The organism is Rhodopseudomonas sp. AAP120 (assembly GCF_001295845.1).
GTDB lineage: Bacteria > Pseudomonadota > Alphaproteobacteria > Rhizobiales > Xanthobacteraceae > Rhodopseudomonas.
Map to the genome: position 1 here is coordinate 1 of NZ_LJIC01000021.1, position 56,036 is coordinate 56,036.

Consider the following 56,036-nt stretch of genomic DNA (forward strand, 5'->3'; position numbering starts at 1 on the left):
CCAGCCCCTCGGCCGCAAGCCGCGCCAGCGCGGCGCGCACAATGGTGCGGCTCGCGCCGAACTTTTCCCCGATCGCGTCCTCGGGCAGCTTGGCGCCCGGCTGCAGCGCCTGCTCGATGATGGCGTGCCACAGCGCCTTGTAGATCACTGCGCCACGATCGGGCGCTGCTTGTTTGTCGGCCATGGTGTTCGGCGCTCGTGGACTGTTCCGGTCAATTGCCACAGCGGCAATCCGAATGCAATTTGCGGCGCGTAGCAAGCCTGACGTGTGATGCGGCAGATGCCGCAAAATTGCGATCGACACGCACGGCGCTTTGCTGCCATGGTCGATCAGAACCAGCCAACAAGGAATGAGCACGCGATGACGAACCGCCCTGCCGATCCCCGCTCCAATTGGGCGCAGCTGTCGCAGAGCGAGCGTGACGCGGCCTACGACAACAACAGCGCCGTCAAGAACAGCCCGGAGCTGATCGCCGAGCGCAACTCTTCATCCGCGAAGGCACGCGCCACGCTGAAGTCGGTGCTCGATCTGCCTTACGGCCCGCGCCCGAACAACAAGATCGATCTCTATCCCGCGGCCGAACGCGACGCGCCGTGTCTGGTGTTTTGGCACGGCGGCTATTGGCAGAAGAACTCGCGCGAGCTGTTCGCCATGCTGGTCGAAGGCATCGCCGCACACGGCTGGTCGATGGCGATCCCGGGCTACTCGCTTGCACCCGACGTGTCGTTGACGACCATCGTCGACGAGAGCCGCGCTGCGCTCGACTGGCTCGCGGCCAATGGGCCGGAGCATGGCGTCGCCGGTCCGGTCGTCACCTCGGGCTGGTCAGCCGGCGGTCATCTGGTGGCGATGACACTCGATCATCCGCTGGTGTCGGCCGGATTGTCGATCTCCGGCGTGTTCGATCTTGGTCCGATCCGCGACACCGGGCTGAACAAAGCGCTGCAGCTCACCGACGACGAGATCGCAAAGCTGTCCCCGCTGCGGCTGCCGGTGATCGATAAGCGTCTCGATCTCGCTTACGGCGCCAACGAGCTTCCAGCGCTGGTGCTGGACTCGATGAATCTACACGCGCAGCGCCAAGCCGCCGGTGCGCCGGGACGGCTGCTGCCGCTCGCCGGCCACGATCACTTCTCGATCCTCGCCGAACTGCGCAAGCCCGACGGCGCGCTGGTGAAAGCCGCACGCGAGCTGGTCGGCTAGGCGCGGTTATCGAACAGACTTCAGCGCGGCGGCGTTGATCAACACCTCGCCGCGCTCCACCCGCACCGGATAGAGCCGGAGCGGCCGGCTCGGCCAGCCGTCCGAGATGGCACCATCGATCAGACTGAATGAGGCGTCGTGGCGCGGACAGGCGAGCCGCCCGTTCACCACGCGTCCGCATGCGAGATCGGCCTGCTCGTGCGGACAGGCGCGCTCGCAAGCCGACACCAAGCCGCCATCCGAAATCAATGCGAGGTCGATGCCGGCGATGCGCACCGCGACGATGCCGGCATCCGTCAGCCGCGGCAGGCTGCACACCGGCAGCCATTGCTCCTGCGCGGACGGAAGGCCGGTGGCCCAATCGTCAGCCACCAAGATACGCCTTGCGGACGTGCGGATTTGCGATCAGCTCGGCGCCGGAGCCGGACAGCACGATGCGGCCGCCCTCCAGCAAGTAAGCGTGGTCGCACATGTCGAGTGCCGCGAAGGCATTCTGCTCGACCAGCAGCACGGTGGTGCCGGTGTCGCGGATGCGGCGGATGATCGCGAAGGTGCGCTCGACGATGTTCGGCGCCAGCCCGAGCGACGGCTCGTCGAACATCACCAACCGCGGCCGACTCATCAACGCGCGGCCGATCGCCAGCATCTGCTGCTCGCCGCCGGACAGCGTGCCGGCCGCCTGCTTGCGGCGTTCGGCGAGCCGCGGGAATTCGCCATAGATGCGATCACGATCCGCCGCGACTTCAGAGCGGTCGCTGCGCAAGTAAGCACCCATGTCGAGGTTCTCCTCGACGGTCATGTGCGGGAAGACGCGGCGGCCCTCCGGGCAATGCGCGATGCCGGCCTTGAGGATGCGCGGCGGCCGCGCGCCGGTCAGCACCTCGTTGTCGAAGCGCAGCGCGCCGGCGCGCAGCGGCACCAGGCCGGAGATCGCCCGCAGCGTCGTGCTCTTGCCGGCGCCGTTGGCGCCGATCAGCGCGACGAGTTGACCGGCCTTCACCTCGAAGGTGATGCCCTGCAGCGCGGTGACGCCGCCATAGCCGCATACGGCGTTGATGAGCTCAAGCATGTTTCACACCCTGGCCGAGATAGGCTTCGATCACGGCGGGATCGTTGCGGATCACCTCCGGCGTTCCCTCGGCGATGATACGGCCATAGTTCAGCACGACGATCCGATCCGACACGCTCATCACCATCGGCATGTCGTGCTCGACCAGCAGAATGGTGATGCCGCGATCGCGGATCTTGAGGATCAGCTGCACGAAGGTGTGCGTCTCCGATGCATTCATGCCGGACACCGGCTCGTCGAGCAGCAGCATCGACGGCTCGGCGGCGAGCGCCAGCGCCACGCCAACCAGCCGCTGCTCGCCGTAGGACAGCGAGCCCGCCAGATCATGCGCGCGGCGGCCGAGGCCGACATAGTCGACCAGCTCGGCCGCCTTCTGTTTGAGTTCGGCTTCGAGCCGGCGCACCCTCGGCAGACCGAGCACCGACGGCAGCACGCCAACGCGGCCGCGACGATGCAATCCGATCAGCACGTTGTCGTACACCGTGTCGTTGGGAAACACGCTGGTGCGTTGGAAGGTGCGGATCAGGCCGAGATCGGCGATCGCCTGCGGCTTCATCCCCCGCAGCGACTGGCCGCGATAGGTGACGTCGCCATGCGTCGGCGTCAGGAAGCCGGTGACGACGTTGAACGCCGTGGTCTTGCCGGCGCCGTTCGGACCGATCAGGCTGACGATCTCGCCCTCGCCGACCGAGAACGTCATGTCGGAGATCGCCACCAGGCCGCCGAAATGCATCGCGACCTTGTCGACGCTGAGCGCGGTCTGCACCGCTGGCTGCTTCAAAGCTGCTGCGGCTGTCATCATGCGCTCTCCTCGACGCCGCGCTTGGCGAAGCTCGGGGCTGTCGCCGGCTTCATGCGCGGGAACCACTGCATCAGCGCCGGCACGATGCCGCGCGGCATGATGAACAGGATGACGATCAGCGCGCCACCATAGGCGATCCACTGTGCCTCCGGCGCCATCACCGGCCGCAGCGCCACCGGCATCAGGCCGAAGATCAGGCCGCCGACCACCGGGCCGGCGAGCGTCCCCTTGCCGCCGGTGATCACCATGATCACCATCGTCACCGTGTTGATGAAGGTGAACACTTCCGGATCGATGATCTTCATATAGTGCGCGTAGAGACTGCCCGCGGCACCGCAGATGCCGGCCGAGACAACGGCGGCGAGCGTCAGCGTCTTGGTCACGTCGATGCCGATCGACACCGCCAGCGTTTCGTTCTCCATCAGCCCGCGCATCGCCCGGCCGAGATGCGAATGCACCAAGCGCGCGATCAAGAGATAGCAGAGCACGGCGACGCCCAGCACCAGATAGTAATTGTGCAGCTTGGTGCGGAAGATGAACTCGCCGAGCCCCGGGAAGCTCACCTGCATCGGCGGAATGCTGGTCAGCGCCAGCGGCCCCTGGGTCAGCTCGACCCAGTTCAGTGCCACCAGTCGCACCACTTCGGCGAACGAAATGGTGACAATGACGAAATACGCGCCGCGCACCCGGAACGACAGCCGCCCGACCAGGTAGCCACACAAGCCCGACACCAGCACGGCGATCGCGAAGCCGGCCAGCGGCGGCCACGGCTCGTGCACGATGTGCAGCCCGAACGGCAGGCTGACGCTGAAGCCGAGCGACGTCAGCGCGCTGACATAGGCGCCGATGCCGAAGAACGCGATATGGCCGAGGCTGAGCTGGCCGGTGAAGCCGAGCAGCAGATTGAGGCTCATCGCGCCGATAACGAAGATCCCGGTGGTGATCAGCGCGTTGAGCAGATACGGATCGCTCAGCCACAGCGGAACGGCGGCGAGCGCGGCGATGACGACGATCGACAGCAGCAGTCTCATCCGACGCGCTCCGCACGAGGAAACAGCCCGGTCGGGCGGAAGATCAGCACCGCGATGATGATCAGGAAACCCATCGCGTCGCGATAGCCGGACGAGATGTAGCCGGCGCCGAGTTCTTCCGCGAGCGCCAGGATGAAGCCGCCGATCACCGCGCCGGTGATGTTGCCGAGGCCGCCGAGGATGACGATGGCGAACGCCTTGACGGCGGCGAGATCGCCCATCGCCGGATAGACGACGTAGACCGGGCCGAGCAGCGCGCCCGCAGCGGCGGCGAGGCTCGAGCCCATCGCGAAGGTCGAGGTGTAGATCAGGTTGACGTTGACGCCCATCAGCGCCGCCGTGTCCTGATCCTGGAACGTCGCGCGCATCGCGCTGCCGAGCCGCGTGCGATTGATCAGCACGTAGGTCAGCACGATCAACGCGCCCGCAGCGATCAGCACGAACAGCCGCAGCCACGACACCGAAACCGGGCCGATCTCCAGCGGCGCATCAGGAAACGGCGTCGGCACAGATTTGGCGACACCGCCCCACACCCACAGCGTCGCCGATTGCATCGCGATCCAGGCGCCGATCATCACCAGCATGGTGGTGTCGATGTCCGAGCCGCGCAGCGGCCGCAGCAGCGTCAGCTCGACCAGCGCACCGAGCGCCCAGCCACTGGCGATCGCCAGCGGCAGCGCGACGAAGAAGTTCAGCTCGAACTTCTGCACCACGATGAACATCACATAGGCGCCGAAAGTGTAGAGAATGCCGTGGGTGAAGTTCACGACGTTCATGATGCCGAAGATCAGCGTGAGGCCGATGCCGAGCAGCGCGTAAGTGCCGCCGAGCACGAGCGTATTGATGAGATGCTGGAGAAATTCGCCCAAGGTCGATCCTCACGGTCAGGGAGGGACGAGGCGCTGGTCGCGCCTCGCCGGTTGTCATCGCGCGATCAGAGGTCCTTCATCGCGACTTTGCCGTCGGCGATCTCGATCAGATAGACGTTGGGCTGGCTCTGGCCGCTCTCCTTGCCGGCGGGGCCGGACTTCTGGAACGCGATATCGCCGTTGAGGCCCTTCAGCTTGATGTCCCACAGCGCCGCCTTGATGGCGGCCGGCTCGGCCTTGCCGGCCTTCTCGATCGCGGCCGCCGCAGTGCGGATGCCGTCATAGCCGCGGAAGCTCTCGGTGCAGCCGGCGAAGTCGAAGCCGCGCTTCTTCCATTCGGAGACGAAGTACGTGGTCGCTTCCGGGTTCGGCGTCTTGTCCGGGAACCACGGCAGGAAGGTCGTCAGATGCATGGTGCCGTTGGCGGCGGCGCCGGCCTGGGCGATGATCTGGTCCGGGTTCTGCGAGCCGCCGGTGGTGATGATGCGCTTCTTCAGGCCGAGCGCGGCGGCCTGCTTGAACAGCAACGTCAGCTGGTCGACCGCGGCGGTGACGATGATCGTCTCGGAGTCCGATCCCTTCAGCTTGGAGAGCTGCGCGCTCATGTCCTGCGCGCCCTGGTCCATGGTCTCGACCAGGCCGACGCCGATGCCTTTCTCCTTCATCATCTTGCCGAAGTCCTCGGCAGCGCCGCGGCCCCAGTCGTTGTTGATGACCAGGAAGTCGACCTTCTTCAGCGACAGCTTGTCGACGATCTTGGCGAAGGCGGCGGCTTCGATCGCCGACGGCGGCGAAATGCGGAAGATGTAAGGATTGCCCGAGGTGGTGATCTTGCCGGACGACGACGTCTCGACCACCATCGGCACTTCATATTCCATCAGCTTCGGCATCACCGCCAGCGTCAGGCTCGAGCCCCAGGCCCCCATCATCACCGGCGTCTTGTCGCGGGTGATCAGCTTCTCGGCGACCGCAGCCGCCTCGGTCGGGTTGCTCTTGTTGTCCTCGATCACCAGCTCGATCTGCTTGCCGAGCACGCCGCCCTTGGCGTTGATCTCGTCGGCGGCGATCTTGGCGCCGTTGACGACGTAGGTGCCGGACGCCGCGAAGGCGCCGGTCAGCGGCTCGTTGACGCCGATCTTGATGGTCTCGGCCGAGGCCGTGCCCATCAGGCACGCCGTCGCCAGCGCGATGAGAGAAGCAGTCCGCAGGTGTCGCATCATCCTCGTTTCTCCGTGCTCGTGTGTTGTTCCACCGGACGCCCCCCGGCGCCCGGCGCAAGTCGATGGCGCCCGCCGCTAACTGCGGGACGTTCCTCCCAGCCAGCGCGGCAGCCGCGCCCTTATCAGGTCCAGCAGCAACGCCAGTCCGTTGAGATGTTGAGTGGCTTCAGCAGGCCCGACCGAATGCCCGGAAAGCTTGCGTTCGAGATTGGCCGCGAACTGATCGATCAGCCGGCGCGCCAGATCACGCACGAGGCCGCTGCGGCCGACCTGCGCGAGCAAACCGGTGAGCGTGTAGCCGATGGCCAACTCCACACGCGTGGCGCTGCCCTCGCCCAGCGGCGTCAGCCGATAACGGATCTCGCCCTGGGTCGACGACCGGCTGCGGCGATCGTTGCCGGCACCGATGATCCGTCCCGACAGGCCATCGACGGCCCGCTCGATGCGCGCGATGCCGGCGAATTGCGCGGCGATCGGCCCGACCTGCACGCGGATCTCGCCTTCGATCCGGCTGGGATCTGCGGCGTTGGTCAGAGCCACGCCAGGCAAACACGCGGCGACGGCAGCGACGTCGGCGAACAGCGCCGCGACCCGCGCCGGCGGGTGCTGCACGTCGAACGCCTGATCGATCGTCGCGGCCGGTGTGAAGTCGGCAATGGTGATACTTGCCGCAGAGGCGGCGGCGCTCGTCGGTGCCGGCGCTGTCCGGGCATCGGCACGCGCCGAGCCGTGGCCGGAGCCGACCGGTCCCAACAGCGTTCGGCCTGCGCCTAGCTCGGGCGCGATCCCGCGCGCGCGACGATCGGCGATCACGGCGGTCACGGCGCGGATGATCCCGACATAGCCGGTGCAGCGGCAGAGATTGCCGCTCATGCCGACGCGAATGGCGCGGTCGTCCGCTTCCGGCAGGCGCAGCACCAGATCGCGCGCCGACACCAGCATGCCGGGCGTGCAATAGCCGCACTGCAGCGCGTGCTCGCGCGTAAACGCGGCGCGCAGCTCGGTGGCGATCTCGTCGTCGTCGAGGCCTTCAATGGTGGTGACCGCCGCGCCGTCGCAGGCGGCCGCGAAGGTGATGCACGAGCGTGCGGGCACGCCATCGATCAGCACGGTGCAGGCGCCGCAGACGCCGTGCTCGCAGCCGAGATGCGTGCCGGTGAGATCAAGATGATCGCGCACCACGTCGGCGAGGCTGGTGCGCGGTTCGGCGGCAAGGTCCACCGCACGACGATTGACGGTGAGCGCGAGCGTGCTCATGCGGCCTCCTGCAGCGCGCGCTTCAGCACGGTGAGATGGATGTGGCGGTGGACGGGATCGCTGATGCCGGCCGCGCCGAGCAGCCGGTCGGCGACCCGCGGATCGAACCGGGCCTTGTAGTCCGCGCCGATGCGGCCGCCGAACAGTTCGGCTGGCTGCGCGATCAGGATCGGCGCGGCGTCGAGTGCCCCGATCACGATCCGCGCGGCGCCCGCAGCCGGATCGATCAGCAAGGCGCATTGGCCGTGCGCGAATTCTCCGGTCTTGCGGCAGGTCTTGACGTAGCCCCACTGCGCCGTCGCGGCGCGCTTCGGGATGTGGATCGCTGCGACCAACTCGCCGGCCTGCAAACAGCTCTGCAGCGCGCCGACGATGAAGTCCGGCAGCGCGACCTGCCGCGTCGCCGATCCGCTCCGTAGCGTCAACCGGGCACCGAGCGCGGTCAGCGCCGCCACCCAATCCGCCGCCGGATCGGCATGGCTCAGCGAGCCGCCGAGCGTGCCGCGATTGCGCACCGCGCGATAGGCGATGTTCGCCGCAACGCCGCGCATCGCGCCGTTCGTCACATCGGGCACGCGGCCGTCTTCGATATCGGCGTGGGTGATGCAGGCGCCGAGCACCAGCTCGTCGCCGCTGATCTCGGCCTGCTTCAACTCATCGATCGCCGTGATGTCGACGATCTGCTCTGGCTGCGCCAGCCGCAGGTTGAGCATCGGCCCCAGCGACTGCCCACCGGCCATCACCTTGGCGCCGGCGTTGCTGCCGAGCAGCGCCACTGCGGAGGTGAGATCGCGCGGGCGTGCGTAGTCGAACGGCGCAGGCTTCATGCGGCCGCCCTCCCCCCGCCTTGCGCCGCGATCACCGCCTCGACGACGCGATGCGGCGTGATCGGCGAGCGCATCAGTTCGGTGCCGAGCGGGCGCAGCGCGTCGTTGACGGCGTTGGCGATCGCCGCCGGCGGGGCGATCGCGCCACCCTCGCCGATGCCCTTGACGCCGAACCTGGTGTAGGGCGACGGCGTCTCCATGTGATCGAGCCGCGGCGCCGGCACTTCGGTCGGCCCCGGCAGGAGATAGTCCGCGAAGGTCGTCGCCAGCGGCTGGCCGCTCGCATCGAACGGCATCTCTTCGTACAGCGCGGTGCCGATGCCCTGGGCGAGACCGCCAAAGATCTGGCCATCCACCACCATCGGATTGATCAGCACGCCGCCATCTTCGACGATCACGTAGTCGAGGATCTCGACGTTGCCGAGATCCGGATCGATCGCCACCACGGCGGCGTGCGCCGCGTAGCTGAAGGTGCCGCTGTCGCGCTGCGGCTTGAAGCCCGAGGTGACGTCGAGGCCGCCCGGATCGACGTCCGGCGGCAGATCCTGCGGTCGGCGATACCAGGTGTGCGCGATCTCGCGCAGCGTCACGCTGCCAGTGCTGCCGCGCACTTCGCCGTCAACGAACTCGACGTCGGTGACGTCCTGCTGCAGCAGCTTGGCACCGATCCGCTTGATGCGGTCGGCGAGATCGCCGCAGGCGGTCGCCACCGCGCCGCCGGCCATCACCGCGCAGCGCGAGCCCCAGGTGCCGGTCGAATACGGCGTCATCGCCGTGTCGCCGAGGATGATCCGCACCTTGGCGACGTCGATGCCGAGCATCTCGTGCGCGACCTGCGCCAGCGTGGTTTCCATGCCCTGACCATGGGAATGCACGCCGACGCGCAGTTCGAGGCCACCGTCCGGCGTCAGCCGCGCGGTCGCCTGCTCGTGTCCCGGCACCATCGGAATGCCCCAGCCGGCGTACACCGAGGTGCCGTGCGCGGCCTGCTCGCAATAGATCGAGAGGCCGAGGCCGATGCGGCGGCCGTCCGGCTCGCCGCGCAGCTGGCGCGCGCGCACAGCCTCGATGTCGATCGCGGCGAGCGCGCGCTGCACGGCCTGCGGATAGTCGCCGCTGTCGAAATGCTTGTTGGTGATGTTGTTGAACGGCATCTGCTCGGGCTGCACCAGATTGCGCAGCCGCACCGCGCTCGGCTCCAGTCCGGCCTCGGCCGCGACCAGATCCAGCATCAGTTCGAGCGCGAAGCACACGCCGGTGCGTGCGACGCCGCGATACGGCAGAATCGGGCACTTGTTGGTCGCGACCGAGTAGGTGCGGCAGCGATACGCCGGCATCACGTACGGGCCTGGCAAAATGCTGGCGACCTGCGCGGCTTCCAGGCAGGCGGAGAACGGATAGGACGAGTACGCGCCGGAATCGACCGTCGCTTCGCAGTCGATGCCGCGGAGTTTGCCGTCGCGATCCGCATACACCGTGATCTTGTAGTGATGCTCGCGGCAATTGGCGCTGGCGGTGAGATTCTCCCGGCGATCCTCGATCCAGCGCACCGGATGGCCGAGCCGCATCGTCAGCCACGACAGGCAGACTTCCTCGGGCAGCAGAATGCCCTTCTGGCCGAAGCCGCCGCCGACATCGGGCGAGATCACGCGGATGCGGCCCTGATCCATGCCGAGGCATTCGGCGAGGCCGTTACGGTTGATGTGCGGCATCTGCGCCGAGGTGGTGACGACGAGCTGGTCGACGCGATGATCGTAAGTCGCGACAGCGCCACGGCCTTCCAGCGGCGCCATGCATTGCCGCGCCGTGGTAATCTCGCGCGACACCTTGATGGGCGCGTCCAGCGCGGCGCTGATATCGACTTCGAAGTTGGTTTCAAGGAAGACGTTGTCGCCCCAGTGCTCGTGCACCAGGGGCGCGCCGGGCACGCGGGCCTGCAGCATGTCGAACACGGCGGGAAGTTCTTCGAGGTCGAGGACGACGGAGGCCGCAATGTCTTCGGCTTCGGCGCGGGTCGGCGCGACGCACATCGCGATCATTTCGCCGACCTGGCGCACCTTGCCGCTCGCCAGCACCGGCTGCTCGGAAATCTTGAAGCCCGGCAGGCCGGACACCGCGCGGATCGGATTGACGCCGACCAGATCGGCGGCGGTGAACACGCGGTCGCGATACGCCTCCGGCACATGGATGCCGCGGATGCGCGCATGGGCGAGCGGACTGCGCACGAAGGCGACGTCCTGCATCCCGGCGAGGCGGACGTCGGCCACATACTGACCGCGCCCGCGCATCAGCCGGTCGTCCTCCTTGCGCGGCAGCCGTGCGCCGACGCCCTGCCCGCCGCTCTGATGCTGGTCGATCCGTCCGTGCAACTTATCTTCTCCGAGGCAAGACGAACTAGTCAAGCAGACACCCTCTCCGCGTCATTGCGAGGAGCGAAGCGACGAAGCAATCCAGCTCCGAGCACTGGGCTCCTGGATTGCTTCGCTTCGCTCGCAATGACGGGGAGATGCAGCATCTACTCACTCACGTTCGTTATTTACGCAGCCACCGCTTCCGGCAAAATCGAGGCGTCGGCGTCGTAGCGGACGCCGGCGCGGAGGCAGAACACCGGCTGCAGCAGGCTGTCGGCGATCACTTCGGTGTTCTCGTTGTCGCGCAGGACGTAGCGGCCGGGACGCTGCGTCAGCACCGACACATCTGCTTCCATGCCGACCTTGAGGGCGCCGATTTCGCCCGAGCGCGCGATCATCTTGGCGGGATTGGCGGTCACCATCGGCACCACCTGTTCGAGCGACAGACCGAGCGCCATCATCGAACTCATCGCCTGCACCAGGCTGAATTTGGCCTGGCCGGCGAACGGATGATTCTCCTCGTCTTCATGCTGATCGGGCGTGCCGGCCGGAGCCGGCACGTGCGTGTTGTAGCCGTGGATATCGGCGCCGAGCGTATTCGGAACGATGCCGCCGGCGATCGCCATCTTGGCGAGCCGATAGGAGAAGTGACTGCCGTGGCCGACGTCGACCTTGAGGCCGCGATCGAGCGCCGCCTGGATCACCGGATGCACCACGCCTTCGCGATTGATGAAGCCGCCGGGATGCCGCGTGAACGGATGCGCCAGCACGTCGCCTTCCTTGAGCAGCGGAATGACGCGGGTCAGGATCGTATCGGCGTCCTCGCCATTGGCGCCGCTTTCCGGCAGCCCCCAGAGCTGGCCGAAATGCACGTAAACGGGAAGTTCGGCCTGCCGACCGATCTCCGCCGCCATCTCGATGACGCGAATGCCCCAGCGCGCGAAGCCGCCGATTTCCGCATGGGCCTTGATGCCGCGCACGATGTCGGGATTGGCACGGGCCGCCTTGACGGTGGCGTCGATATCGACACCGTCCGGGCTGTAGAGCTGCGGGTAGTAATGCCCTTCGAGACCACCGACCAGATAGGCAGAAAGAAACGCATAGACGCGCGACTTCGCCGGCTCGGCGATGAAGTGGCGGAAGCCCGGCAGCGTCATGCAGGACGGGCCGCCCTGATCGATCAGCGCAGTGACGCCCGACCGCACGCCGACCATATCGGGGTTCATGCCGAAGCGGCCGGACACATACTGATAGATGTGCGCGTGGGTATCGATCAGCCCGGGCAGCACCAGCTGACCGGCGACGTCCACCACCTCCTTGGCGCTCGACGGCAGAATGTCCTTCTGCACGGCGGCGATCTTGCCGTTGCGCACGGCGACATCCATGACGCCGTCGATGCCGGACGCCGGACAGATCACCCGCCCGCCACGCAACAGACAATCAAAGCTGGCACTCACCGACATCGAACCGCTCTCCACGAACCTGGCCAAAATTACGAAGCATGCTTCGCATTTGCATCTAGCAAGCCTTATGCCAAAGTCTAAGAGACGAAAGGCGCAGCGAATCGCGCTACTGAATTTCGCGCCCCGGCGCTGCCGGCGCGACGCAGAGAGATGGAGAGAACAGCTTGCGGCAGAGGCATTCCCGCGCCGGCGCGGTCATCCACGAGCCATGGCCGCTCACCGAGCGTCCCGGCTTCCTGATCCGGCGGCTCCACCAGATTCACGCCGCGCTGTTTCAGCAGGCGTGTGGTCAATTTGAAGTCACTCCGCTGCAATACAGCCTGCTGTCGGCGCTGGCGGCGCGAAAAACCGCGGATCAGACCACGTTAGCAGCCGATATCGCGCTCGATCGCACCACCACGACAGGCGCGCTGAAGCGCCTCGAAGCCCGCAATCTGGTCGAGCGCCCGATCAATGCCGCCGACCGCCGCGCGCGGTTGTGCAGGCTGACGCGATCGGGCGCGGCATTGCTGGCCAAGATCGAAGGCGCCGCACGCGCCGCGCACGAGGCCACATTGCAAGGCCTCTCCGACCGCGAGCGCGCGCAACTCATCGCCATGATGCAGCGCATCGTCGATCGCAACGCCAACCGGGACACCAGCGCGCCGCTGCTCGAGTGAGATCGCTGCCGATTTTTCGGACGCACCTTGCACATCAACTAGGCGGCGCAAGAGTACGCTGCGAACAATCATCACGATCCGCCGGTGATTTCGAGCGCCTCCCGATCGCGGCTCAAGAAGCAGCGACACACAATTCTGGAGAGAGAGTGCTCGAGATTTGTCGCGCCGCCTGCCCGCGCCTCACGCCGTGCCTTGAAACAGCGGCGAACCGCAGAGACAATCGCTCCGTAACGGATCGCGCCTTCTGTTTATCGAAAGACGCGATGCACTGAGATCGCGCTCCCGTCCGGACCAGGGGCGCAGCGGCAAAGCATGGTTCCCGCCGTTCATGAGCGGCGGCATTGGTTGGGTGACAGAATGCGAGCAGAGTCCTGGCGGGTCGGCGTGCTGTTTTCGCAGACCGGCGTCACCGAAGCGATCGAGCGCACGCAGCGCAACGCCACGCTGCTGGCGATCGATGAGATCAATGCCGCCGGAGGCGTCCGCGGCCGTCCGATCGAGCCCGTCGTGTATGATCCGGCCTCGACGCCGGCGCGCTATGCCCAACTGACCGCGCGGCTGATCGACGAGGACGGCGTGCGCGTCTTGTTCGGCGGCCATATGTCGAGCACCCGCAAGGCCATGCTGCCGCTGGTCGAGGCCCGCGGCGCGCTGCTGTTCTATCCGACGCTGTATGAGGGCTTCGAATATTCGCGCCATTGCATCTACACCGGCGCGGCGCCGAACCAGAACTCGGTGCAACTGGTCGACTATCTGACGCGGCATCACGGCAAGCGCGTCTTCCTGGTCGGCTCGAACTACGTCTATCCCTACGAATCCAACCGCATCATCGCCGACCTGTTCGCCGCGGCCGGCGGCCGCGCGGTCGAGGAGATGTATGTGCCGCTCGATCTGACTGCGGACCACATCGTGCGCATTCTGGATCGGATTCACGCGACCGCGCCCGAAGTGATCTACTCCACCATCGTCGGCGCCGGCATCGTGCCGTTCTTCACGGCGTTCAAGGACGCGGGCTTCGACGGCCGCCGCCTGCCGATCGCCAGCCAATCGACCAGCGAGGCGGACTTCGCGCAGATGCGCGCCGACGTCGCCGAGGGTCACGTCACCGCCGCGCCGTTCTTCCAGAGCCTCGACACGCCGGCCGCGCGCCGGTTCGTGTCGGCCTATCGGGCGCGCTATGGGGCCGACCAGCCGGTGACGGCGCCGGCCGAGGCAGCATATTTCCAGATGCATCTGTTCGCCGCCGCGCTGGCTCAATCCGGCAGCGATCAGCTCGACGATCTGCTGCCCGCGCTGTGGCAGGTCGAATACGACGCGCCGCAAGGCTGCGTCCGCATCGACCGCGGCACCAATCACACCCATCTGTGGCCGCGGGTCGCGCGAATCGACGCGGCGGGTCGCTATCAGATCGTGCACGACGCGCAGTGGCCTGTGCCGCCCGACCCGTTCATGCTGGAGAGCCGGGCTCAGCCCGATCCGGCGGGCCAGCGGGTGCTGTCGTCATGAGCGCCGCCGGCCGCGATATGTCCTTCGCGCTGCTGAAGGATCTCCGCCACCTGAACGTCACGGTGATTCATCCGCTCGATCCCGACGGTGAACGTCTGGTCGAACATCTGCGCCGCATCGGTTGCACGGCGCATCTGCTGTGGCCGGTGCCGGCGGCGCTGCCGAAAGGCTGCGACGTCGTCTTCCTGGCGATGGAGGCGGAGGCGCGCGAGGAGATCGCACGGCTGCTGAAGGCGATGCCGAATCCGGCGCCCACCATGCTGGCGGTGGTGAGCTACGAGAATCCCGCCATGCTGCAGATGGTGCTGGAGAGCGGCGCGCTGTCGGTGATCGAGCGGCCGATCCGTCCGTTCGGACTGCTCACCAACCTGGCCATCGCCCGCAACCTTTGGCTGCAGCACCAGCGTCTCCAGAAGGAAGCGCGCAAGTACAAGCGCAAGCTGATGGGCGACCAGACCGTCGCGCGCGCCAAGGCGATCCTGATGGCAACCAACAAGATCAGCGAGCAGGATGCCTACACGCGACTGCGCGAGACCGCGATGGCACGGCGGCTTCCGATCGACGAGATCGCCAAGGCGGTCATCGATTCCGAATCGCTCTTGCGTGGCCTCAAGAACGATGCTTGTATTTAGCTTCGTCTGAAACAGACGGACCTGAGCGCATCCCCTCTATCGTGAGGCCATGCTTCGGGTGCGTGACGCGCCAGCGCGTCGTGCCGCGGCGATGCAGCCCGCTCGATCCTCCTGCCGGAGGATGGTGCGGGTTTTTTGTTTCACGATGACTCCAGCCCGGTAGTTCGCTGGACTGCGCCGTAGCTCGATACAGCAGGTTTATCAATAGCTTACGCGCGTCCATCATATGCCGGTGCTTTCTGAAACTTGATCCGGTTTCCCCTCGCGCCGCTCCTATGTGGCTCTTGGAACCGGGTCGTTCCAAGGAGTCATCATGGCAAAGATCAAGCTCACCAAGACCGCCGTAGAGACGGCGCAGCCCCAAGCCAAAGCCATCGAACTGCGGGATACCGTGGTGCCTGGCTTCCTGTGCAAGATTACCCCAGCAGGTCGCCGGGTGTTCATGCTCCAGTACCGGACGAACGCCGGGGAGCGCCGCAAGCCCGCCCTGGGCCTGTTCGGGGAACTGACCGTTGAACAGGCTCGCGTCATGGCGCAAGACTGGCTTGCCGAGGTTCGCCGGGGCGGCGACCCTGGCGGTGCCAAGGCCGAGGCGCGCAAGGCACCCACGATGGCCGAGTTGTGCAAGAAGTTCATGGAGGACTACTCCAGGAAGCGCAACAAGCCCAGCACGCAGGACGGCTATCAAGGCGTCATCGACCGTAACATCATCCCGCTGCTGGGCCGCAAGAAGGTTCAGGACGTGAAGCGGCCCGACATTGCCGGGCTGATGGAGAAGTTGGCCTACAAGCCGACCGAGGCGAACAAGACCTTCGGCGTGCTGCGCAAGATGTTCAACCTGGCCGAAGTGTGGGGCTTCCGCCCGGACGGCACGAATCCGTGCCGCCACGTTCCGATGTACCCGCCTGGCAAGGAAACTCGGCTCATCGTGGACGACGAGCTGGTGCGCGTCTTCCGCCAGTTGGAGAAGCTGGAGGCCGAAGGGCTGGAGAACTACGTCATCCCGCTGGCGATCCGCCTGCAATTCGAGTTCGCCGGCCGCCGCTCCGAAATCTGCCCGCTTGAATGGAATTGGCTGGACTTCGAGAACCAGCGCGTGGTGTGGCCGGACAGCAAGACCGGCGGCATGTCCAAGCCCATGAGCGCGGAAGCCTACCGGCTGCTTTCGACGGCTCCGCGCCGGGAAGGTTGCCCCTACGTCTTGCCATCGCCCAACGATCCGACCAAACACCTGACGCATGGCGAGCACTATGGCGGCTGGTGCCGGGTGCTCAAAGCGGCTGGTGTCCCGCACGTCGGCACGCACGGCATCCGCCACCGTTCGACGACCGACATTGCCAACTCGGGCGTGCCGACCAAAGTGGGCATGAAGCTGACGGGCCACAAGACCGTGGCGATGTTCATGCACTACGTCCACACCGAGGACAAGCCGGTGCGTGATGCCGCCGAGCTGGCGACCAGCCGGCGTCAGGCCATCATTGGTGCGCGACCGCTTGCGGAGGCGGCAGCATGAACGGGCATCGGTCATCCGTGGCATCGTCCGCAGCGCCAACGGCGCTGCTGGGCGACATTCGGGCGCTGATCGAGGCGGCGCGCTTGCGCGCCGCCTCGACGGTGAATAGCGAACTGACGATGCTCTACTGGCGCATCGGCCAGCGCATCCGCACGCAGGTCTTGGACGGGCGCCGCGGCGCCTACGGCAAGGAGGTCCTACCCACCTTGGCGGCGCAGTTGGTGAAGGAGTACGGCAGCAGCTTTGCCGAGCAGAACCTGCGCCGCATGGTGCAATTCGCGGCCACCTTTCCCGACGAGCAGATTCTCGTATCACTGATACGAGAATTGAGCTGGACGCACTTCATCGCCCTGATCCCGCTGAAAGACCCACTCCAGCGGGACTACTACGCGCAGATGGCGAGCGCCGAACGCTGGAGCGTGCGGACGCTGCGCGAGCGCATCGACTCGATGCTGTACGAGCGCACGGCGCTGTCGCAGAAGCCGGGCGAGACGATCGCGCAGGAACTGGCGACGATGCGCGATGCGCAGCGCATGACGCCGGCGCTGGTCATGCGCGACCCGTACATCCTCGACTTCCTGGGGCTGCGCGACACTTGGCAGGAAGGCGACTTGGAAGCGGCCATCATCCGCGAAATGGAGTCGTTCTTGCTGGAGCTGGGCGCGGGTTTCAGCTTCGTGGCCCGGCAGAAACGCATCCCGATCGACGACGAGGATTTCCACCTCGACCTGCTGTTCTACAACCGCAAGCTACGGCGGCTGGTGGCGGTGGAGTTAAAAGTCGGCGAGTTCAAGGCGGCCTACAAGGGACAGATGGAGCTTTACCTTCGCTGGCTCGACAAGCACGAACGGGAGCCGGAGGAAGCCTCGCCGCTGGGGATCATCCTTTGCACCGGCAAGAAGCGCGAGCAGATCGAATTGCTGGAGCTGGACAAGTCGGGCATCCACGTCGCCGAGTACCTGACCGCCTTGCCGCCGAGGGGCGTGCTGGTGGAACGGCTGCAACAGGCAACGCAGCGGGCGCAGTTGCAGATCGAGCAGCGCAAGACGGACACCGAGTAGTTCTCTCCCCAGCAGTCGGGCGTCCCGGCGTTCCGCCGTCGCGCTGTCGTGCTGCGCATCGAGCCTCGCTGCGCGAGTCTCGCCCCATGCGGGCTTCCATCGTTCCCTCGCTTTGCTCGGCTGACGCCTCCGGCCCGGCTCGCTGATCCGGGCCTGCGCGCTCCGCTTGCCCCAAAAACCGAGGGTGTGCAGCGGGCGGGTGTGGGCGGTCTTGCTGTTCCCTTCACCGTATCACGGCGTTCTCGCCGTCAAGGGCTGCACGCGCTGGTGCGCGCTTGCGTCCTGCCGGCCGGCTGCGCCCCCTGACTGCTTGCGCTGCGCCGTGCTGGCGACGGTTCCGGGCAATTCCGCCCGAGCAACCGGAGCACGATCATGTCGCAACTGTCCATTTCCTCGCTCGATGCCTCGCTGATGGTGCGCGACGCGAAGGGCCGTTACCAGCCGGCGACGGCCGACCAGATTCTGGAGGCCGCGCGCCAGGCCATCGAGCACAAGATGCAGCGCGGTGCATCGTTCAGTTCGCCGGCGGCGGTCAAGGAGTACCTGCGCACCAAGCTGGCTGGCTTCGAGCATGAGGTGTTCGCCGTGCTGTTCCTCGATGCGCGGCATTGCTTGATCGACTATGCCGAGATGTTCCGAGGCACCATCGACGGCGCATCGGTGTATCCGCGCGAAGTGGTCAAGGAGGCGCTGCGACTCAACGCGGCAGCGGTCATCGTTTCGCACAACCATCCGAGCGGCAATCCCGAGCCGAGTGCGGCCGATCGGGCACTGACCCAGCGGCTCAAGGAGGCGCTGGCATTGGTGGACGTTCGCACGCTGGATCACATCGTCGTCGCGGGTAGCAAAACCACGTCCTTCGCCGAACGCGGCTTGATTTGAACGAGGGGGCTTCGGCCCCCTTTTTGCTGCGTCCGGTGGCGCAACTCCGGCCCTCGCGGGCCTGCGCGTGCTGCGCACTTGCCGAAAGGCCGGGTGCGTGGAGTGTGAGGGGGCGGTCTTGCTGTGTCCCTTCACCGTATCACGGCGTTCTCGCCGTCAAGGGCTGCGCGCGCTGGTGCGCGCTTGCGTCCTGGCGGCCGGCTGCGCCCCCTGACTGCTGCGCTGCGCCGTGACTTCGACGGTTCCGGGCAATTCCGCCCTTGCAACCGGAGAACCGTCATGAACGACAAATCACACGTTTCCCTCGAACAGCACGTTTGCCTGGTCTGCGGCACGGCGTTCGATACCGGCGCGATCCTGCTGGACAAGCGCCTGCGCGCTAGCATGGAGCGCCACACGGCGACGGGCTGGGGCCTGTGTCCCGAGCATCAGAAGCTGTCCGATGATGGCTTCGTCGCGCTGGTCGAATGCGATCCGCAGCGCAGCGGCTCATCGGCCGGCGGCCGAATGAAGCCCGAGCAGGCATATCGCACGGGCCGGCTGGCCCATCTGCGGCGCACGGTGTTCGCCAAGGTGTTCAACGTGCCGATCGAGGACAAGCAGGCTTGCGTGTTCGTAGAGCCTGGCGTGATCGACCAGTTGCAGTCGATGACGGCGCCGGCGGCGAGCTGATCGCGCCGCGCTACCTTCGGTGCGTCGTTCCTGCGGGGACGGCGCACTTTTTTTTCTGCTGCGCCCGGTGCAGGTGACTCCGCGCCTGCGGCGCTGCGCGCTTCGCTTGCCTCCGGGGGAAAGCCCTGCGGGCTATCCCCGCCGCGCGATGCTTGGCGCCCCTAAAGACCGCCGAACCGGCTGCGCCGGCTCGGCCGGAAATCCGCAGCCGCAGCAGAACCCGCTTCCCGATGCGTGGGACGTGTTGCGCCTGGTGCGCATCGAACCTTGAAGGCTGGGCGTCCCCGGCCAAGAAACATGGCCGGTCGCGCTGTCGTGCTGCGCATCGAACCCCCTGCGGGGTTTCGCCCCTGACGGGCTTCCATCGTTCCCTCGCTCCGCTCGGCTGACGCCTCCGGCCCGGATTCCTAGATCCGGGCCTGCGCGCTTCGCTTGCCGTGCGGTCTGCACATCAAGACGGCCGTTGCCATGTCCAGCCGTCTTCCCTCGCTCATCACCTCTCCGCGACTGTAGCCCGCGGCCGTGTGCCGTCAAGGCGCGCAGGGCCGTGTCCTCGGCTGCGCCTGCGGGCCGCACCAACCCTGCGCTTGTTTCCTTGACGGCCCCCGTCCGCGCGCTCCTGACCGTCGCGGGCGATGAACTCAGGAAAGACGGTGGCAACGAGGCCAACCGGGTTCTTCGTGCCGACCGCACCGAACAGCCGAAAGGCTGGGCTTCCGAATCTAGGAATCCGGTGTGCGGTGAACAGCAAACCTCTTTTTGTCAGGAGAAAGATCATGCAACTCGCATCCCGTTTCGCTTCCCGTTCCCCGGCATTGCGCAGCGACTACCCGCTGTCCGACGACCAAATCCGCCGCGTGGCCCCGTCCATCTTCGCCGACGCTCCGCACGAAAGCCGCTCGCAGCGATACAGCTACATCCCCACCGCGACCGTGCTGCAGGAACTGCGCGGTGAAGGCTTCGAGCCTTTCATGGTGACGCAGACCCGCGTGCGCCACGACGACCGCCGCGACTACACCAAGCACATGATCCGGCTGCGCCACGCCAGCCAGATCAACGGCCGCGAGGCCAACGAAATCATCCTGCTGAACTCCCATGACGGCACCAGCAGCTATCAGATGCTGGCCGGGATGTTCCGCTTCGTTTGCAGCAATGGCCTTGTCTGCGGCGACACCGTGGCCGACGTGCGCGTGCCGCACAAGGGCGACGTGGCCGGGCACGTCATCGAAGGCGCTTACGAAGTCCTGCACGGCTTCGACCGGGCGCAGGAATCGCGCGATGCCATGCGCGCCATCACGCTGGACGCCGGGGAATCGGAAGTGTTCGCCCGCGCTGCGCTGGCGTTGAAGTACGACGAGGACAAGCCCGCGCCCATCACGGAATCGCAAATCCTGATGCCGCGACGTGGCGACGACGACCGCCGCGACCTGTGGAGCGTGTTCAACCGCACGCAGGAAAACCTCATCAAAGGCGGCCTGTCCGCGCGCGCCGCCAATGGCCGCCGACAGACCACCCGGCCCGTGCAGGGCATCGACCAAAGCGTGCGCCTGAATCGCGCCCTGTGGCTGCTGGCCGATGGCCTGCGCCAGTTGAAAGCCTGACCCGTCCCCCCGCAGGAGGGGCGGTTTCCCCTCCATTCCTTGTTTCACTCGATTGGAGAACCACCATGAACGCCGTAGCCCAAACCGAAATCCGCGCCATCGAAACCGCCGCACCGCTGGAAATGGCCGACCCGTCCAAGAATCTGATCTTGGTTGCCCTCTCGCAGTTGCTGCCGCGCCGCTCCAAGCGCAACGCCCGCAAGATGCCGCGCCTATCCATCCCCGAACTGGCCGCGAGCATCGCCCGCATCGGCCTGCTGCAAAACCTGATCGTGATCGCATCCGCCGATGGCGAGCATTACGAGGTGGTGGCCGGTGATCGCCGCTTGACCGCCTTGAAGCTGCTGGCGAAGAAACACCGCATCCCCGCCGACTACGAGGTGCCGTGCCTGCTGGTGGCCGATGGCAGCGCCCGCACCGTCAGCCTCGCGGAGAACGTGCAGCGCGAGAACATGCACCCCGCCGACCAGTTCGCGGCCTTCGCCGCGCTGGTCAAGGAAGGCCGGCCCATCGAAGACATTGCCGCCGACTTCGGCGTGTCCCCGCTGGTGGTGCAGCGGCGCTTGAAGCTGGCGAACGTCTCGCCGCGCCTGATGGCCGACTACCGGGCCGGTGGCGTGACGCTGGAACAGTTGATGGCCTTGACCATCACCGACGACCACGCCGCGCAGGAAGCCGCGTTCTATGGTGCGCCGGAATGGCAGCGCAGCCCGTCCGCGCTGCGCGCACGCCTGACCGAGCGCGAAATCGACGCCACGCACGCGCTGGTGCGCTTCGTCGGGCTGGACGCCTACCGGCAGGCAGGCGGCGGCATCCGCCGCGACCTGTTCGCCGAAGGCGATGCCGGAACCTACCTCACCGACGCCGCAGTGCTGGAAACGCTGGTGCGCGAGAAGCTGGCAACGCTGGCCGAGGACGTGCGCGCCGAGGGCTGGGCATGGGTGGAGGCCGTGCCGCATCTGGCCTATGAGGAGCGGCAGGCGTTCCAGAACGCCCCGCGCCATCGCAGCAAGCCGACCACGCGCGAAGCCCGCCGCATCGCCTCGCTGGAAAGCCGCCTCGAAAAGATCGACGCCGAACTGGAGGATGCCTGCGACGCCGAGGACGAGGCCAAGGCCGAGAAGCTGGAACAGCGGCGCGATCAGGTGGTCGCGGAACTGCAAGACGCGGAGGACGCCTTACAAGGCTATGCGCCCGAGGTGCGCGAAGTGTCCGGCGCCATCGTCACCATCGACCGCAACGGCGAGGCCGTCATCCATCGCGGCCTGCTGCGCGAGGCCGAGGCCAAGGCGCTGCGCACGCTGGAAAAGCTGCGGCGCGGTTTCGGCAGCACCGATGGCGAAGCCGCCAACGACGAGCACGAAGACGACGACGCGCCCAAGGCCGCGAGCCTGTCCGACCGGCTGGCGCAGCGGTTGAGCGCCCATCACACGGCGGCGCTGCAAATCGAAGTCGCACGGCATCCGCACGTCGCGCTGGCCGCGCTGGTGCATGGCATGGCGCAGACCGTCTTGCAGCCCGACGCCTACGGCGATGGCCTGCCGTTGGGCGTCCGCCTCACGACGCAAGACCGGCTGGAAGGCATGGCCCCGGACTGGCCGGAATCGCCCGCCGCCGTGGCGCTGCGCAAACTGCAACAGGTAGCCGGTGAAGCCTTGCCGGAGGACAGCGCCGAACTGTTCGCCGCGCTGCTGGCGAAGCCGCAAGACGAACTGGTGCGACTGCTGGCGGTATGCGTGGCCGCGACGGTGGACGTGGTGACGCCCCGCGCCACGACGCATCCGCGCGGCGAGGAACTGGCGCAGGCCGTGGGCCTCGACATGGCCGCATGGTGGAAGCCGACCGCAGAAGGCTACTTCAAGCACGTTTCCAAGGCCGCGATTCTGGATGCCGTGGGCGAGTACGCGCCCGAGCAGGTCAACCGGCTGGCGAAGCTCAAGAAGGCCGACATTGCCAGCGAAGCCGAGCGGCTGGCCGAGGGTAGCGGCTGGATGCCTGCCGTGTTCCAGACCGGGCATCACACGGAGCCGGAAGGCATACCGGATGCGGCGAGCGATGACGATGCGCCGGAAGAGGCCGCCGAAGAGGCGGAGGCTCACGTGCTGGCCGCGTGATTCCGCGACATGGCCCCGGCGCAGCGCGCGCCGGGGGTTTTTCCCGAACCGGGCGCGGCGAGTCTGCCGCGCCCGGTTTCAACGTCCACAACAAAATCACTTCGTCGCCGCCTTCGCCCAGGCTGGCGATCACATTCATAGTGCGTGTATTTTGCACGCTTTACATCAAGCGGCAAAGCGTCGATAATGAGTGCATCATACACTCAATTTAGGTGCGCAATGAGCCAAAAGAAGACGGTGCTCCTGGTCATGGGGAGTACGCGGGCGGGTAGGAATTGCCCGAAGATTACGGCATGGGTTGAGTCCATCGGCCGAGCAAGCACCGCCTATGAATACGAGATTGTCGATCTGGCGAAGTGGTCGTTGCCGATGGACGACGAACCGGCGATTCCCGCAATAGGCCCCTATATGCAACCGCATACTCGTGCCTGGAGCGAGAAGGTCAAAGGCGCGAGTGCCGTGGTCTTCATCACGCCCCAATTCAATTGGGGCTACCCGGCAGTCCTCAAGAACGCCATCGACCATCTTTACAGCGAGTGGCACGACAAGCCACTGATGATCGTGACCTACGGTGGTCATGGCGGTGGTCGATGCGCCAAGCAATTGCGGCAAGTTGTAGGTCGGCTTGGGGTGCGTATCGTGCCGACCTCTCCCGAACTGCGATTGTCGGATGCGGTGATTCGGGAGGGAGCCATACTAAATCCGGATCACGATTTTCGTGTGTTTGCGCCGAAGGTTCGACAAGCACTTGCGGAGTTGGCAGCCCAACTCGACGGCAGCGAAAGCGTTGTGTCGCGGCTGCGCCGCCGTTGGAAGGCAACGCTTTCAGTTATCTCTTGAGTTGTTCTCTCGGGATTGGTTTAGCCTGTCCTTAGTTCATTCCCTCGCGCTTGCCGCTGACGCGCGCAAGGTTTCGATGGCGCAACCGCCACGGTGGCGGGGCTTGCTCAACAGCGGAATCGGTGCGATACTTGATCTTTGAAAGACCGCGAAAAACGGTTGTCTGTATGCCACTGGCGCTAGACAACCGAATACACGCCACCAAGCAGCTCTAGCGAGGTCGGCCAGCGTTTCCCCGACATCTGTCGGCCTTTCTGCGAACTGGCGCGTATTGACGCGAACGTTCGCAGCCATTGGAACGCTGCCATGAACACACATCTCGATTTCTCTTTCCCTTCCGCACATCCCCGCATCGCCATCGTCGGCGCCGGCCTTGGCGGCTTGACGCTCGCACGTGTCCTTCACGTCAACGGCATTCCCGCGACGATCTACGAAGCCGAAGTCTCGCCCGATGCGCGGGCACAAGGCGGCTTGCTGGACATCCACGAATACAACGGCCAACTCGGGCTGAAGGCCGCGTGCCTCTACGACGAGTTTCTAGCCCTCGCGCTGCCGGGTGAAGATGCCAAGCGCGTGGTCGATAAACATGGCAATGTCCTGCTCGACAAGCCCGGCTCGGGCAGCACGGCCAAGCCCGAGGTCGATCGCGGCGCGCTGCGCCGGCTGCTTATCGGATCTCTGCCTGCCGACACCATCCAATGGGGCCGCAAGCTCGTGAAGGTGAACCGCCTTGCCGACGGGCAACACCTACTGGCTTTCGCCGAAGGTTCGACGATCACGGCGGATTTGCTGGTCGGCGCCGATGGCGCCTGGTCGAAGGTTCGTCCACTGCTGTCGGCCGCAAAGCCGGCGTACATCGGCACGACCTTCATTGAAACCAATCTCTTTGATGGCGACACGCGATACAAGACCAGCGCCGAGATGATCGGCGGCGGCACGCTGATGGCGATCGAACCGGGCCAAGGTATCTTGGCTCACCGTTACGCGAGCGGCGCGCTACGCACCTATGTCGCATTGAACAAGCCGGAAGCATGGATCGGCGCCATCGACTTCAGCCAGCCGGTGGTCGCACTGCGTCGCCTTGCGGGCGAATTCGAGGGTTGGGTGCCACCGCTTCTGGCCTTGGTCACTGATAGCGATACCCCGCCCATCGTGCGGCCTATCCTTGCCTTGCCGATCAACCATCGGTGGACGCGCATTCCAGGCGTCACGCTCGTGGGCGATGCGGCCCACCTGATGTCGCCGTTCGCCGGTGAAGGCGCCAATCTCGCCATTCTGGATGGCGCCGAGTTGGGCTTAGCGCTGCGCGATCATCCCGGCGACATCGAGGCGGCACTTGTGGCGTATGAACAGGCGCTTTTTCCGCGCAGTGCCGCCGTCGCCGACCAGACGGCCAAGAACCATCGGCGTTTCTTCGGCGACGACGCGCCCCGGAGCGTGGCCGAACTGTTCTCCGCGCATTAGACGCGGGCTTGCCACAACGACCAGAAAGCAATCACTTGATGTCGGTGCCCGCTGGCGCGGGCGAGGTTTCGATGGCGCCCCGCCGCGGTGGGCAGGGCTTTGTGGGGCTACGCCCCGGCTTGCTGCGGCAGGTTGTGCAGGTGCGCGCCGTCCTCAACGCCGGCGGTTCCTGCCCATCACGTCACGAAGGATGGTTCACGGACAACCCGCCCGGCATCGCTATGGAGCTTCCACGCCACGCCTCAAGACCGGCACCGCAAGGTGCGGCAGGGGCGTTCTCGCCTGTCATCGGATGGTTGACTTGGCCCGCGTCAGCGGGCGAGCCGGAGCAGCCTTTATGCGGGGATGCCGAGCCGACCCCATCTCCTTTCGGAGCGGTTCGGCCCAAGGCGTCCTTGTCTCGTTGTGAATCCTGGCGGTGGCGCGGCTGCGCCTCGGGCTTCATGGCTGCAACCGTCCGGCGAAAACAATTTCCCCTGCGCTGCGCGCATTCCTCGCGGGACAAATTCTTTTCGCCTTCCGGTTCTCCACTGCGTTTCGACCGCGAGCGGTGCAGCCAGCCCGTCCCCCGCCGGCCGGATCACAACAAGGACGCGATGGACGCGAACCTTGTTCAACCGAAAGGAGAAAACATCATGGCCAACATCGGCACCTTCACCGCAGACAAAGACGGCTTCACCGGCACGCTTCGCACCCTGACGCTCAACGTCAAGGTCAAGGTGGTTCCCAACGACAAGGGCAGCAGCGAGAACGCTCCTGACTTCCGTCTTCAGGCGGCTGGCCACGACATCGGCGCGGCCTGGAAGAAGACCAGCGAGGCCGGGCGGGATTACCTGTCCGCGACCCTCGACGATCCTTCGTTCCCGGCTCCGGTCTATGCCCGCCTGATCGAAGGCGAGAACGGCACGCACGACCTGATCTGGTCGCGCAGCAAGCCCCAGGCGGCGTGACCGCCGCCCGCAGCACCCCGCCACATGGCGGGGCGCTGTGCTGTCTCGTCCCCAACTCGGCAGCGGCAGGCAGCGGCCCATAGCGGGCTGCATTTCCATGCGGGGAAGCTGTGTCAGTGCATGCTGCCAGGGCATGGCGTGTCGGCGCGAAGCGCCGCCGGGCTTTCGGGCTGCGCCCCGTGCCGTCTTTGTCGTCACGGCCATTCGGCTTCAATCCCGCCTTCGCGCCGGCGGCGCTGCGCGCTTCGCTTGCCTCTAGGGGAAAGCCCTGCGGGCTATCCCCGCCGCGCGATGCTTGGCACCCCTTGAACACCGCCGAACCGGGCTTCGCCGGATCGGGCTAGCCTGCACCTACGGCTGGGCCGCTGCTGCGAGCTGGCTTTCAGCCTCGCTCATCAGCACCGCCGTGCTGCATTCGAGCGCGCCGGCAATCTTGAAGATGAGCGCCAGTGTGGGCATGTGCTCGCCGCGCTCGATCTTGCCAATGTGGGAACGCTCCACGCCAGCCATGTGCCCAAGCGATTCCTGCGCGATGCCGCGCTCCTTCCGCAGAGCGCGCACCGCCGCGCCGAAGGCGCGGGCCAACTCGGCGTCATGGGTGGCGGTGCCGGCCGGTCGGCCGGGCTGGACGGAACGCTTCTGCATGGACAGAAGCGTCGATTCCCACCACAATTAAAACCACGTTATCTTTAACTCATTCATAAAAATCCCACTGTTTTGCGCTTCTACAGAAATCAACACTTACGGGTTTCAACAAAGGCGCGAAATAAAGGAACCGCAATTGTGTTTATGCACAAATCCGTCGATACGGCTGTACGCCTTCACGCTTTGGCGGATTCGTGTAGCCGGAGAGCATCGCCATGAACCTGCTCATCACCGAGGACGACCGTGCCCGGCTGCTGGCCCACGGCGAGGCCCGCGCCGCTGGCCGGGTCTTCGACCCGATGCCCGTGGTGCGGCTGTTCACCCCCGACGCGCACCTCATCTGGCTGCTTGCTGCGCTCGATCCCGCCGATGGCGATACCGCCTGGGGCCTCATCGACCTGGGCATCGGGATGCCGGCACAAGGCACCGTCAAGCTGTCCGACCTAGCCGGCATCGTCGGGCCGCTCAAGCAGCCCGTAATGCGGGATCGGTATTTCCAGCCCGCACGGGCCTTGTCGGAATACGTCCGGCTGGCCCAGGAAAACGGCGGCATTGTTGACTGATGCTGCGCGCCACAGCGCAGCCGAGCGTATCGAGGCTATTTTGGCCTCACTCCAGACATATTAGGTCTGAATATCCGCTCTTGCCCCGAAGTGGGGCGTTTATGCTCGAAACGGCCATGATCCCCGGCTCGGGATGCGGCACGGTATCCCATGCCGCGCTGCATCTGGCGCACCTGCGGCCGTCGCTATTCGGACGTTTTCAGCAATGCACGGGAGCCGATCGGTCTTGACACCGCCAGCTACAGCTTAGGCCCACTTTTGAACGCGATCTTGATCCGGTAGCTCCCGCCCTTTGCCGCCGTGGCGACGTTCCTGCTGTTCGACGGGAGCTTGCGTCATGGTCATGGCTAGTCCACACCATCTTGCGCACTGGTATCCGACCGCCGCCTACCTCTACGTGTTGTGGCTGGATACGCTTGCGCTCGCTTGGGAGTACCTGCGCCGAAACCCCGACTATCGGCTCGACTGGCTGCGCCGTCATCGCCGCCCGCAAGCTGCACAAGACGCTGCGCTGCGCTGGGGCTTGCGCCTGTTGGAAGACCCGGCCCTGGATGCGCGAGACGCACATCCGGCCTGGCTGCCCGGCTATGCGGCCGTGGTGCAGCTCTATCCCGACGCTGATCCACCGCCTGATGCGGCGGCCTTCGCGTTCTGGAGTCTTCCGGGCCACAAGCAACTGCTGCATGACGGCAAAGGGCTGGCGCTGATCGCGCGCAGCCCCGGCCGATGCTCGCGCTTCGCGCTGGCCCCCGGCCTGGAAGACGGCATGGCTGTCGCCTATGCACACCGCGGCGGCGCTGTCGCGCCTGCGCGCAACCAGCCGCCCAGCGTGGGCCTGGCCGTCGCCAAACCCCGGCCCACACCTGCCGCGCTGCTGGAATTGCACACCTTGCAGGCGCTCGACGCGACCCTGGCGGGCGCGTCATTGCGCGAGGTAGCCGAAGGGCTGTTCGGCGCCGATGCCGTGGCCGATTGGTACAGCGATGGCGGCCTGCGCTCCAAGGTGCGTCGCCTCGTGCGGCGCGGCGACGCGCTGATGCGCGGCGGCTATCGCCGCATAGCACAGCTTCCGCCGCTTGAGAAGGGTCGTTCTGATGCGGACGCAAATCGGCCCTGATCGGAAACCCCTCGCTTCTTGAGACTGCCTCCATCCGGTCGCGCTGTGTGGCCGGGCGTTTTCAACCGATGGAGGTTCACACCATGCGTCCCGCTCCCTTGCGGCCTGCCGCCACTGTCTCGACCGCTGCTACGCAGCCTCAACGCTATCTCACCAACGACGAAGCCGCCGAGTACCTGCGCCTGTCGCCGCGCACGCTGGAGAAGCAGCGCGTGATCGGCGGCGGCCCGCGCTTTCGCAAGTTTGGCCGGCGCGTCATGTACGCCGTGGCCGACCTCGACACTTGGGCCGCCGACCGCAGTTTCGAGACGACCTCCGATCCCGAATACGCCGAGCACCACTCGGCCGACAGCCGTGCGCGCTGATCGGCGGCGCGCGGCAGGCCATCGCCATGTCCAGCACCGCGCTGCCGTCCCGGCAGCGGCCGTTGCAGGAGCGCGAACAGCTCGACCTGTTCCGCGCCTTGCCCGGCGACATGGCGCCGCGCGACAGCCAAGACCTGATGGCCTATCCGTTCTTCTCGCTCGGCAAGTCCAAGCGGGTCAAGCCCATCGACTTCCGCGCGGGCAACATCACGATCCGCGTGGAAGGCACGCAGGAGCACGGCATCGCCACGATTTGGGATGCGGACGTGCTGATATGGGCGGCCTCGCAGATCGTGGAGGCGAAGGACGCGGGTTTGCGCCCGTCGCGGCTGATGCGTGCCACGCCTTACGAGATCCTGCGCTTCATCGGGCGCGGCAAGTCGCTGCGCGACTACCAGCGCCTCAAAGCCGCACTCGACCGGCTGCAATCGACCACGGTTGCCACGTCCATCCGCGAGACGACCGGGCGGCGCCTGCACCGCTTCTCGTGGATCAACGAATGGAAGGAACTGGCCGATGCCAGCGGCACGCCGCTGGGCATCGAACTGATCCTGCCGGACTGGTTCTATGCCGGCGTGCTCGACGCCGCCCTGGTGCTGACCATCGACCCGGCGTATTTCCGGCTGACCGGCGGCATCGAGCGGTGGCTGTATCGGCTGGTGCGCAAGCACGGCGGCAAGCAAGAGCACGGCTGGCAGTTCGACTTCCGCTACCTGCACCAGAAGTCGGGCAGCACCGCAAAGCCCTACGACTTCGCCTGCGACCTGCGCGCGCTGGTTGCGCGGCAGTCGCTGCCCGGCTACGTCCTGGCCATCGAACGGATGCCGGACAACGGCATGGAGCTGCTGACCTTCCGGCCCGTGCCGCAGACGGCACGGGGATAACTCCGGGAAAGCCTGTGGATGGGGTCGTGCTATCAGGCGTGCGAGGTATCGTGCTATCAGGCGTGGGACTATCGTGCTATCAGGCGTGCCGATTGGCCGCAAACCCGCGCCAGCACTGGGTTTCCTCGACCTCTAACTTCCCTAACTTAATTTCTCTAACTTTTAGTAGGGAAACGCCGCTGCGGTGGACAACCACCACGCGGCCACGAACGCAGCAGCCAAAGCCCGGCTTTCCAGCATGGAGGGCCAGGCCATGATCGTCGCTTTGCTCAACCAGAAAGGCGGCGTGGGCAAGACCACGCTCGCCACGCACATCGCCGGCGAGCTGGCGATGCGCGGCCAGCACGTCGTGCTGCTGGACGCCGACCCGCAGGGTTCATCGCTGGACTGGACGCAGCGCAGAAGCCAGCAAGGCTTGCCACGGCTGTTCAGCGCCGTGGGCCTCGCACGCGAAACGCTGCATCAGGAAGCGCCAGAACTCGCCAGGCGGGCCGATCACGTCGTCATCGACGGCCCGCCGCGCATCGCCGCCTTGGCGCGCTCCGCGCTGTTGGCGGCCGAGCGCGTGCTGATCCCCGTGCAACCCAGCCCCTACGACCTGTGGGCCAGCGCCGAGATGGTGGCGCTGATCCGCGAGGCGCAGGTGTTCCGGCCTGCGCTGCGCGCGGCCTTCGTCATCAATCGGCGCGTCAGCACCACCGTGATCGGGCGCGAAGCGCGCCAGGCGCTCGCCGACCAGCCGCTTCCTGCGCTGCGCGCGGAAGTGCATCAACGCATCGTGTTCGCCGACAGCGTGGCCGCTGGCCGGCTTGCACGCGAGACGGCACCGGACAGCGCCGCCGCCCGCGAAATCACCGCGCTGGTGGACGAACTGCTGCGGTGGCCGACATGACAGCGAAGCCGCCACCGCGCGCCAAGCGCGTCGGCATCGGCGCACGTCCGCCCGCGAATCCGCACGCCGAGGCGTGGATTCGCCAGGGCGACGCCGATGCGCTGGGTAAGGGCGATCTCTACACCGCCCGCCTGACCCTCGACATCACGCCCGCCATGCGGGCGCGCATCAAGGTGTCGGCCTTCACGCAGGGCGTGACCGTGGCCGACCTGCTGCGCGACCTGTTGGAACGCGAGTTTCCAGAGCACCGCAGGGAGAACACACCATGATTACATCCGCTTCGTCTGCCTCCGCGCCTTCCGTCGCGGTCACGGCTGCGCTCGCAGCACCTGCCGGCCAGCCTGCCAGCGCGCCGCTGACGCGCGTGGCGCTGGCCTACATCGAACCGCGTTTCAAGCTCTATCTGCGCTTCGGTGAACCCGCGCGCACCCTCCAACTCGACCGCTGGCGGCGCTGCGCGGTGTTCCTGCCAGGCGCGGTGTTCTGCCGCATCCACTGGCACGCCAACGACTACGGCACCGTGCGCTGGCAGCTCATGGTGATGCAAGCCTGCACGCCGCTCGATGCGGCGCAGCGCATCCCAGGCGTGCAGCCGGGCGCGCGCCTGCTGCTGCACGCCGAGGGTGAGAACGCAGTGCGCGCCGTGCTGGAGCGCATCGACGCAATCGAGGCGCTGGGTATCGCGCCCGGCGGCACCTCGCTCGCGTACTGGCGCACGCTCGCCAACCGGCTCGCGGCGCGCCTGCCGCTGCCCGAATACACAGCCGAGCGACACGCCGCCTGGCTGACCGGGAGGGCGCTGCCATGACCACCGCTTGCGCTACCGGCACCGCGCCGCGTCCTCGCTCGCGCCTGCGCGCTCGCCTCGTGCTGGCGGGCCTGTCCGCCTGCGGCCTTGCTGCGCTGGCCTGGGCGTCCTTCGTGCATCCGTTGCCGCGTCTGATCTACAACCCGTCCGACAGTGTGGCGGTCGGCTGGTATCGCGTTGATCCGCTGGGCCACGGCACCGACTCGCTGCCACGTCCGTTGTCCGTGGGCAGCATCGTCCTGACCACGCTGCCGCCAGACGCCGCCACGCTGGCCGCGCAGCGCGGCTACCTGCCGGCGCGCGTGCCGCTGCTCAAGCGCGTGGGTGCCATCGCCCCGCAGGAGGTGTGTGTCACTGGCCGCGTCGTCCGCATCGACGGCGTGCCGTCTGCCGCCGCGCTGCCGGCCGACCGCTGGGGCCGGCCGCTGCCATCCTGGCAGCAATGCCGGCGCCTTCAATCCGGCGAACTGTTCCTGCTCAGCACAACCAACCCGGCGTCGTTCGACAGCCGGTATTTCGGGCCGGTCAGCGCGTCCGCCGTGATCGGCGTTGCGCATCCGGTTTGGCTGGAGACACGCCCATGATGGCCGCCGATTCGCTGCACGTTGCCGTGCATCTCATCGTGCCATCTGGCGTGCCGATTCAGTGGCTTTCCGCATGTCGTCGCGCGTGCAGTGCGAGGGCATCCGCACCGCACTTCGCGCTGCCTTCCCATGTGCAGGCGTCTTGCCTCGAACGCTGCCGGCCTATGGCCGTCGCCACGTTCGCCGGCGCGCTGGCTGCTCGCGCAGCAGCGCAGCCGGGCCGCCGCTGCCCGGAGCGCCAGCGAGGGGCAAAGGCGGAAGGCAAGACAAAAGGACGCGGCACCGGGCCGCGTCGAAAGCCAGTCTGCACATGGGGGTGGCGCGGCACGCAACGGCTTCGCCGCCGTGCCGCTTATGGCGCGAGGCCCGCGCCAATGCAGGCATGTCCGCGTGCTTCGCACGACAGGACACGCCAGAGCTTGCAGGAAGCGCAGCCATGAGCGACCGCCGCGACAACGATTTCCGCGTTCGCCCCAGCGCCCCGAAGAACCGGGGCAAGGGCCAGGGGCAGAGCTTTGTTTCCAAGGTGCTCAAGCAGGCGGGCAAGGCCAGCAGCGGCAAGTTCACAGTGCGCCGTCCTGGCGCGGCGGGCGGCACCAGCAATGGAACCGGCCAGCGGCCCGGCTCGCGCCTCGGGCGCGGCCATACGGCGGCGCGCTTCGCAGGTGCGAAGCTGACGCCCATGTCGCGGCGCGTGACCATCAAGACGCTGCTGGTGAACCACCAGCGGGCCAGCCCGCAGTCGCTCGGCAAGCACTTGCGCTACATCGAGCGCGACGGCGTGGGCCGTGATGGCGAGCCGGGCCAAGCCTACGGGCCGCAAACCGACGCCGCCGACCTCGACGCCTTCAAGGAACGCTGCGCCGACGACCGGCACCATTTCCGCTTCATCCTCTCGCCCGAGGATGGCGCGGAACTGGAAGACCTGCGCACCTACACGCGGCACCTCATGGGGCGCATGGAGGCCGACCTGGGCACGGGCCTCGACTGGGTTGCGGTCAACCACTGGAACACCGACAACCCGCACACGCACATCGTCGTGCGCGGGCGAGACGACACCGGCAAAGACCTCATCATCGCGGGCGACTACATCGCCGACGGCTTCCGCCATCGCGCCGCCGAACTGGCGACCGAATGGCTGGGGCCGCGCACCGAGCTGGAGATCCAGCAGACCTTGGGACGCGAGGTGGAACAGGAGCGGTGGACGAGCCTGGATCGCACCTTGAAGCGCGAGGCCGGCGACGATGGCCTGGTGCATGTCGAACGGCTCAACGAACCCCGCTTGCAGCGCCAACGCCTGCTGCTGATCGGGCGCCTGCAACGCTTGCAGCGCCTGGGCCTGGCCGACGAGACGCAACCCGGCACCTGGGCCGTCCATGCCGATGCGGAAAAGACCTTGCGCGCCCTGGGCGAGCGCGGCGACATCATCCGCACCATGCAGCGGGCCATGCGCGGCGAGCCGCGCGAGCTGGCGGTGTTCGAGACGGGGGACGATGGCCGAACCATCCTCGGCCGCGTGGCCGCGAAGGGGCTGGCCGACGAGCTGCGCGACCGGGGCTATCTGGTCATCGACGGCGTGGACGGCAAGGCCCACTACGTCGCGCTCAACGCCCGCGATGAACTGGCGAACTATCCGGCCGGGGCCGTGGTGGAGGTGAAGGGATCGGCCGACGTGCGCGCGGCCGACAGGAACATCGCCGCGCTGGCGAGCGATGGCCTGTACCGCACCGATCATCACCTGGCCGTGGCGCAGGGCCAGGCCGTACCGGGCCGCGACCCGCAGGAGGCCGTGGCGGCCCACGTCCGCAGGCTGGAAGCCCTGCGCCGGGCCGGCATCGTGGAGCGCGTGGCCGAAGGGCTATGGAAGGTGCCGGGCGACCTGCCCGAGCAGGGCCGCCGCTACGACGCGCAGCGCCTGGGCGGCGTGGCCGTGGAGCTGAAATCGCACCTGCCCATCGAGCGGCAGGCCCGCGTGATCGGGGCCACCTGGCTCGACCAGCAGTTGATCGGCGGCGGCTCGGGCCTGGGCGACCTGGGCTTTGGCGGCGAGGCCAAGCAGGCGATGCAGCAGCGCGCCGACTTCCTGGCCGAACAGGGACTGGCCGAGCGACGCGGACAGCGCGTGATCCTGGCGCGCAACCTGCTGGGCACGCTGCGCAACCGGGAGCTGGCGCAGGCCGCGAAGGACATAGCCGCCGACACCGGCCTGGAGCATCGCCCGGTGGCCGACGGGCAGCGCGTGGCCGGCATCTACCGGCGTAGCGTCATGCTCGCCAGCGGTCGCTACGCGATGCTGGACGACGGCAAGGGGTTCAGCCTGGTTCCGTGGAAGCCAATGATCGAGCAGAAGCTGGGCAAACGGGTAGCAGCGACAGTACGCAGTGCCAGTGCGTCTTGGGATTTCGGACGCAGCCGTGGCCCTTCCATCGGTTGAGTCAGTTGCCCTTGACCACTCTTTGCAGATTCAGCTCGCGGTCGCGCGTCCGAGTGCAAGAAATTCAGCTTGATGTCAGCGTGAAAGCCTCATGCACGGCGGACTGGACGGAGCCACCAGTTACGGGGCCACCTCCTGCCACGTAGATCGTGTCTCCAATGGTTGCGGCCGCGACTGCATGACGCGGAGTTGGCATTGGCGCATGATGCTGCCAGCTATCAGTGGCCGGGTCGTAGCTCTCCATCTGCCCATAGACCTTCGCTTGCGTGATCCGGCCATTAGCGGAAATACCGCTTTCTCCACCCATCGAAAAAATGCGATCGCGATAGACCACCAAGCCATGACCCGAGCGTGCCGTCGGCATCGGGGCGCGTGGCTCCCACGTATCCCTATCCGGGAAGTACACATGGTGTAGGTCGGTGTTGTACTCGAACGTATTGAAGCGGCCGCCGATGACGTGGATGACGCCGTTACGAGCGACGCAGCCGACATGATCGCGGGCACCGGGCAGTGCCTTGCGCAATGTCCATCGGTCAGCGTCGGGATCGTAGGCTTCGTGCCAGCCGACACTGGCGCGTTCCTCCTTGGGAGCGGAAGCGCCGCCGATGAGGTGCACTCGCCCTTCGAGCACGACGGCTGCCGCCGCGCCGCGCGGCCGCGGCAAGGGCGCGATCGGCTCCCAGCGATCGGCGTCCACCACGTAGGCGTAGGCGTTGTTGACCGGGCTTCTGTTCTGCTCCACGAAGCCGCCGAGCGCATATACGCGGCCTGCGAGAGCGGCGACGGCAACGTGGTTGGCGCCGCGCGGAAGCGGTGCCGCGACGTACCAGCGATCCTCGGAAGGCTCATAAACATGGTGATAGGTTCGATCGACGCGGCCCTCCCCATATCCACCGATGACGTGCAGGCGACCCGCCCACGCAGCTCCCCAGGCCATCTCGCTGCGCGGCAGCGGCAATAGCGCTCTCGAAGTCCATCGACCCAGCGACCCAAGAGGCGCAGGACTCGCCGTGAGACGCTCGGCCTGCTCGCCGGGCATCAGGTGATCCATCATCGCGCCGCCTTGATGCAGGCGAGCAAAGGGCGCTAACGATGGCGTAGCAGGCTTAAGAACCGGTGCTGCTTTGGCAAAGCCAACTGCCGATGCGCCGAGCATCATGAGTGTCGAGCGCCGCGTCAGGGAAAATCTGGACAAGGTGCGTCTCCTTTCGAGGGTTTCATTCCGGCAAAAATACGATCCCTAAAAGTCGATTCTCACCAACGCCAGATTGGAGGGAAATCTCCCGGATCGACTGCTGGCCGGTCGCAACGATCCCATGTGCCTTGAACCTGCCAATGAGAACATCCGGCTCCATGTGAGTTACACCAGCCAGTGACGACAGTGGAGCATCGACCAAGGCCAGTTCGATGGGTCTTTTCATCTGTGGGCCTGTCATGCGGCCCCAAGAGAAGAGCGACGCTGCAACAACACCCGCAAAGATGATCGCAATGGCCTTGGTTCCCGCAGACTTGAAGTGATTTTTGAATGGACGGAAGTTGGCCGTGATGTGTCCGGCGGCGCCGGCCAGGAAGAACCAGGAAAACCACTGATGCACCACTACCACGAGGCCGCGATCCAGCTCGAAGAACATCAGAACGCCGGTGGCCGACATCAGCAGAAACGAGCTGATCGTCAGCGGCGTGGCCCACGATCGCACGGCAGGAAATTTAGGCACGGCTATTCACCCCGACTTCGTTCAAATACTTTTTCAAGGCTGCTGTTTCCCCGGACGCAACGATTGCGCCGATGTAGCCATCAGGGCGAACTAGCACCCAGTCGCCAGGAGAAGGCGCGTAGGCATCGACAAAATGGCCGCCTTCGTCGATGACATCACCACTTTGGCCGAAGACGTGCACGCGCAGCCCCGGACGTGGCGACACGCTCGCGGGTGCGACGCCATAACCCAGCAATGTCCAATGCGGGCCAGCGAACAATTCAAAGAGCCGGATCGGCTGTCCTGCCGCACCGCGAACCGGGGCATCAGGGGCACGATCCCCTGCGAGCAGGCCGTCACTGCGCTCGGGCGCTTCCAGCGCAAGAGAGGATTCCGGATACCCGATATCGAGTTGGTGCACTTCACGGCCACGGCGGTTCTCACCCCGTTTGAGGGCATCAAGTAACTTCGTTGCAAGACCGAGCATGGCGGCCGCGACGGGTCGGCGTTCTTCCTCGTAGCTATCAAGGAGCGCATCGGGAGCGCCGGTAGTGACCGCCGCCAGCTTCCATCCCAGGTTGTAGGCGTCTTGGACACTCGTATTGAGTCCCTGGCCGCCTGTCGGCGGGTGAATATGCGCGGCGTCGCCGACCAGGAACACGCGACCGTCCCTGTAGCGATCCGCCAGACGCGCATTCATGTTGTAGGCCGAAGCCCAGGAGACGGACTTGATCTGCACATCATTGCGGCCGGTGCGCTCGGCCACCATCGCGGTCAGGCCCGCAGCGGACATATCCACATCGCCTTCGAGAGGGATAGGCGCCTGAATCTGGAATAGCTCAGTGCCCGCAAGCGGACATAGCGATAGCTGCCGCTCCATCGAACCTTCATTGAAGCGATGCCAGGCATTGCGCTCTATGCCGGTGAGGATGACATCCGCCACGATGGCCCGGACACCCAGGGTCTTGCCCGGAAAGCCGATGCCGAGCGTGCTACGCACGAAACTACGGCCACCGTCTGCGCCGACGAGATACCGCGCGTGGACGGTCTCCGCACCTGCTCCGGCGGCGATCCGCGCGGTCACACCGTCTTCGTCTTGATCGAATCCGACCAGTTCGCAGCCGTATTCAACCTGCACGCCGAGTTCGGCAAGTCGCTCCCGCATGACCCCTTCGGTCAGGAATTGGGGCACCAGCAGCGGCAGGTGATAAGGCTCGGCGGGTGTGGGCTGAACATCCTCGACCACTGCGGACTCTGCATAGCTTCCGTCCTCGCGGTATTCGCGCTGGGGCGGATAGATTCCGCCGGCCGCGACAACGCGGTCGATGATGCCCAGATCCTCGAAAATTTCCTGTGTTCGCGGTTGGATGCCCTTGCCACGTGAGCCGTTGAAGGGCTCGTTCATCTTCTCGATCAGGCGGAATGGCACGCCGCGTCGCGCTAGCTCAATGGCAAGCGTGAGGCCGGCTGCGCCCGCTCCGCAGATCAGAACGCCAGTCGTCAGGTTGGTTGTCATCATCGCTCCAATGAGTGTATTATGCACGCAATGGGAGGCATTCTATGTCGTCAAAGAAAAGCGTGCAAGATGCACGCATGTCTGAGCAACTCAAGGCGCTGCACGGTGCCCTCATAAGCATTGTTAGCGCGATGAACCGGCCACAGCGCGACGAGAAGCTGATCGAAGCCGCGGGCATCCGGCTCGACCGGGCGTTGTTTCCCCTTCTGATCGGAATCGAACGGCTGGGGCCGATCGGCGTGATGGACTTGGCTGATCGTGCGGGACGGGACTACACCACCGTCAGCCGTCAGGTCGCCAAGCTCGAAAGCCTGGGTCTCGTGAAGCGTCAGGAGAACGCCGTCGATCGTCGCGTGCGCGAAGCTGTCATATCGCCGAAGGGCAAGGCGATGACGGTTCGCATCGACGCTGCACGCGAACGGATCGGTCGCGTGATTTTCAGCACCTGGGCCAAAGAAGACATCGAGGATCTCGTTCGGCTGATGCAGATGTTCGCTGTTGCGTTGGAGGAAGAACCGCCGGTCGGTTCTTAAGTGGATCAGTAGAGGCAGAGGCAATGGAACTTCGACATCTGCGTTGCTTCCTCGCTGTAGCCGAAGAACTCCATTTCGCTCGCGCGGCCGAGCGACTGCACATTGACCAGTCGCCGCTGTCCCGCACTATCAAGGAGCTGGAGGAAGAACTCGGTGCCCGATTGTTCGTTCGCACAACCCGTAGCACGCAGTTAACTCGCGCTGGACGGTTGTTCCTAGAGCACGTTCAGCGTGTATTCGTAGCGTTAGAGCAGGCCAAAGATAGCGTCAAATCCGCCGCCAACGGCTTTCATGGTCAGTTGCGCATCGCTTTGTCAGACGGCATCACGCCGTCGCGGTTGCCGGCTTTGCTGGCGCGTAGCCGCGAAGAAGAACCCGAGGTAGATATCCGACTGTTCGAGGTTCCGCTGGCTCAGCAGATCAAGGGTCTGCATGATGACCTGTACGACGCCGGGTTTTCGATGGCCGAAGAGGCAGGCGATGGCATTTTGGTCAATTCCGCTTGGGAGGACGAATTGATGGTTGCTGTGCCTGCTCGCCATCCCGTGCTCGCCTTCAAACAGGTTCCGTTGAAGGAAGTGCTGCGCTATCCCCTAGCACTAGGCGACCCAGCCATCTGCGAAGGTCATGCACGCCAAGTTGATCGAATTCTTCGCGCATGTGGACAGGAGCCGCTAATCGCGCAGCACGTGGCGACCTTCGATGTGATGTTTGCCCTAGTTTCCGCAGGGCTGGCATTGGGCTTGGCGGGCGAGGCACACATCGCTTCCAGCCGCGAGCCGGGCGTCGTGGCCCGCCGTTTGACGGGCAAGCCGACCATGCTCACGACTTATCTTCTTCGGCGCGATGCGGAGCCGTCCGAGATGCTGGCTCGATTCATTGAACGAGTTGCTTTTATTGATTCGGCGGATGATCTCGGAGCCGCCGATGATTCCTGAACCATCCTATGAAAGGAATGGAACCATGAACAAAATGATGTTGCTGATGTTGGCCACCGCGCTGACCGGATGCGGCCCCTCTCAACCTTCGGAAACCGTTGACTACCTTGTGGCCCATCCCGAGCGCATCAAGGAACTCCAGCGCCAATGCAAGGAGGATCGCGCGAAGGTCGGCGACGAACTCTGCGTGCGTGCGGCCGAGGCCGCCAAGCGGCGCTTCTTCGGCGATCGGCCGGAGCAAAAGACGCAGTAATACCCGCCGCCGTCGCACCGCTGCGACGAAGTTCGCGCTGTTACCTCGACACGCCGCAACGCTCTCGCGTTAGCGGCGTTTTTATCGTCTTCGCTCCAACAAGAAATCTTGTCTTTTTGGCCTGAATTGCCGCCATAACGGCCTTTGACCGGCCTGCGCAGACGCCTTGACCCTCGTCGTTGCGGCACTCCCTCGTGCCGTGATCGGAGGCAGGCAATGCAAGGGACGAACGTGCTGTTCGGCCAGATCGCCGTGGTATTCGGCATCGTGGTCGCCGGTGTGTGGAGCGCCACACAGTGGACAGCCGCCGCCCTGGGTTATCAGCTACGCCTTGGCTTGCCCTGGTTCGATTTCTTCGGCACGCCGGTCTATCACCCGTGGCGGTTGTTCGAGTGGTGGTTCTTCTTCGATGGCTACGCACCGCGCATCTTCGACATTGGGGGCGCCATCGCGGGCGGCAGCGGCCTTGTGGCCGTACTCGTTGCCATCGGGATGTCGATCTGGCGCTCGCGGCAATCGCGCCTCGTCACGACCTATGGCTCGGCCCGCTGGGCGAACGCGGAGGACATCCGCAAGGCGGGCCTCACACGGCCGGCCGGCGTCTTCCTCGGTCAGCACGACCGGCAGTACCTGCGGCATGAAGGCCCGGAACACGTCCTGACCTTTGCGCCCACGCGCAGCGGCAAAGGTGTCGGCCTGGTGGTGCCGACGCTGCTTTCCTGGCCCGCGTCCGCCGTCGTCCACGACATCAAGGGCGAGAACTGGCAAATCACCGCAGGCTGGCGCTCGCGCTTCTCGCATTGCCTGCTGTTCAACCCCACGGATGCGAAGTCGGCGGCCTACAACCCGCTGCTGGAGGTGCGGCGCGGCGCGCATGAAGTGCGCGACGTGCAGAACATCGCGGACATTCTGGTCGATCCCGAGGGCGCGCTTGAACGCCGCAACCATTGGGAGAAGACCTCGCACGCGCTGCTGGTCGGGGCCATCCTGCATGTGCTGTATGCCGGCGAGGACAAGACGCTGCGCGGCGTCGCCAACTTCCTCAGCGACCCAGCCAGCCCCTTCGAGCTGACCTTGCATCGGATGATGACCACGCCGCACCTCGGCGATGGCCCGCATCCCGTCGTCGCTTCGGCGGCGCGCGAAGTGCTCAACAAGTCGGACAACGAGCGTTCCGGCGTGTTGAGTACCGCCATGTCGTTCCTCGGCCTGTACCGCGATCCCACGGTGGCCGAAGTCACGTCGCGTTGTGATTGGCGCATCGCCGATTTGATCGCGGCCGAGCATCCGGTGTCGCTGTACCTGGTGGTGCCGCCTTCGGACATATCGCGCACCAAGCCGCTCATCCGCCTGATCCTCAACCAGATCGGGCGACGCTTGACCGAATCGCTCGACGGCTCCGACGGCATCGAGCGCCGCCACAAGCTGCTGCTGATGCTCGATGAGTTTCCGGCCCTGGGCCGGCTCGACTTCTTCGAGACGGCGCTGGCCTTCATGGCGGGCTACGGCATCCGCAGCTTCCTCATCGCGCAGTCGCTCAACCAGATCGACAAAGCCTACGGCCAAAACCATTCGATTCTGGACAACTGCCATGTGCGCGTGACGTTCGCCACCAACGACGAGCGCACCGCCAAGCGCATCTCCGAGACGCTGGGCACCGCGACTGAGCTGCGCGCGCAGCGCAACTATGCGGGCCATCGGCTCGCGCCCTGGCTGGGACACCTGATGGTGTCGCGCCAGGAGACGGCCCGCCCGCTGCTGACGCCGGGCGAAGTCATGCAGCTTCCGCCCGACGACGCCGTGGTCATGGTGTCCAGCGTGGCACCGATCAGGGCCAAGAAGCTGCGCTACTACGCGGACGCGAATTTCAAGCGGCGCGTGCTGCCGCCGCCGGCGCTCGTCGTTGGCCGCTATGCAGATGCGCCGCCATCGCGCCCGGACGACTGGAGCGGGCTGGCGATCCCTGCCGTGCCCGCCGTGCCTGCGGCCGGTGCCGCCGACGGCTTTGGAGCCTCGGGCGACGACGGCGGCCCACGCCGCCAGCCCGAGCTTTCCGAAACCGCCGCCTACGACCCCGAGCTGGCCGCGCCCGCCGCCGACCTTGGGCTGCTCGATGACGACGACGACCTACCGCTTCCACTCCCGCGCCAGTTCGACCCGGCCATGCAGCGCACGGCCCGGCTGGCTTCCCTCGACCCCAACGACGGAATCGAGCTATGAGCCATTACCGCCTGAACCTCTTTATCCAGCCCGAGCACGCCCGGCGCCTCGATGAACTCGCCGCCAAGAAAGGCGTGTCCAAGTCGTCCATCGTCGCGGCGGCGCTCGCATCGTGGCTGTCGCCCGATGCCGCCGACCAACGCGAGGCGGCCATCGCCAAGCGTCTTGATCGCCTTTCGCGCCAGGCCGAGCGCATGGAGCGCGACCAGAGCATTGCCATCGAAACGCTGGCGCTGTTCATCCGCTACTACCTGACCGTCAGCACGCCGGTTCCCGAAGCGCACCAAGACGCGGCCCGTGCGCAGGGCAAGGCGCGCTTCGAGCAGTTCGTGGAGCAGCTTGGCCGCCACCTGCTGCGCGGGCGCAGCCTCGTGCGCGACGTGGTGGAGGAACTGCATCCCGACCCGATGCGGATGGAGGACGCGGTAGCGCAGACCGAGGCGCGGGAGCGTGCGTTATGAGCGCCGCGCCGCAGTTCTCGCCCGAGCCGCGTTCGTCCGCTGCGGCCTCGCTCGACCGGCGCATCCAGATGCTGCGCACGGCAATGGGGCCGCTGATCGCCACCGCGCTCGAAGACCCCGACGTGGTGGAAATCATGCTCAACCCGGATCGCACCCTTTGGGTGGATCGCCTGTCGTCGGGCCGCGCGCCTATGGGCGTGGAAATGCCCGAGGCCGATGGCGAGCGAATCATCCGCCTGGTCGCGGCCCACGTCGGCGCGGAAGTGCATCGCGGTCAGCCGCTGCTATCGGCCGAACTGCCCGAAACCGGCGAACGCTTCGAGGGCATCTTGCCACCCGCCGCACCGGGGCCGGCCTTCGCACTACGCAAACGTGCCATCGGCGTGATCCCGCTGGAGCGGTACGTCGTGGACGGGATGATGACCGCCGCCCAGGCGGGTTTTCTCGTTCGCGCGGTGCGCGAGCGCAAGAACATCCTGATTGCCGGAGCCACCAGCAGCGGCAAGACCACGCTCGCCAATGCCTTGCTCGCTGAAATCGCCGCCACGGGCGACCGCGTGCTGGTGCTCGAAGACACGGTGGAACTGCAATGCGCGGCCCGCGACCACGTTCCGCTGCGCACGCGCGCGGGCGTGGTGTCCATGACCGAGCTGGTGCGCTCGTCCATGCGCCTGCGGCCGGATCGCGTGGTAGTCGGCGAGGTGCGCGGCCCCGAGGCGCTGGATCTCATCAAGGTGTGGGGCACCGGCCACCCCGGCGGCATCGCCACCATCCACGCGGGTTCCGCGCTGGGCGCGCTGCTGCGCATGGAGCAATTGATTCTCGAAGTGGCGGTGAACCCGCCCCGTGCGCTGATCGCCGAGGCCGTGGACGTGGTGATCCACATCGCCGGGCGCGGGCACAAGCGCCGCATCGAGAGCATCGCCCGCGTCGTTGGCTTCGACGGCGTGGGCTACCAACTGGCGGACGCGATGGATGCGCCGTTTCCCGAGCTGCCATCGCAGTCCGACCTTTCTTCCCCGTCCCTCAACCACCCTGGAGAACTGCCATGACGCAGATGCACGTTCCTGCTTTCCGTTTTTCCGTAAATCCGCCTTCGCGCCTGTCCGGCCTTGCCCGGCTGCGCCGCTTGGCTCGCCCTGCGCAGCAGGGAATGATGATGGCTGCGGTAATGCTGTTCATGGCCGGGACGGCAAAGGCCGCCGGTTCCTCGATGCCGTGGGAAGGGCCGTTGCAGTCGATCTTGGAGTCGATCCAAGGGCCGGTGGCGCGCATCGTGGCGGTCATCATCATCATCGCCACGGGCCTCGCGCTCGCGTTCGGCGACACGTCGGGCGGCTTCCGCAAGCTGATCCAGATCGTGTTCGGCTTGAGCATCGCGTTCGCCGCGTCCTCGTTCTTCCTGTCGTTCTTTTCGTTCTCGGGCGGGGCAGTCGTATGAGCGGCCCGGACAGCTTCGCGGCCGGGTTCGAGGTGCCGCTGCATCGTTCGCTCACCGAGCCGATCTTGCTGGGCGGCGCACCGCGCACGGTGGCGATCGCCAACGGCACGCTGGCCGCCGCCGTCGGGCTGGGCCTGCAACTGTGGATTCCCGGTGCTGTGCTCTGGATCGTCGGCCATGCGCTGGCGGTATGGGGCGCGCGCCTCGATCCGCAGTTCATGGCCGTGTTCGCCCGGCACATCAAGCACCGCCCGCTGCTGGACGTGTGAGGTGATGCCATGCTGAACCTCGCCGAATTCCGACAGCGCCCGGCCTTGCTTGCCGACTGGCTGCCCTGGGCCGGGCTGGTCGCGCCGGGCGTGGTCTTGAACAAGGACGGCAGTTTCCAGCGCACGGCGCGGTTTCGCGGGCCTGACCTCGACAGCGCCACGCAAGGCGAACTGATCGCCACGTCGGCGCGCTTGAACAACGCGCTGCGCCGGCTGGGTTCGGGCTGGGCCTTGTTCGTGGAGGCCGAGCGCCGCGCTGCTGCCGACTATCCACACTCGGATTTCCCCGAGCCGCTTTCGTGGCTGGTGGATGAGGAACGCCGCGCAGCATTCGAGGAATCGGGCAACCACTTCGAGAGCGGCTATCACCTGACGCTGGTGTACCTGCCGCCCGAAGAATCGCGTGCCCGTGCAGCGGGAATGCTGTACGAGAACCGGCCCACCGAGGGCGTGGACTGGCGCGAGCGCCTGACCGCCTTCGTGGCGGAGACGGATCGCATCTTTGATTTGCTCGATGGTGTGATGCCGGAAATCGCCTGGCTGGACGACGCGCAGACGTTGACCTACCTGCACGCCACGGTATCGACGCGGCGCTATCGGCTGGCGGTGCCCGAGGTGCCGTTCCACATTGACGCGCTGCTGACCGACTCGCCGCTGGTCGGCGGCCTGGCGCCCATGCTGGGCGACCAGCACCTGCGCGTGGTGTCGGTGCGCGGTTTTCCGACCTCGACCTGGCCGGGGATTCTGGACGACCTCAACCGCCTGGGCTTTGCGTATCGCTGGAGTACGCGCTTCCTGTGCCTGGACAAAGCCGAGGCGGAAAAAGAACTCGCCCGCCTGCGCCGCCAATGGTTCGCCAAGCGCAAGAACGTCATCGCGCTGCTACGCGAAACGATCTTTCAACAAGAAAGCCCGCTGGTCGATACCGACGCCAGCAACAAGGCTGCCGACGCGGATGCGGCCTTGCAAGAGCTGGGCAGCGATCAAGTCGCCTTCGGCTATCTGACGGCGACCGTCACCGTCATGGACGCGGACGCCGACGCAGCCGACGAGAAGCTGCGCATGGTGGAGCGCGTCATCCAAGGGCGCGGCTTCGTCACCATTCCCGAAACGCTCAACGCCGTGGATGCGTGGCTGTCCTCGCTCCCCGGCAACGCCTACGCCAACGTGCGCCAGCCCATCGTCTCGACGCTGAATCTGGCGCACATGATGCCGCTGTCGGCGGTATGGGCCGGCCCCGAGCGCAATGCTCACCTCGACGGGCCGCCGCTGATCGCCACGCGCACCGACGGCGCGACGCCGTTCCGGCTGGTGACGCACATCGGCGACGTGGGCCACACGCTGGTCGCCGGCCCGACCGGCATGGGCAAGTCGGTCTTGCTCGCCACGCTGGCGATGCAGTTCCGCCGCTATCGCGGCTCGCGCATCTTCGCGTTCGACATGGGGCGCTCGATGCGCGCCACGATCCTCGGGCTGGGCGGCGAGCACTACGACCTGGGCACGGATGGCGAAATCGCCTTCCAGCCGCTTGCCCGTATCGACCGCGAAGGCTACCGCACCTGGGCTGCCGAATGGATCGAAGGCCGCTTGCTGCACGAAGGCGTGGCGGTCGGCCCCGACGAGAAGGCCGCCATCTGGTCGGCACTCGGCAGCCTCGCCGGTGCGCCGGTAGAGCAGCGCACGATGACCGGGCTGTCCGTGCTGTTGCAGTCCAACGCGCTGCGCCAGGCGCTCGCGCCGTATGTGCTCGGCGGCGCGCACGGCAAGCTGCTGGATGCCGATCACGACCGGCTGGGCAGCGCCGACGTGCAGGGCTTCGAGATGGAGGAGCTGATGCACAGCAAGGCCGCCGTCATGGCCGTGCTGCATTACCTCTTTGCGCGCTTCGATGAACGCTTCGACGGTGCGCCCACGCTGCTGATCCTCGATGAAGCCTGGTTGTTCCTTGATGACCCGGTGTTTGCCGCGCGCATCCGCCAATGGCTCAAGACGCTCAGAAAAAAGAACGTCAGCGTCATCTTCGCCACGCAGAGCCTTGCCGACATCAAGGATTCCAGCATCGCGCCCGCGATCATCGAAAGCTGCGCCAGCCGCATCTTCTTACCCAACCCGCAGGCGACCGAGCCGCAGATTCGCACGATCTACGAGGGCTTCGGCCTGAACTTGCGGCAGATCGAAATCGTCGCCACCGCGCAGCCCAAGCGCGACTACTACTACCAATCCCGCCTCGGCAACCGCCTGTTCGACCTCGACTTGGGGGCGGCTGCGCTCGCGTTCGTAGGCGCTTCCACGCCGCAAGACCAGCGCGACATAGACCGCGTGCTGCTGGATGCCGGCGTGCCCGGCTTCGCCGGCGCTTGGCTACGCCATCGCGGCCTCGATTGGGCGGCTGACCTGCTGCCCTCGTTCCCCGGCCTCACGCCGGGTTCCCTCCGTACCGCTGACCACCCACAGGAGAACCAGCCATGAAAAAGCGACTCATCGCCGCTGCCGTCGCGGCCATGCTTTGCACCGTTTCCACCGTACACGCGCAATGGGTCGTGATTGATCCCACGAACCTTGTGCAAAACACGCTGACCGCGATTCGCACGCTGGAGCAGATCAACAACCAGATCCAGCAGCTCCAGAACGAAGCGCAGATGCTGATGAACCAGGCGCGCAACCTCGCCAGCCTGCCGTCCAGCGTGGTCGGCCAGTTGCGCACCAACCTGGCGACGACCGAGCGGCTGATCGCCCAGGCGAAGGGCTTGGCCTACGACGTGACGAATCTGGATCAGGAGTTTGCGCGCCTGTACCCCGAGCAGTACGCGGCCACCGTCAGTGGCGACCAGATGTACCGCGACACGCAGGAGCGTTGGAAGAACACGCTCAACGGCTTGCAGACCACCATGCAGATGCAGGCGCAGGTGTCGCAGAACCTGGGCGTTGACGAAACCGTGCTGGCCGACCTCGTGGGCAAGAGCCAATCGGCCGAAGGCGCGTTGCAGGCGATGCAGGCCATGAACCAGTTGCTCGCCTTGCAGGCCAAGCAGTCGATCCAGTCGCAGCGGCTCCAGATCACGCAAGACCGAGCCACCGCACTGGAGCTGGCGCGGCAGGCCGCAGCCACCGAGCGCGGGCGCGAAGTGACGCGGCGCTTCCTGGGCAGCGGCACGCCGTACACGCCGCAGCCCGTCAACTTCTACAACCCCTGACGGGTGCGGCCATGAAGAACGCGCCCGTCCTGTTCGCTCTCGCTTCCCTGTTCGCCGGGTGCGGCCGGCCGCCTTCGGTGGACGCGCTGGCCGCCGACCCGTCCCGGCTGCACGCGCTACGCGCGCAATGCCGCGCGGGCGAGCACGGCGGCGCGTTCTGCGCGCAGGTGGCCCGAGCCGACCTGCGCCGCTTTCTCTCCGGCAAGGCCGGCCCCGGCGAGTACCAGACGCTCGCCGACCTGCCGCCGATTCCACCCAGCTTCGATGAACCCGCCGATGACAACGGGCCTGGGCAGGAGAACTCGCCATGAATGACGTGACCATCATCGACCGCTTCCTCGATACGTTCTCGCGCTACATCGACTCGGGCTTTGGCCTGCTGCATGGCGAGGTGGCGTTTCTGACCGCCACGCTGATCGTCATCGACATGACGATCGCCGGGCTGTTCTGGGCAATGAGCCATGCCACCGGCCAGGGCGAAGACGTGATCGCCAAGCTGATCCGCAAGGTGCTCTACGTCGGTGCCTTCGCCTACATCATCGGCAACTTCAACTGGCTGGCCGGCATCGTGTTCCGCTCGTTCGCGGGCCTGGGCCTGACGGCCAGCGGCTCGACCTTGAGCATGGAGAACTTCCTGCATCCGGGAAGGCTGGCCAAGATCGGCATCGACGCCGGGGCGCCGATCCTCGACCAGATCGGCGACATGGCGGGCTTTCCCGAGGTGTTCGTGAACATCACGCCCATCGTCGTGATGTTCCTCGCGTGGCTGATCGTCCTGCTGTGCTTCTTCGTGTTGGCGATCCAGCTTTTCATCACGCTGATCGAGTTCAAATTGACGACGCTCGCGGGCTTCGTGCTGGTGCCGTTCGCCCTCTGGAACAAGACCGCGTTCCTTGCCGAAAAGGTGCTGGGCAACGTGGTGTCGTCGGGCATCAAGGTGCTGGTGCTGGCCGTCATCGTGGGCATCGGCTCGGGCTTGTTCGCCGAGTTCCAGGTGCAACCGGCCGAACCCTCCATCGACCATTCGGTCGTCGTCATGCTGGCCTCGCTGACCCTGCTGGCGCTGGGCATCTTCGGGCCAGGCATTGCGACCGGGCTGGTATCGGGCGGCCCGCAACTCGGCGCGGGCGCGATGGCCGGCGCCGCGCTGGGCGTGGCCGGCACCGCCGTTGCCATCGGCGCAGCGGCCACGGGCGTCGGCGGCGCTGTCGCTGCCGGCGCACGCATGGCCCCGGCTGCCGCCAAGCTGGCCGGCAACGGTGCTCGTGCCGCTGCTGGAGCCGCCAGCAGCGCGAAGTCGGCGTTCCAGGCTGGCTCCGCTTCTGCTGGTGGTGGCCTCAAAGGTGCTGCCGCTGGCGTGGGCAATGTCGCCAAGACCGGCGCACAGGCGGCCGGGCAGAAGGTGGCGCAAGGCGCGCGTTCCATCCGCGATCGCGCCGCCACTGCGTTCAGCGCCGATGCGCCTGCATCCGCACCCACAGCGGGCAGCGGTGCCCCCAGCAGCGACGCGCCGCCTTCCACGCCGCAGGAGCAACCCGCCTGGGCGAAGCGCCTGCACCGGCGCCAGCAACTCACCCATGCCGCGACGACCGCCGCCCACACGCTGCGCGGTGGCGACGGTGGCGCTTCCAGCCAAGGGCCGAGCCTGCGCGATTCCGATTCCTGATCTTCAAGGAGAACACCCATGCGATTCAAACGCCCGCAGGTGCGCTATGCCGACACGCCGCAGCCTGCGACCCCTTACCAATCCGCCGCGCAAGTGTGGGACGAGCGCATCGGTTCGTCCCGCGTGCAAGCGAAGAACTGGCGGCTGATGGCTTTCGGCTGCCTGCTGCTGGCGCTGCTGATGGCCGGCGGCCTGGTGTGGCGCTCCGCGCAATCCATCGTCACGCCCTACGTGGTGGAGGTGGACAACGCGGGCCAGGTGCGCGCCGTCGGCGAAGCCGCCACGCCATACCGGCCCAGCGATGCGCAGGTGGCCTACCACCTGGGCCGCTTCATCGAGCTGGTGCGCTCGCTATCCATCGACCCCATCGTCGTCCGCCAGAACTGGCTCGACGCCTACGACTACACCACCGACAAGGGTGCCGTGGTGCTCAACGACTACGCGCGCACCAACGACCCGTTCGCGCGCATCGGCAAGGAATCCGTCACGGTGCAGATCACCAGCGTGACCCGCGCCAGCGACACGTCTTTCAACGTGCGCTGGACGGAGCGGCGCTTCGTCAATGGCGCCGCGGCGGGCACTGAACGCTGGAACGCCGTGATTTCCATCGTGCAGCAGACCCCGCGCACCGAACAGCGCCTGCGCAAGAACCCCTTGGGCATCTACGTCAACGGTCTGTCGTGGAGCCGCGAACTGGATTCTTCCGAAGGAGCCAAGCCATGAATCCGCTTTTCCGTAAATCCGCCTTGCCGTTGATCCTGCTTGCTGCGGCTGTCTTGTTCTCTGGCTGCGCCACGCAGGGCAAGCCGCCACCGGCCATCTCGCTCGATGAGCCGGTGCAGGCCCAGCCGCTGCCGGAGCCGCCCGCGCCGGTGGAAGTGGTCAAGGTGCCCGAGCCGCTGGCGCTGCCGGCGCAGTTGAAGCCATTGCCCGAAGCCGAGGACGCCAAGCCCGCGCCGGAACCGGCCGACGAAACCGTGCGCGTCTCGCGTGCCAACGCCGAGGCCCGCATCGCACCCACGCGCGAGGGCTATGTCAATGCGATTCAAGTGTGGCCCTTCACCGATGGCGCGCTGTATCAGGTCTATGCGGCCGTGGGCCGCGTGACCGTGATCGCGCTCCAGCCGGGCGAGGAACTGGTGACGGTCGCCGCCGGCGATACGGTGCGCTGGATCGTGGGCGACACGTCCAGCGGCAGCGGTGATGCGCTGCGAGTCAACGTGATGGTGAAGCCCATCCGCTCGGGCCTCAAGACCAATCTGGTCATCACCACCAGCCGGCGCACCTACCTGCTGGAGCGGACCTCGACCGAAAAGACGTGGATGGCCTCGGTATCGTGGGAGTACCCGAAGGACAAGATGCTGGCCTTGCAGCGCCAGGCGCAGGCGGCCAGCACCGCCGCGCCGGTCGATACCGGCTTGTCGCTGGAGAAGATCCGCTTCCGCTATGCGATCAGCGGCAGCAATCCGCCGTGGAAGCCGCTGCGCGCCTTCGATGACGGCGAGAAGGTCTATATCCAGTTCCCGCCGGGCATCGCGCAAGGCGAGCTGCCGCCGCTGTTCGTCATCGGCGCGCAGGGCGACGGGCAACTGGTGAACTACCGCTTCCGTGCGCCGTACTACATCGTGGATCGCCTCTTTGGCGCGGCGGAGCTGCGCCTGGGCGGCGACAAGGGCGACGTGGTGCGGATCGAGCGCACGGACGGCGCGCGGAGGAACTGACCATGAGCCAGGACGACACCCCCGACCGTGCCGCGCCGCAGGCGGGCAAGGTCGCGCCCGAGGCGGTGGCGCTGCGCGCGCAGCCGCGCCCGGTCACGCGCCTGAACCGGCGCACGCTGGCGATGCTCATGGGCGGCCTGTCGGTCGCCGTGCTCGGGGCCACCATCTGGTCGCTCCAGCCGCATCGGCGCAGCGCCGATGAGCAGCCCGAGCTTTACAACGTCGATCGCGTCTCGAAGTCCGAAGGGCTGGACGGCCTGCCGGCCGACTACTCCAAGCTGCCGCAGAAGGTGCCCGAGCTGGGGCCGCCGCTGCCGGGCGATCTTGGCCCGGCCATCGTGAACTCGCAGCAGCCGGTGACACCAACCTATGCGCCGCCTGGGCCCGACCCCGAGGACGCCTTGCGCAAAGAGGCGGACGCGGCGGCGGCCTCGGCGGTGTTCTTCCGCTCGGGCCAACAGGGCAAGGCCGCAGCGCCTGCCACAGCCCAAGCCGCTGCGGCTGCGCCGGGTAGCGCCTTCGACTCGCTGGCGGCCGGGCCGGCCTCGACGGCGGCCCAGCCTGCCGACCCGACCGCCACGCAGAACCGGCAAGACCAGAAGGAGGCGTTCTTGAAAGGCGGTTCTACGGAAACCCGCAATTCCGGCAATCTGCAAATGCCGGCCTCGCCGTATCAGGTCATGGCCGGAACAGTGATCGCCGGGGCGCTGGTGACGGGCATCAAGTCGGATTTGCCGGGCGACGTGATCGCCACGGTGACGGAGCCGGTCTATGACTCGGCGACGGGCAAGTTCCTGCTGATCCCGCAGGGATCGCGCATCCTCGGCAAATACAACAGCCAGGTCAGCTACGGACAAAGCCGGGTTCAAGTGGTCTGGAACCGGATCATCCTGCCCGACACGTCTTCGCTGACCATCGACAACCTGGTGGGCACCGACCCGGCCGGCTATTCCGGCCTTGAAGATGGCGTGGACTACCACTGGGGCCGCATCGTCGCCGGCGCCGCGCTGACAACGCTGCTGGGAGTGGGTGCCGAGTTGGCCGCGCCGGAGAACCGGCAGGACGGCAACCGCATCGTGATCGCGGGGCGCGACAGCGCGCAGGACAGCATCAATCAGGTCGGCCAGGAGATGACCCGGCGCAACATGAACATCCAGCCGACGTTGACCGAGCGGCCGGGCCTGCCGGTGCGGATCATCGTCAACCGCGACTTGGTGCTGCGGCCGTACCAGCCGATGTTCTTCCAAAGGGGGGCGATCCGATGACCACGGGCAAGAAGCTGCGGCTCGGGCCGCTGCCGAAACTGGAATCCACGAAGATGACCTTCGCGTGCCCGGCCAGCCTGCGGGCCGACCTCGACCGCTACGCGGCGCTGCACGCGCAGACCTACGGCGAGGCGGTCGATGCCGTGACGTTGATCCCGCACATGCTGGAGGCGTTCATGGCGGGAGATCGAGGATTCAAGAAGGGCACGGCAACGCGGCGCGCGCCGTCGAAGCCGACATGATGGCGTCGCCTACCATCCAGCGGCATCCATCGAACGCGCAGCCCCAGGGCTGCGCGTTCTTCGTTCTGGATGCCGCCAAGCCATTTGGGCTATGATGATGAAACAGGCCCGCCGTTCCTCGGCAATCCCGCACGATCTAGCGCGATACGGCTTGCTCTCCCGATGCTCTTATGTGGCTCCTAGCCTCCGACGCCGCACTTCTGCAAAGCGTCCCCCAAAAGAGCTAACCTACTGTCCCATATGTGGTTTCAAGCCTTGCGTGATTTCCACGAAAGACTTGACACCGGCACTTTTTTGTTGCCCGCTGACAGGGCCGTCAGCTCACCGAGATCACCAGCGTCCTCGCCGCGTGCGTCGGACGCAGCCATCATGGCCGGCCGATCGCGGCCGGCGACGGAGCCTTTCATGACCACGATGCCGAGCTATCGCGCCGCGACCGTTCAATTCGAACCGACGATGTACGAGAAGGAGCGCAACATCGCGCGGCTCGTCGCGCTGTGCGAGGAGGCTGCGGCCGGCGGCGCCCGCCTGATCGTCACGCCCGAGATGGGGACCACCGGCTACTGCTGGTACGACCGCGACGAGGTGCGGCCGTTCGTCGAAACCGTTCCTGGCCCCGCCACCGATCGCTTCCAGAAGATCTGCGAGACTCACGGTTGCTACATCGTGCTCGGTATGCCGGAAGTCGATTCCGCCACCGACCTGTTCTACAACACCGCGGTGCTGATCGGCCCCCAGGGCATCGTCGGCAAGCATCGCAAGTCGCATCCCTATATCGCCGAACCGAAATGGGCCGCCAACGGTGATGTCGCCCACCAGGTGTTCGACACCGAGCTCGGACGCATCGGCCTCTTGGTGTGCATGGATCTGCACTTCTTCGAAACCGCACGGCTCGAGGCGCTCGCCGGTGCCGACGTGATCTGTCACATCTCCAACTGGCTGGCCGAGCGCACCCCGGCGCCGTACTGGATCACGCGCGCGTTCGAAAATTCCTGTTACGTGATCGAGGCCAATCGCTGGGGGCTGGAGCGTACCGTGCAGTTTTCCGGCGGCAGCTGCGTGATCGCGCCGGACGGCAGCATCGCGGCCTCCATCGACAGCGGCGACGGCGTCGCCTATGCGCAGATCGATCTCGGCGCGGTGCGCAAGCGCGAGGTGCTCGGCGAGAAGGTGTTCGCCAAGCGTCGGCCCGAGCTCTACGCCGAGCTGATGAGCAACAGCTTCACCTGGAATCCGGGCGATTTCTTCCGGCTCTACGGCTATCAGCCGATCCCCAAGGGCAAAGTGTCCCAACTCGCCGTCGTGCAGTTCGCGCCGAGCGACGACCCGGCTGCGAACCTGGCGACGATCGAGCGGCATGCGCGCGACCTGCTGACGCGCGGCAAGCCGGAGATGATCGTGTTTCCAGAACTCGCCCTGACCGGACTGGGCGATCCGGCGGCGCGGGCCGAAGCGCTGGAAGGCCCGACGGTCGCCGCCTTCACCCGGCTGGCGATGAAGCTACGCACCTATCTGGTGGCCGGCATCGCGGAACGCGAGGGCACGGCCGTCTACAACACCGCACTGCTCGCAGGGCCTGAAGGCCTGGTCGGCAGCTATCGCAAGATCCATCTCGGCAATGCCGACGCCGGCTGGGCGACGGCGGGTGACAAATGGAAGGTGTTCGATCTGGCGATCGGCCGTGTCGGTCTGGCGATCGGCCACGACGCGCTGTATCCGGAAGCGATCCGCGCGCTGGCGTTGCGCGGCTGCGACATCGTCGCCTGTCCGGCAGCGATCGCCGGCGTATTCACTGGCGCGCATGCCGGCACCACCATCCCGCACAACTACCCGATCCCGAAGGGCGCCGATCCGTATCACTGGCACGCCTTCCGCGCCCGCGGCGGCGAAAACAACATCTATCTGGCGTTCGCCAATGTCGCCGATGCGGCGCGCGGCATGCTCGGCGCCAGCGCGGTGTTCGGTCCCGACACCTTCGCGTTTCCGCGGCAGGAGTCGGCGATCCTCGACGGCGAGGACAGCGCCATCGCGCAGATCGACACCAGCAACCTCGACACGCCTTATCCGACCAATGTGGTGCGCCGCAAAGACCTGATCGTGATGCGTCTGCCGCACCATTATCTGCCGCTGGTCACCTGGCATCAGTAAAGCCGGTACGCTGAACGCGAACCGACCGAGGCCCGCGCACAAGCGTGCGGGCCACGCCTAGGGTCAAACTCGACGGACACGCGCAAAGGTCAGCGCACGTGGTCGCATCCTTTGACGGCCCGCGAAACGAAATGTTATAACATTGCAAATGAGGAGGGCACCGCTCTCCGACCGCGACCGAGCAGAGGAAGCCGACGATGCAGCAGGAGCAGCCCCCGACCCCCGTGACCGTGCTGACGGGCTATCTCGGTGCCGGAAAAACTACTTTGCTCAACCGCATTCTGACCGAGCACCACGGCAAGAAATACGCGGTGATCGTCAACGAATTCGGCGAGGTCGGGATCGACAACGACCTCGTCGTCGACGCCGACGAGGAAGTGTTCGAGATGAACAACGGCTGCATCTGCTGCACCGTCCGCGGCGATCTCATTCGCATCATTCAGGGACTGATGCTGCGCCGGACCAAGTTCGACGCCATCCTGGTCGAGACCACCGGCCTCGCCGACCCGGCGCCGGTGGCGCAGACCTTCTTCGTCGACGAGGACGTTCGCGCCAAGACCAAGCTGGATTCGATCGTCACCGTGGTCGACGCCCGGCATCTGCTCGAACAGATCGAGACCGCGCACGAAGCGCAGGAACAGCTCGCCTTCGCCGACACCATCCTGCTCAACAAGACCGATCTGGTGGCCGCCGACGACCTCAAGCGCGTCCAGGCCCGGATCCGCCGCATCAATCCCACCGCCTCGATCCACCACACCGAGCGCTGCGCGATCGACCTCGACCACGTGCTGGGCCGCGGCGCCTTCGACCTCGACCGTATTCTCGAGGTCGAGCCCGACTTCCTCGACGAATTCCACGAGCACGAACACGACGATCATATCGGCAGCTTCTCGCTGGTGACGAAAGAGCCGCTCGACCCGCAGAAATTCCTGCCGTGGATCGGCACCATCGCCCAGCAGTTCGGCGTCGATCTGCTGCGGATGAAGGGCATCATCGCCTTCAAGGGCGACAGTGAGCGCTACGTCGTTCAGGCCGTGCACATGCTGCTGGAGGGCGATCATCAGCGGCCGTGGAAGGACGGCGAGCACCGCGTCAGCCGGCTGGTGCTGATCGGCCGCAATCTGCCCAAGGACGTGATCGAACACGGCTTCATGGCCTGCCGGGCCTGATGCGGCGCGGCCGCCACCTCGGCGCAGCCTGATACCAACAACGACTTTGCGTGCAGCAGGCTGGCGAAAGAAACCGCAGCCGCTGCCCATTGTTTGTGCCGCAGGCATCTTTCCAACCACGCGGCGGCGACGTTAACTGGCCAGCAGAGTTGGTGGCTAGGGTTCCGGCCTTGTTTGCAAGGTGCTGGTCCGAGAGCTGCCCCCCGAGGGGAGACATCCCTCGGACGCACGGCGGGATAAAAGCCCGGGAGGCCTCGTAAGCCGAGGAATTGGCAAACGATGGTCCGTTTCAATTCCTCATTGTGTCTTGATGTGAGGAACTGACCGATGCGGACAACACGCTTCCTTTCTTCCCTGATCCTCGCCGGCTCGATCGTGGCGCTCAGCGTCACCGGAGCCTCCGCCGCGCCGAAGAAGGATTTCAAGGTCGGCTGGTCGATCTATGTCGGCTGGATGCCGTGGGGCTATGCGGCCGACACCGGCATCGTCAAGAAATGGGCCGACAAATACGGCATCACCATCGAGGTGAAGCAGTTCAACGACTACGTCGAGTCGATCAACCAGTACACCGCCGGCGGCTACGATGCGGTGACGATCACCAACATGGACGCGCTGTCGATCCCGGCGGCGGGCGGCGTCGACACCACCGCGGTGGTGATGGGAGACTTCTCCAACGGCAACGACGCGGTGATCCTGAAGAACAAGACCGACCTCGCCGCCATCAAGGGACAGAACGTCAATCTGGTCGAATTCTCCGTGTCGCATTATCTGCTGGCGCGCGCGCTGGAGACCAAAGGGCTGAGCGAGAAGGACATCAAGGTGGTCAACACCTCCGATGCCGACCTCGCCGCCGCCTACAAGACTCCGGACGTCACCGCGGTGGTGACCTGGAATCCGATCGTCTCCGAAATCCTCTCCGCGCCCGACGCCAAGAAGGTGTTCGACTCCTCGCAGATCCCCGGCGAGATCATGGACCTGATGGTCGCCAATACGCAGGTGGTGAAGGACAACCCCAACTTCGCCAAGG

General features: G+C 66.2%; 56 protein-coding genes and 1 riboswitch (1 of these 57 running past the window's edge). Of the genes, 41 read left to right on the plus strand and 15 right to left on the minus strand.

The genetic code is table 11. The annotated features are described in order from the left end of the window. A partial coding sequence (locus tag IP86_RS04560; RefSeq protein ID WP_156332398.1) for a GntR family transcriptional regulator occupies positions 1-184 on the minus strand: 184 nt, incomplete at its 3' end. A gap of 177 nt (positions 185-361) precedes the next feature. On the opposite strand from IP86_RS04560, the gene IP86_RS04565 reads away from it, so the two are divergent. Then, on the plus strand, positions 362-1,204 hold the full coding sequence (locus IP86_RS04565) for an alpha/beta hydrolase (RefSeq protein WP_054161338.1): 843 nt from the start codon (positions 362-364) through the stop codon (positions 1,202-1,204). 6 nt (positions 1,205-1,210) lie between these two features. Here IP86_RS04565 and IP86_RS04570 read toward each other — a convergent pair whose 3' ends face one another. The 10 genes from IP86_RS04570 to IP86_RS04615 all read right to left on the minus strand — a co-directional run bounded on the left by IP86_RS04570 (position 1,211) and on the right by IP86_RS04615 (position 12,093). After that, positions 1,211-1,576, minus strand: a complete 366-nt coding sequence (locus IP86_RS04570; RefSeq protein ID WP_245290533.1) for a Rieske (2Fe-2S) protein — start codon at positions 1,574-1,576, stop codon at positions 1,211-1,213. Continuing rightward, positions 1,569-2,273 carry an ABC transporter ATP-binding protein gene (locus IP86_RS04575; protein ID WP_054161339.1) on the minus strand — a complete coding sequence of 235 codons (705 nt, stop codon included), beginning with the start codon at positions 2,271-2,273 and terminating at the stop codon, positions 1,569-1,571. The genes IP86_RS04570 and IP86_RS04575 overlap by 8 nt, the downstream gene beginning before the upstream one ends. Next, on the minus strand, positions 2,266-3,072 hold the full coding sequence (locus IP86_RS04580; protein ID WP_156332401.1) for an ABC transporter ATP-binding protein: 807 nt from the start codon (positions 3,070-3,072) through the stop codon (positions 2,266-2,268). The genes IP86_RS04575 and IP86_RS04580 overlap by 8 nt, the downstream gene beginning before the upstream one ends. Next, positions 3,072-4,106, minus strand: a complete 1,035-nt coding sequence (locus tag IP86_RS04585; RefSeq protein WP_054161341.1) for a branched-chain amino acid ABC transporter permease — start codon at positions 4,104-4,106, stop codon at positions 3,072-3,074. Before IP86_RS04585 ends, IP86_RS04580 begins: the two co-directional genes overlap by 1 nt. Further along, the gene (locus IP86_RS04590) at positions 4,103-4,975 is read right to left on the minus strand and encodes a branched-chain amino acid ABC transporter permease (protein WP_054161342.1); all 873 of its coding nucleotides are present in this window, start codon (positions 4,973-4,975) and stop codon (positions 4,103-4,105) included. Before IP86_RS04590 ends, IP86_RS04585 begins: the two co-directional genes overlap by 4 nt. 65 nt (positions 4,976-5,040) lie before the next feature. Further along, positions 5,041-6,195, minus strand: a complete 1,155-nt coding sequence (locus tag IP86_RS04595) for an ABC transporter substrate-binding protein (protein ID WP_054161343.1) — start codon at positions 6,193-6,195, stop codon at positions 5,041-5,043. 75 nt (positions 6,196-6,270) lie between these two features. Next, the gene (locus tag IP86_RS04600; protein WP_054161344.1) at positions 6,271-7,452 is read right to left on the minus strand and encodes a xanthine dehydrogenase family Fe-S subunit; all 1,182 of its coding nucleotides are present in this window, start codon (positions 7,450-7,452) and stop codon (positions 6,271-6,273) included. Next, positions 7,449-8,279, minus strand: a complete 831-nt coding sequence (locus tag IP86_RS04605) for an FAD binding domain-containing protein (RefSeq protein WP_054161345.1) — start codon at positions 8,277-8,279, stop codon at positions 7,449-7,451. The genes IP86_RS04600 and IP86_RS04605 overlap by 4 nt, the downstream gene beginning before the upstream one ends. Beyond that, a complete protein-coding gene (locus tag IP86_RS04610) occupies positions 8,276-10,567 on the minus strand; it encodes a xanthine dehydrogenase family protein molybdopterin-binding subunit (protein ID WP_082363850.1) in 2,292 nt (763 codons plus the stop codon). The genes IP86_RS04605 and IP86_RS04610 overlap by 4 nt, the downstream gene beginning before the upstream one ends. A 248-nt stretch (positions 10,568-10,815) precedes the next feature. Next, entirely contained in the window at positions 10,816-12,093 is a 1,278-nt protein-coding gene (locus IP86_RS04615) for an amidohydrolase/deacetylase family metallohydrolase (RefSeq protein WP_054161347.1), read from the minus strand. A gap of 164 nt (positions 12,094-12,257) precedes the next feature. Here IP86_RS04615 and IP86_RS04620 point away from each other — a divergent pair, with 164 nt between their 5' ends. From IP86_RS04620 to IP86_RS04675, 12 genes are all read left to right on the plus strand, one after another. Beyond that, a complete protein-coding gene (locus IP86_RS04620; protein ID WP_054161348.1) occupies positions 12,258-12,752 on the plus strand; it encodes a MarR family winged helix-turn-helix transcriptional regulator in 495 nt (164 codons plus the stop codon). A gap of 357 nt (positions 12,753-13,109) precedes the next feature. Further along, positions 13,110-14,258 (plus strand): transporter substrate-binding domain-containing protein, encoded by a 1,149-nt coding sequence (locus IP86_RS04625; protein ID WP_054161349.1) that lies wholly within the window; start codon positions 13,110-13,112, stop codon positions 14,256-14,258. A 17-nt stretch (positions 14,259-14,275) separates the two neighbouring features. Further along, the gene (locus IP86_RS04630) at positions 14,276-14,890 is read left to right on the plus strand and encodes an ANTAR domain-containing response regulator (RefSeq protein ID WP_054161393.1); all 615 of its coding nucleotides are present in this window, start codon (positions 14,276-14,278) and stop codon (positions 14,888-14,890) included. A 313-nt stretch (positions 14,891-15,203) separates the two neighbouring features. After that, entirely contained in the window at positions 15,204-16,403 is a 1,200-nt protein-coding gene (locus IP86_RS04635; protein WP_054161350.1) for a tyrosine-type recombinase/integrase, read from the plus strand. Then, a complete protein-coding gene (locus IP86_RS04640; RefSeq protein ID WP_054161351.1) occupies positions 16,400-17,464 on the plus strand; it encodes a PDDEXK nuclease domain-containing protein in 1,065 nt (354 codons plus the stop codon). The genes IP86_RS04635 and IP86_RS04640 overlap by 4 nt, the downstream gene beginning before the upstream one ends. A gap of 372 nt (positions 17,465-17,836) precedes the next feature. Then, complete coding sequence (gene radC, locus IP86_RS04645) at positions 17,837-18,346, plus strand: RadC family protein (RefSeq protein WP_054161352.1); 510 nt, start codon at positions 17,837-17,839, stop codon at positions 18,344-18,346. A 183-nt stretch (positions 18,347-18,529) separates the two neighbouring features. Continuing rightward, complete coding sequence (locus IP86_RS04650) at positions 18,530-19,018, plus strand: ATPase (protein ID WP_245290534.1); 489 nt, start codon at positions 18,530-18,532, stop codon at positions 19,016-19,018. A 776-nt stretch (positions 19,019-19,794) separates the two neighbouring features. After that, a complete protein-coding gene (locus IP86_RS04655) occupies positions 19,795-20,619 on the plus strand; it encodes a DUF932 domain-containing protein (protein WP_054161354.1) in 825 nt (274 codons plus the stop codon). A 65-nt stretch (positions 20,620-20,684) separates the two neighbouring features. After that, positions 20,685-22,733 (plus strand): ParB/RepB/Spo0J family partition protein, encoded by a 2,049-nt coding sequence (locus IP86_RS04660; protein WP_054161355.1) that lies wholly within the window; start codon positions 20,685-20,687, stop codon positions 22,731-22,733. Positions 22,734-22,952: 219 nt separating this feature from the next. Beyond that, complete coding sequence (locus IP86_RS04665) at positions 22,953-23,573, plus strand: NADPH-dependent FMN reductase (RefSeq protein ID WP_054161356.1); 621 nt, start codon at positions 22,953-22,955, stop codon at positions 23,571-23,573. Between the two features lie 306 nt (positions 23,574-23,879). Further along, positions 23,880-25,037 carry an FAD-dependent oxidoreductase gene (locus tag IP86_RS04670; RefSeq protein WP_054161357.1) on the plus strand — a complete coding sequence of 386 codons (1,158 nt, stop codon included), beginning with the start codon at positions 23,880-23,882 and terminating at the stop codon, positions 25,035-25,037. A gap of 635 nt (positions 25,038-25,672) precedes the next feature. Beyond that, positions 25,673-25,987, plus strand: a complete 315-nt coding sequence (locus tag IP86_RS04675; RefSeq protein ID WP_054161358.1) for a DUF736 domain-containing protein — start codon at positions 25,673-25,675, stop codon at positions 25,985-25,987. Between the two features lie 351 nt (positions 25,988-26,338). Here the strand turns inward: IP86_RS04675 and IP86_RS04680 are convergent, their stop codons facing one another. Continuing rightward, a complete protein-coding gene (locus IP86_RS04680) occupies positions 26,339-26,632 on the minus strand; it encodes a helix-turn-helix domain-containing protein (protein ID WP_054161359.1) in 294 nt (97 codons plus the stop codon). A 215-nt stretch (positions 26,633-26,847) separates the two neighbouring features. Here IP86_RS04680 and IP86_RS04685 point away from each other — a divergent pair, with 215 nt between their 5' ends. The 9 genes from IP86_RS04685 (at position 26,848) to IP86_RS04725 (ending at position 34,279) form a co-directional block, all read left to right on the plus strand. Further along, complete coding sequence (locus tag IP86_RS04685; RefSeq protein ID WP_054161360.1) at positions 26,848-27,195, plus strand: DUF2958 domain-containing protein; 348 nt, start codon at positions 26,848-26,850, stop codon at positions 27,193-27,195. A gap of 337 nt (positions 27,196-27,532) precedes the next feature. Then, positions 27,533-28,312 carry a DUF2285 domain-containing protein gene (locus IP86_RS04690; protein ID WP_502693985.1) on the plus strand — a complete coding sequence of 260 codons (780 nt, stop codon included), beginning with the start codon at positions 27,533-27,535 and terminating at the stop codon, positions 28,310-28,312. An 83-nt stretch (positions 28,313-28,395) separates the two neighbouring features. Continuing rightward, complete coding sequence (locus tag IP86_RS04695; RefSeq protein ID WP_054161395.1) at positions 28,396-28,677, plus strand: helix-turn-helix transcriptional regulator; 282 nt, start codon at positions 28,396-28,398, stop codon at positions 28,675-28,677. Between the two features lie 26 nt (positions 28,678-28,703). Continuing rightward, a complete protein-coding gene (locus IP86_RS04700) occupies positions 28,704-29,561 on the plus strand; it encodes a replication initiator protein A (RefSeq protein WP_054161361.1) in 858 nt (285 codons plus the stop codon). A gap of 253 nt (positions 29,562-29,814) precedes the next feature. After that, a complete protein-coding gene (gene parA / locus IP86_RS04705) occupies positions 29,815-30,453 on the plus strand; it encodes a ParA family partition ATPase (protein WP_023114174.1) in 639 nt (212 codons plus the stop codon). Continuing rightward, positions 30,450-30,722, plus strand: coding sequence for a hypothetical protein (locus tag IP86_RS04710; protein WP_054161396.1), 273 nt, complete (start codon positions 30,450-30,452; stop codon positions 30,720-30,722). Before parA ends, IP86_RS04710 begins: the two co-directional genes overlap by 4 nt. Next, positions 30,719-31,261: a DUF2840 domain-containing protein gene (locus IP86_RS04715; RefSeq protein ID WP_054161362.1), complete on the plus strand. Its 543-nt coding sequence runs from the start codon at positions 30,719-30,721 to the stop codon at positions 31,259-31,261. The genes IP86_RS04710 and IP86_RS04715 overlap by 4 nt, the downstream gene beginning before the upstream one ends. Further along, positions 31,258-31,845: a S26 family signal peptidase gene (locus IP86_RS04720; protein WP_054161363.1), complete on the plus strand. Its 588-nt coding sequence runs from the start codon at positions 31,258-31,260 to the stop codon at positions 31,843-31,845. The genes IP86_RS04715 and IP86_RS04720 overlap by 4 nt, the downstream gene beginning before the upstream one ends. A 436-nt stretch (positions 31,846-32,281) precedes the next feature. Next, entirely contained in the window at positions 32,282-34,279 is a 1,998-nt protein-coding gene (locus IP86_RS04725; RefSeq protein WP_054161364.1) for a relaxase/mobilization nuclease domain-containing protein, read from the plus strand. A gap of 64 nt (positions 34,280-34,343) precedes the next feature. On the opposite strand, the gene IP86_RS04730 is transcribed toward IP86_RS04725, so the two are convergent. Genes IP86_RS04730 through IP86_RS04740 form a run of 3 tightly spaced genes read right to left on the minus strand, consistent with a single transcriptional unit; the run spans position 34,344 to position 37,489 of the window. Next, positions 34,344-35,474 carry a Kelch repeat-containing protein gene (locus IP86_RS04730; RefSeq protein ID WP_245290535.1) on the minus strand — a complete coding sequence of 377 codons (1,131 nt, stop codon included), beginning with the start codon at positions 35,472-35,474 and terminating at the stop codon, positions 34,344-34,346. 22 nt (positions 35,475-35,496) lie between these two features. Further along, positions 35,497-35,994 (minus strand): DUF4405 domain-containing protein, encoded by a 498-nt coding sequence (locus IP86_RS04735; protein WP_156332400.1) that lies wholly within the window; start codon positions 35,992-35,994, stop codon positions 35,497-35,499. Next, the gene (locus IP86_RS04740) at positions 35,987-37,489 is read right to left on the minus strand and encodes an FAD-dependent oxidoreductase (RefSeq protein ID WP_054161397.1); all 1,503 of its coding nucleotides are present in this window, start codon (positions 37,487-37,489) and stop codon (positions 35,987-35,989) included. The genes IP86_RS04735 and IP86_RS04740 overlap by 8 nt, the downstream gene beginning before the upstream one ends. Positions 37,490-37,533: 44 nt before the next feature. Here IP86_RS04740 and IP86_RS04745 point away from each other — a divergent pair, with 44 nt between their 5' ends. From IP86_RS04745 to IP86_RS04835, 19 genes are all read left to right on the plus strand, one after another. Further along, positions 37,534-38,022: a MarR family winged helix-turn-helix transcriptional regulator gene (locus IP86_RS04745; protein WP_054161367.1), complete on the plus strand. Its 489-nt coding sequence runs from the start codon at positions 37,534-37,536 to the stop codon at positions 38,020-38,022. A gap of 23 nt (positions 38,023-38,045) precedes the next feature. Continuing rightward, positions 38,046-38,960 carry a LysR family transcriptional regulator gene (locus IP86_RS04750; RefSeq protein ID WP_054161368.1) on the plus strand — a complete coding sequence of 305 codons (915 nt, stop codon included), beginning with the start codon at positions 38,046-38,048 and terminating at the stop codon, positions 38,958-38,960. Between the two features lie 25 nt (positions 38,961-38,985). Then, entirely contained in the window at positions 38,986-39,213 is a 228-nt protein-coding gene (locus tag IP86_RS04755) for an EexN family lipoprotein (RefSeq protein WP_054161369.1), read from the plus strand. Positions 39,214-39,429: 216 nt separating this feature from the next. Further along, positions 39,430-41,433: a conjugal transfer protein TraG gene (locus IP86_RS04760; protein ID WP_054161370.1), complete on the plus strand. Its 2,004-nt coding sequence runs from the start codon at positions 39,430-39,432 to the stop codon at positions 41,431-41,433. After that, positions 41,430-41,894: a ribbon-helix-helix protein, CopG family gene (locus IP86_RS04765; protein WP_054161371.1), complete on the plus strand. Its 465-nt coding sequence runs from the start codon at positions 41,430-41,432 to the stop codon at positions 41,892-41,894. The genes IP86_RS04760 and IP86_RS04765 overlap by 4 nt, the downstream gene beginning before the upstream one ends. Then, on the plus strand, positions 41,891-42,946 hold the full coding sequence (trbB, locus tag IP86_RS04770; protein WP_054161372.1) for a P-type conjugative transfer ATPase TrbB: 1,056 nt from the start codon (positions 41,891-41,893) through the stop codon (positions 42,944-42,946). The genes IP86_RS04765 and trbB overlap by 4 nt, the downstream gene beginning before the upstream one ends. Positions 42,947-43,047: 101 nt before the next feature. Further along, on the plus strand, positions 43,048-43,335 hold the full coding sequence (locus tag IP86_RS04775; RefSeq protein ID WP_473829054.1) for a TrbC/VirB2 family type IV secretion system protein: 288 nt from the start codon (positions 43,048-43,050) through the stop codon (positions 43,333-43,335). Next, positions 43,332-43,604: a VirB3 family type IV secretion system protein gene (locus IP86_RS04780; protein ID WP_053245687.1), complete on the plus strand. Its 273-nt coding sequence runs from the start codon at positions 43,332-43,334 to the stop codon at positions 43,602-43,604. The genes IP86_RS04775 and IP86_RS04780 overlap by 4 nt, the downstream gene beginning before the upstream one ends. Before the next feature lie 9 nt (positions 43,605-43,613). Continuing rightward, positions 43,614-46,073 (plus strand): conjugal transfer protein TrbE, encoded by a 2,460-nt coding sequence (gene trbE, locus IP86_RS04785; RefSeq protein ID WP_054161374.1) that lies wholly within the window; start codon positions 43,614-43,616, stop codon positions 46,071-46,073. Beyond that, entirely contained in the window at positions 46,070-46,798 is a 729-nt protein-coding gene (trbJ, locus tag IP86_RS04790; protein WP_024100058.1) for a P-type conjugative transfer protein TrbJ, read from the plus strand. Before trbE ends, trbJ begins: the two co-directional genes overlap by 4 nt. An 11-nt stretch (positions 46,799-46,809) precedes the next feature. Next, the gene (locus IP86_RS04795; RefSeq protein WP_054161375.1) at positions 46,810-47,109 is read left to right on the plus strand and encodes an EexN family lipoprotein; all 300 of its coding nucleotides are present in this window, start codon (positions 46,810-46,812) and stop codon (positions 47,107-47,109) included. Then, on the plus strand, positions 47,106-48,464 hold the full coding sequence (trbL, locus tag IP86_RS04800) for a P-type conjugative transfer protein TrbL (protein ID WP_054161376.1): 1,359 nt from the start codon (positions 47,106-47,108) through the stop codon (positions 48,462-48,464). Before IP86_RS04795 ends, trbL begins: the two co-directional genes overlap by 4 nt. Positions 48,465-48,482: 18 nt before the next feature. Beyond that, a complete protein-coding gene (gene trbF, locus IP86_RS04805) occupies positions 48,483-49,187 on the plus strand; it encodes a conjugal transfer protein TrbF (RefSeq protein WP_024100055.1) in 705 nt (234 codons plus the stop codon). Continuing rightward, positions 49,184-50,185 (plus strand): P-type conjugative transfer protein TrbG, encoded by a 1,002-nt coding sequence (trbG, locus tag IP86_RS04810; protein ID WP_054161377.1) that lies wholly within the window; start codon positions 49,184-49,186, stop codon positions 50,183-50,185. Before trbF ends, trbG begins: the two co-directional genes overlap by 4 nt. 2 nt (positions 50,186-50,187) lie before the next feature. Continuing rightward, positions 50,188-51,450, plus strand: coding sequence for a TraB/TrbI/VirB10 family type IV secretion system protein (locus tag IP86_RS04815; RefSeq protein WP_054161378.1), 1,263 nt, complete (start codon positions 50,188-50,190; stop codon positions 51,448-51,450). Next, the gene (locus tag IP86_RS04820; protein WP_054161379.1) at positions 51,447-51,692 is read left to right on the plus strand and encodes a DUF2274 domain-containing protein; all 246 of its coding nucleotides are present in this window, start codon (positions 51,447-51,449) and stop codon (positions 51,690-51,692) included. The genes IP86_RS04815 and IP86_RS04820 overlap by 4 nt, the downstream gene beginning before the upstream one ends. A gap of 405 nt (positions 51,693-52,097) precedes the next feature. Continuing rightward, entirely contained in the window at positions 52,098-53,840 is a 1,743-nt protein-coding gene (locus IP86_RS04825) for a nitrilase-related carbon-nitrogen hydrolase (RefSeq protein WP_054161380.1), read from the plus strand. 197 nt (positions 53,841-54,037) lie between these two features. Continuing rightward, positions 54,038-55,009, plus strand: a complete 972-nt coding sequence (locus IP86_RS04830; RefSeq protein ID WP_054161381.1) for a CobW family GTP-binding protein — start codon at positions 54,038-54,040, stop codon at positions 55,007-55,009. A 145-nt stretch (positions 55,010-55,154) separates the two neighbouring features. Then, positions 55,155-55,262: riboswitch (guanidine-I (ykkC/yxkD leader) on the plus strand. 74 nt (positions 55,263-55,336) lie between these two features. Then, positions 55,337-56,036, plus strand: partial view of a putative urea ABC transporter substrate-binding protein gene (locus IP86_RS04835; protein WP_054161382.1) — the 5' portion only. 371 nt of this gene lie beyond the right edge of the window; the window shows 700 of its 1,071 coding nt (coding positions 1-700); it begins with the start codon at positions 55,337-55,339; its stop codon lies off the right edge, out of view.

What these genes read in the sequence shown, in the direction of transcription:
- IP86_RS04565 (WP_054161338.1), top strand. Translation starts at nt 362, where the DNA reads ATGACGAACCGCCCTGCCGATCCCCGCTCCAATTGGGCGCAGCTGTCG.
- IP86_RS04575 (WP_054161339.1), bottom strand. Translation starts at nt 2,273, where the DNA reads ATGCTTGAGCTCATCAACGCCGTATGCGGCTATGGCGGCGTCACCGCG.
- IP86_RS04580 (WP_156332401.1), bottom strand. Translation starts at nt 3,072, where the DNA reads ATGACAGCCGCAGCAGCTTTGAAGCAGCCAGCGGTGCAGACCGCGCTC.
- IP86_RS04585 (WP_054161341.1), bottom strand. Translation starts at nt 4,106, where the DNA reads ATGAGACTGCTGCTGTCGATCGTCGTCATCGCCGCGCTCGCCGCCGTT.
- IP86_RS04595 (WP_054161343.1), bottom strand. Translation starts at nt 6,195, where the DNA reads ATGATGCGACACCTGCGGACTGCTTCTCTCATCGCGCTGGCGACGGCG.
- IP86_RS04600 (WP_054161344.1), bottom strand. Translation starts at nt 7,452, where the DNA reads ATGAGCACGCTCGCGCTCACCGTCAATCGTCGTGCGGTGGACCTTGCC.
- IP86_RS04605 (WP_054161345.1), bottom strand. Translation starts at nt 8,279, where the DNA reads ATGAAGCCTGCGCCGTTCGACTACGCACGCCCGCGCGATCTCACCTCC.
- IP86_RS04610 (WP_082363850.1), bottom strand. Translation starts at nt 10,567, where the DNA reads ATGCGCGGGCGCGGTCAGTATGTGGCCGACGTCCGCCTCGCCGGGATG.
- IP86_RS04615 (WP_054161347.1), bottom strand. Translation starts at nt 12,093, where the DNA reads ATGTCGGTGAGTGCCAGCTTTGATTGTCTGTTGCGTGGCGGGCGGGTG.
- IP86_RS04625 (WP_054161349.1), top strand. Translation starts at nt 13,110, where the DNA reads ATGCGAGCAGAGTCCTGGCGGGTCGGCGTGCTGTTTTCGCAGACCGGC.
- IP86_RS04630 (WP_054161393.1), top strand. Translation starts at nt 14,276, where the DNA reads ATGTCCTTCGCGCTGCTGAAGGATCTCCGCCACCTGAACGTCACGGTG.
- IP86_RS04635 (WP_054161350.1), top strand. Translation starts at nt 15,204, where the DNA reads ATGGCAAAGATCAAGCTCACCAAGACCGCCGTAGAGACGGCGCAGCCC.
- IP86_RS04640 (WP_054161351.1), top strand. Translation starts at nt 16,400, where the DNA reads ATGAACGGGCATCGGTCATCCGTGGCATCGTCCGCAGCGCCAACGGCG.
- radC (WP_054161352.1), top strand. Translation starts at nt 17,837, where the DNA reads ATGTCGCAACTGTCCATTTCCTCGCTCGATGCCTCGCTGATGGTGCGC.
- IP86_RS04655 (WP_054161354.1), top strand. Translation starts at nt 19,795, where the DNA reads ATGCAACTCGCATCCCGTTTCGCTTCCCGTTCCCCGGCATTGCGCAGC.
- IP86_RS04660 (WP_054161355.1), top strand. Translation starts at nt 20,685, where the DNA reads ATGAACGCCGTAGCCCAAACCGAAATCCGCGCCATCGAAACCGCCGCA.
- IP86_RS04665 (WP_054161356.1), top strand. Translation starts at nt 22,953, where the DNA reads ATGAGCCAAAAGAAGACGGTGCTCCTGGTCATGGGGAGTACGCGGGCG.
- IP86_RS04670 (WP_054161357.1), top strand. Translation starts at nt 23,880, where the DNA reads ATGAACACACATCTCGATTTCTCTTTCCCTTCCGCACATCCCCGCATC.
- IP86_RS04675 (WP_054161358.1), top strand. Translation starts at nt 25,673, where the DNA reads ATGGCCAACATCGGCACCTTCACCGCAGACAAAGACGGCTTCACCGGC.
- IP86_RS04680 (WP_054161359.1), bottom strand. Translation starts at nt 26,632, where the DNA reads ATGCAGAAGCGTTCCGTCCAGCCCGGCCGACCGGCCGGCACCGCCACC.
- IP86_RS04685 (WP_054161360.1), top strand. Translation starts at nt 26,848, where the DNA reads ATGAACCTGCTCATCACCGAGGACGACCGTGCCCGGCTGCTGGCCCAC.
- IP86_RS04690 (WP_502693985.1), top strand. Translation starts at nt 27,533, where the DNA reads ATGGTCATGGCTAGTCCACACCATCTTGCGCACTGGTATCCGACCGCC.
- IP86_RS04695 (WP_054161395.1), top strand. Translation starts at nt 28,396, where the DNA reads ATGCGTCCCGCTCCCTTGCGGCCTGCCGCCACTGTCTCGACCGCTGCT.
- IP86_RS04700 (WP_054161361.1), top strand. Translation starts at nt 28,704, where the DNA reads ATGTCCAGCACCGCGCTGCCGTCCCGGCAGCGGCCGTTGCAGGAGCGC.
- parA (WP_023114174.1), top strand. Translation starts at nt 29,815, where the DNA reads ATGATCGTCGCTTTGCTCAACCAGAAAGGCGGCGTGGGCAAGACCACG.
- IP86_RS04710 (WP_054161396.1), top strand. Translation starts at nt 30,450, where the DNA reads ATGACAGCGAAGCCGCCACCGCGCGCCAAGCGCGTCGGCATCGGCGCA.
- IP86_RS04715 (WP_054161362.1), top strand. Translation starts at nt 30,719, where the DNA reads ATGATTACATCCGCTTCGTCTGCCTCCGCGCCTTCCGTCGCGGTCACG.
- IP86_RS04720 (WP_054161363.1), top strand. Translation starts at nt 31,258, where the DNA reads ATGACCACCGCTTGCGCTACCGGCACCGCGCCGCGTCCTCGCTCGCGC.
- IP86_RS04725 (WP_054161364.1), top strand. Translation starts at nt 32,282, where the DNA reads ATGAGCGACCGCCGCGACAACGATTTCCGCGTTCGCCCCAGCGCCCCG.
- IP86_RS04740 (WP_054161397.1), bottom strand. Translation starts at nt 37,489, where the DNA reads ATGACAACCAACCTGACGACTGGCGTTCTGATCTGCGGAGCGGGCGCA.
- IP86_RS04745 (WP_054161367.1), top strand. Translation starts at nt 37,534, where the DNA reads ATGTCGTCAAAGAAAAGCGTGCAAGATGCACGCATGTCTGAGCAACTC.
- IP86_RS04750 (WP_054161368.1), top strand. Translation starts at nt 38,046, where the DNA reads ATGGAACTTCGACATCTGCGTTGCTTCCTCGCTGTAGCCGAAGAACTC.
- IP86_RS04755 (WP_054161369.1), top strand. Translation starts at nt 38,986, where the DNA reads ATGAACAAAATGATGTTGCTGATGTTGGCCACCGCGCTGACCGGATGC.
- IP86_RS04760 (WP_054161370.1), top strand. Translation starts at nt 39,430, where the DNA reads ATGCAAGGGACGAACGTGCTGTTCGGCCAGATCGCCGTGGTATTCGGC.
- IP86_RS04765 (WP_054161371.1), top strand. Translation starts at nt 41,430, where the DNA reads ATGAGCCATTACCGCCTGAACCTCTTTATCCAGCCCGAGCACGCCCGG.
- trbB (WP_054161372.1), top strand. Translation starts at nt 41,891, where the DNA reads ATGAGCGCCGCGCCGCAGTTCTCGCCCGAGCCGCGTTCGTCCGCTGCG.
- IP86_RS04775 (WP_473829054.1), top strand. Translation starts at nt 43,048, where the DNA reads ATGATGATGGCTGCGGTAATGCTGTTCATGGCCGGGACGGCAAAGGCC.
- IP86_RS04780 (WP_053245687.1), top strand. Translation starts at nt 43,332, where the DNA reads ATGAGCGGCCCGGACAGCTTCGCGGCCGGGTTCGAGGTGCCGCTGCAT.
- trbE (WP_054161374.1), top strand. Translation starts at nt 43,614, where the DNA reads ATGCTGAACCTCGCCGAATTCCGACAGCGCCCGGCCTTGCTTGCCGAC.
- trbJ (WP_024100058.1), top strand. Translation starts at nt 46,070, where the DNA reads ATGAAAAAGCGACTCATCGCCGCTGCCGTCGCGGCCATGCTTTGCACC.
- IP86_RS04795 (WP_054161375.1), top strand. Translation starts at nt 46,810, where the DNA reads ATGAAGAACGCGCCCGTCCTGTTCGCTCTCGCTTCCCTGTTCGCCGGG.
- trbL (WP_054161376.1), top strand. Translation starts at nt 47,106, where the DNA reads ATGAATGACGTGACCATCATCGACCGCTTCCTCGATACGTTCTCGCGC.
- trbF (WP_024100055.1), top strand. Translation starts at nt 48,483, where the DNA reads ATGCGATTCAAACGCCCGCAGGTGCGCTATGCCGACACGCCGCAGCCT.
- trbG (WP_054161377.1), top strand. Translation starts at nt 49,184, where the DNA reads ATGAATCCGCTTTTCCGTAAATCCGCCTTGCCGTTGATCCTGCTTGCT.
- IP86_RS04815 (WP_054161378.1), top strand. Translation starts at nt 50,188, where the DNA reads ATGAGCCAGGACGACACCCCCGACCGTGCCGCGCCGCAGGCGGGCAAG.
- IP86_RS04820 (WP_054161379.1), top strand. Translation starts at nt 51,447, where the DNA reads ATGACCACGGGCAAGAAGCTGCGGCTCGGGCCGCTGCCGAAACTGGAA.
- IP86_RS04825 (WP_054161380.1), top strand. Translation starts at nt 52,098, where the DNA reads ATGACCACGATGCCGAGCTATCGCGCCGCGACCGTTCAATTCGAACCG.
- IP86_RS04830 (WP_054161381.1), top strand. Translation starts at nt 54,038, where the DNA reads ATGCAGCAGGAGCAGCCCCCGACCCCCGTGACCGTGCTGACGGGCTAT.